Below are 54,980 nucleotides of genomic sequence, written 5' to 3'. Positions count from 1 at the left end.
ACGCTACTCCGCGACGCCGTCGGAGCTCACCGACGCCGAGCTGGCGGCCGCCCGCCGGCGGGTCGAGGCCAAGTTCGGCACCCCGGAGTGGCTGCACCGCGTGCCCTGAGTCCGGGTGCACGCGGCCCCGGCAGGCCGGCCCGGGGCGCCGCCCTACGCGGGAGCCGGTGCCGTGAGGGCCTGCGCCGTCAACGAGCGGTGCAGGTGGCTGCGCTGTTCGATGATGATGCGGCGCAGCGCCCGCGGCGCTTCCGGATGCTCGGCCAGCCAGTTGTCAGTGCGGACAATGACGGCGTTCGTGTCCGGCGTTGCGCCGTGCCCGTCCAGGTCCTGCCCGGCCGGGTAGAGGCCGCGGACAATGCGGCTGGCGATTTCTATGCTGCGGCTGGCCCAGACCTGCTCCAGGCTCTCGAAGTAGCGGTCGATGAAGTCCGCCAGCAGGGATGCCGGACCCGTGGTGAATCCGGCAATCGTGGCGCTCAGCAGCTGGTTGGACAGTGAGGTCCCGTGCACCGCATCATTCCAGGCGTTTTCCTTGACGGCCGGTTCGGGGCGGGCCGCGAGGGCAGTCGCGTGGCCGGACTTGCCCGCCGCCGTGTTGTCCCGCGCCAGTTCGCCATCCAGCTGCGCGGGCGTTGCCTGCCCGTTCGCGGCGAGGGCGTGCCAGAGGTTCCAGCGCAGTTCAGCGTCGACGGCGAGGCCCTCGACGACGGTGCTGCCGTCCAGGATGCCCCGGATCACGTCCAGGTAGCCGGGGTCGTGGCGGCTCACCGAGGCCAGGGTGCGTGCCCACGCCAGCTGCCGGTCCGAGCCCGGGGCGGCCCGGTGCAGCTCGGCGGCTGCCACGGACAGGAATCCGTGCCGGACGGGGCCGCGCTGGCCCCGCGGCACGTAGCGCTCGATCGCCGTGGCGGCGTTGCCGAGCACGTTGAGCAGCACGCCGATGCCGGTTTCGGCGGGTGCGAAGCGCTGCACGGCGTCGACGTAGAGCGAGGACGGCGTCACGGCGTCCCGCGCCGAATCCCACAGGGCGGTCCAGCAGAGCGCGCGGGCCATCGGGTCCGCAAGCTTCCCCAGCGAGCTCCGCACAGTGGCTTCGGAGTGCGGATCCAGCCGTACCTTGGCGTAGCTGAGGTCCTCGACGTTGACCAGCAGCAGGCCGGGCCGCGCGGTGCCGGTCAGTTCGGCCACCTCCGTGCGGGCGCCGCTGGCGTCGGTCTCGATGCTGCCGGTACGGACCAGTGCGCCGGAGTCGTCCATGTTGTACAGCCCGATGCGCAGCCGGTGCGGGCGCGGTTCCTGCCGGCCGGTGATCGGGTCACGGGCGTCCTGCAGCAGCGTCACGGCGGCGAGCACGCCGTCGTGCTCCTGGATCTCGCTGGAGAGGGTGGAGATGCCGGAGGTCTGCAGCCACTGCCGGGCCCATTCGGCGAGGTCGCGGCCCGATGCTGCGCTGAGGGCGGCCAGCAGTTCGGCCAGGGTGGTGTTGCCGTAGGCGTGGTCCCTGAAGTACTGCCGGGAGCCGGAGACGAACGCCTCGAAGCCCACATAGGCGACGAGCTGTTTCAGGACCGAGGCGCCCTTGGCGTAGGTGATGCCGTCGAAGTTCTGCTTCGCCGCCTCGAGGTCCGGAATGTCGGCCACGATCGGGTGCGTCGTGGGCAACTGGTCCTGCACGTAGGCCCAGGCCTTGCGGCTGCTGGCGAAGTTCACCCAGGCGGTGGACCAGTCCGTCGTGCGGTCCACACCCAGGGTGCCCATGTAGTCCGCGAAGGATTCCTTCAGCCACAGGTCATCCCACCACTGCATCGTGACGAGGTCGCCGAACCACATGTGCGCCATCTCGTGCAGGAGGGTGTTGGCGCGGCCCTGGTACTGCGAATCGGCGGCCCGCGAGGTAAACACGTAGCTTTCGGTGAAGGTCACCAGCCCGGGGTTCTCCATCGCGCCGAGGTTGTACTCCGGCACGAAGGCCTGGTCGTATTTACCCCACGGGTATGGGAAATCGAAGAGCTCGTTGAAGAACCCCAGGCCGTTCTTCGTGAGCGTGAAGAGCGCCCCGGTATCAAAGGAGTCCGCCATCGAGGCCCGGCAGTACAGGGCCAGCGGGACTTCCAGGCTGGTTCCGTCCTCGAGGGTCCCGCGCCAGGCATCCTCGGCCTTGAAGTACGGGCCGGCCAGCACCGTGGTGATGTAGGTGGAGATCGGTTTGGTGGCGGCGAAGTCCCAGCGGCTGGTCGCGGGGTCGGACGTCAGCTGGGTCCGCTGGGCCTCGACGCCGTTGGACGCTACCTGCCAGTCGGCAGGGGCCATCACGTGGAAGGTGAATTCGGCCTTGAGGTCGGGCTGTTCGAAGTTCGCAAAGACCCGGCGGGCGTCGGCGGGCTCGTACTGGGTGTAGAGGTAGCACTGGCCGTCGGCCGGGTCGAAGAACCGGTGCATGCCCTCGCCCGACGTGCTGAACAGGGCCGTGCCCGTCACGGTGACCTGGTTCTCGGCCCGGAGGTTGGCCAGCCGGATCCGGGCGCCGTCCACGATCTCGGAAACGGGCAGGCCCTTGCCGTTGAGGAAGACGCTGTGCACTTCGCTGCCGATGAAATCCAGGAACGTGGACGCACCCTCAGTGGCGGAGAAGTTGATGACGCTGCGGCTGGTGTAGCCGGAAACGCCCGGATCCGCTGCCTGCCGGACATCCAGGGACACGTCGTAGCTGTGGGTGGAGATCAGGGCTGAGCGCGCAGCGGCTTCGTCGCGGCGCAGGTTCTGGTTAGACACCCAGCAATCTAATCACGGGGGAGTGTGTCCTGGCCCACTCGCCGGCGCCCCTTAGCCCTGGGGGAGCATCAGCAGCGCGGCCCCGAGCCCCAGCACGGCGATCAGGAGCCAGGAGGCCAGCGCGGCGAGCAGCGCCCTGGCCCCGGTGTGCAGCAGTTGGGCCACGCGGACGGCCGAGCCGAGGCCGAACAGTGCCATGCCCAGCAGCACGTCCTGCAGGACGGCGGCGGCGTCCAGGGCCGCGGGGGAAAGCCAGCCCGTCGTGCGCAGGGCGGCAAGAGCCAGAAACCCGATCACGAACAGCGGCACGATCGGGGGACGCTTCGCGCCGCCGTCTGCGTCCGGGCCGGCTTCGGGGCTGTACCGGTGGTGGATTCCTGCCGCCGCCGTCATCGGCGCCAGGAGGACCACCCTGGTCAGTTTGACGACGACGGCGACCGCCAGCGCCGTCGTCCCGGCCGTCTGCGCGGTGGCGACGACCTGGCCGACGTCGTGCACCGAAGCGCCCGCCCAGGCCCCGAATTGCTCCGGGCCCAGTCCCAGCGGCCGGATCAGCAGCGGCAGTACGCCGATGGCCAGCGTGCCGCACAGAGTCACGAGGGCAACCGGCAACACGGTGTCCTGCTGACGGATCCTGCGCACAGCGGCCATGGCGCCGATGGCCGAGGCCCCGCAGATCGAAAAGCCCGTGGCAATCAGCAGCGACACCTGCGCCGGCAACCCGAACAGCCTGCCGATGCCGTAAGTCCCGGCGAACGCGGCCAGCACCACCCCCGTGATCAGCAGCAGCGCAGGCCAGCCCAGGCCCAACACATCCACCAGGCTGACCTTCAGGCCCAGGACCACGATTCCGCTGCGCATGAGGTGTTTGCCGGCGAAGTCCAGTCCCGGCCGGCCGGCGCCCGCCGTCCAGGCGGAGACGCCCGGCAGATTGGCGGCGAGGAGCCCGAACACCACGGCCAGCGTCATCGCCGGCAGCGAGGGGAAGAGCGTGTGGACGCCGAGCGCAAGCCCGACGGCCGCCGCCGCGCAGAGCAAGCCGGGAATCATGGACACGGCAGGGGCTGGTTGCAGGCGGAGACGGGGCACGCCACTACCTTGCCGTAATCGGCCGACGAACTGTTAGCCCGCGTGCCGCGGCGCCGGGAAATGATTTCGGCACGAAAAAGTGGTTGTCTAGAGACCATGTCTGACCTTTTCCAGGATTACTCCGCAGCCGCCGGACGCTCCGGCGCCTACGATGAGATGTTCGCCCCCGGCCAGCTGGCCAGAAAGTCCTACGGGCAGGTCGCCGGGGCACTGCGGGAACTCTCGCTGGCCGACGTCACCGCCCGCGCCGACTCCATGGCCCGCACCTTCCTGGACCGGGGCGTCACCTTCGACTTCGCGGGGGAGGAACGGCCCTTCCCGCTGGACATCGTGCCCCGGGTCATCCCCGCCGACGAGTGGACCGTCCTGGAGAAGGGCGTCGCCCAGCGCGTCCGGGCCCTGGAGGCCTTCCTCAACGACGTCTACGACAAGATGACGGTGGTGGCCGACGGCGTCATCCCGCGCCAGCTCATCACCACGAGCGCCCACTTCCACCGCCAGGTGCACGGCTTCGAGCCCGCCGGCGGCGTCCGCGTCCACATCTCCGGCATCGACGTCGTCCGCGATGCCGAGGGCACTTTCCGCGTCCTCGAGGACAACGTGCGGGTGCCCTCGGGCGTCAGCTATGTCCTGGAAAACCGCCGGGCGATGGCCAAGGGCCTGCCCGAGGCTTTCGGCCAGCAACTCATCCGGCCGGTCGAAGAGTACCCCCGCCGGCTGCTGTCCGCCCTGCGCAAGACGGCCCCCTCCGGCGTCGACGACCCCACGGTGGTGGTCCTGACCCCGGGCGTGTTCAACAGCGCCTACTTCGAGCACACCCTGCTGGCCGGCCTGATGGGTGTGGAACTCGTCGAGGGCCGGGACCTCATCTGCCGCGGCAACCGCGTCTACATGCGCACCACCGCCGGTGAGCAGCGCGTCGATGTCATCTACAAACGGATCGACGACGAATTCCTGGACCCGCTGCAGTTCCGGGCCGACTCCATGCTCGGCTGCCCCGGCCTGGTCAACGCCGCCCGCGCCGGGGGAGTCACGATCGCCAACGCCGTGGGCAACGGCGTCGCCGACGACAAGCTCGTCTACAGCTACGTCCCGGACCTGATCCGCTACTACCTCGGCGAAGAGCCTGTGATCGCCAACGTGGACACCTACCGGCTGGAAGAGACGGCGGCCCGGGAATACGTCCTGGACAACCTGGCCGAGCTCGTGGTCAAGCCCGTGGACGGCTCCGGCGGCAAGGGCCTGGTGATCGGCCCGGATGCTTCCAGGGACGAGCTCGAGGCCCTGCGCCAGCGGGTCATCGCGGATCCCCGCGGCTGGATCGCGCAGCCGGTCCTGCAGCTCTCCACCGTTCCCACGCTCAGCGGCGACAAATTCGGCCCGCGGCACGTGGACCTGCGGCCGTTCGCGGTCAACGACGGCGACGACGTCTGGGTCCTGCCGGGCGGCCTGACCCGGGTGGCGCTCAAGGAGGGTTCGCTGATTGTGAACTCCAGCCAGGGCGGCGGTTCCAAGGACACGTGGGTACTGGCCGATTCGCCGCAGGTTCCCGTGGAGACCGTTCCGCGGCCTTCCATCGCTGTCCGCGAGCGGGTCTCGGTCTGGCCCGTGGAAAGCAACTGGCGTGACCGCCAGACGGAGCAGCAGCAGCAATGACGCGTGGCACCTTCACGTTCCCCTTTGAAATTCCTGATGCGCAGGAGGTAACCGCGGATGCTTAGCCGTATAGCCGAGTCACTTTTTTGGATCGGCCGCTACGTCGAACGGGCCGACGGCACCGCCCGGATCCTCGACGTCCACCTGGAGCGGCTCAACCACTTGCCCATGGAGGAGCAGCGCAGCGTTGCGCAGGAACTGCTCGCCGTCATGGGCGCGCGCGCACAGAACGATGAGTTCGGCCTGCCTGAGCTGCTGAACGCGCTGGCGTACGACAAGCACAGCGCAACCTCCATTGCCGGATCCCTCGGCGCCGCCCGGGAAAACGCCCGCCGGGCCCGGGAAACAGTGTCCTCTGGGTTGTGGGAAAGCCTGAACACCACGTATTACGGGCTGAACCAGCACCGCAAGGATGTGGTGGGCACCTATCGGTTCTGCAACTGGGTGCTCGAACGTACCGCCATGGTGAGCGGCCTCGCCGATACGACGGTCAGCCACGACGAAAGCTGGCTGTTCCTGGTCCTGGGCCGCTCGCTGGAACGCGCCGATATGACGGCGCGCATGCTCTCCACCCGCGATGTCCTCTCCGCCGGCATGTCCTGGGTCAACATGCTCCGCTGCGCCGGGGCGTACGAGTCCTTCCTGCGCACCCGCCGGGCCGCGTTCGGTGACCAGCACGCGGCCGAGTTCCTGCTCCTGGACCGGCTGTTCCCGCGCTCGATTGTGTATGCCCTGAGCGACGCCGACGAGTGCCTGGCCAAGCTGGACCCCTCGGCCCAGCGGGTCGGTTTCATCAACGACGCCCGCCGGATCGTGGGCCAGGCCCGCACGTTCCTCGAGTTCCACCGCACGGACGATCTGATGTCGGAACTGCCCGAGCACATGGAGCGCGTGCAGAAGGCCGTGTCGCAGGCCTCGGACGCCATTTCCCGTAAATACTTCAATCAGGCGGACGAACTGGCCTGGGTGGGAGAAGTTTCATGACCCGGCTGAGCATCATCCACAAGACCGCGTACAAGTACAACAAGCGCGTCACGCTCTCCTACAACGAGGCGCGCATGACCCCGCTGACGGATCCCCAGCAAGTGGTCCTGGAGTCCTCGATGAAGGTCTCGCCGTCGCAGGCTGCAGTCAGCAGCTACCGCGACTACTGGGGCACCCGCGTGACCGGCTTCGACATGCAGATGCCGCACGAGTACCTGGAGGTTGTCTCCACCACCACCGTCGAGGTGCACCGGGTGGAGAAGCTCCCGGCAGAGGCGGACATCGTCGGCTGGGACGTGCTGACCGCACCGGAAAACCTGAACAAGTACAGCGACTGGATCCCGCAGTCCCAGCTCACCGGCCCCGGCACCGAAGTGCTGGGCATCATTCCCGGCGTCGTCGGGGGCCTCAACCCGCACGAGGCCGCCCTGGCGGTCTTCGCCTGGATGCGCGGCGAAATGACGTACATGCGGGGTTCCACCGGCGTCACCACGAACGCCGAGCAGGCCTGGAGCCAGCGCCAGGGCGTCTGCCAGGACCTCGCGCACCTCGCGATCGGGGCGCTGCGCAGTTGCGGCATCCCGGCGCGGTATGTGTCCGGCTACCTGCACCCGCGGTCGACGGCGGAACTCGGCGAGAGTGTTGCCGGCCAGTCACACGCGTGGCTGGAATGGTGGGACGGCGAATGGCGGAGTTGGGATCCCACCAACCACAAACCCGCCGGCGACTTTCACGTCACCGTCGCCCGGGGCCGCGACTACCGGGACGTTCCGCCGCTCAAAGGCATCCTCTCCGGCGGAGGCGGATCCACGCTGAGCGTGAGCGTGGAAATCACCCGGCTCGCCTAAGCCCCACCGGGGCCTTCGGGGCTATTCCAATCCGGACCGGGTCGCGTCGTCGAGCGGCGTCCACCACGTCAGCGGCGGCACCACCTTGAAGCGCCGGCCGGTGAGAGTGTCCGGGGTGATCCGGACGAAGTGTTCCTTCGCGCCGGCCTGCCACGGGAACAGCAGCAGTCCCACGGTGTCGAGGACCTCCTGCTGGTCCTTCACGGGCGCCGCCTGGCCCTTGATCACAACGCTCCACGCGATGCCAGTGTCAGCGTCGACGCCGTCGGCCTCCACGGCCACGGGCGTGTCACCTGTCGCCGCCTGGAGTTTGGTGCCCACCGCGGTCCGGAAGACCAGCGACCCGTGGTCCACTTTGTAGTTGATCGGGAAGATGTCCGGATGGTCATCCACCCACACCGCCAGCCTGCCTACGCTGACGCTGCGCAGGAGCCGCCAGCATTCGTGATGCTCAAGGTTCTCCACGGCTGGCGGCTGGTGGTCTTTCGGCGCCGGGGCGCCCGGGTTTGGCTCGGTAGTCATGGCGCCGATCCTAGCCGGTCCCGGCGGCCGCGGTGTAGGGCCCAAGGTCACGTTGAGTCCGATCCCTTGCCTCTAGGGCCTTTCGGCCCGATACGGGGTATTCTGGCATCACGCCGTCAGTGCGGACGTTCGTCAGTGAATTGGGGCAATGCACATGCATTCAATGGGTGAGAGTCCGGATCATGCCACCGCCGAACCGCAGCCGACTATCGACGGGGTGCTGAAAGGATTTATCTCCCGTTCCGAGGAATTGCTCCAGTCACAGGAGCGAATGGCCGGCCTGTTGGAGGCCGTCGTCGCCGTCGCCGAGGACCTGAGCCTCGACGCTGTCCTGGAACGGGTAGTCGAGTCAGCGTGCACACTTTTGCATGCCCGGTTCGGAGCCCTCGGCGTCATCGGGGACCACCGGGAGCTCAGCCACTTCATCACGGTGGGCATTGACGCCGGGCTTTCCCACAAGATCGGTCCGCTGCCGACGGGCCACGGCGTCCTGGGCCTGCTGATCAGCGATCCGCGCCCGCTCCGGCTCCACGACCTGCGCCGGCATCCCGAGTCCTACGGCTTCCCCGCCCACCACCCGCCCATGCAGTCCTTCCTCGGTGTGCCCGTGCGGGTCCGGGACGTGATCTTCGGCAACCTGTACCTGACGGAAAAGGAGGACGGCACCGATTTCACGGCGGAGGACGAGGGCCTCGCTGTCGCCCTTGCTGCCGCCGCCGGCGTCGCGATCGAAAACGCCCGGCTCTACGATGACGCCCGGCGCCGGGCGCGCTGGCTGGAAGCGAGCATGGATGTCTCCGGGCTGATGCTAAGCAACGACCGTGACTACACCGCGGGCGGCCTGGACCCCATCGCCGGCCGCGCCCTGCAGGAGTCCGGATCGCAGCTGGCATTGCTCGTGGCGCCGGCCGTCACCGGTCCGGGCTACCTCGTCGCTGGTGTGGCCGGCGCACTCGGTTCCCGGTTCACGGGCCACACCCTGGCGCTGGACTCCCCGCTCCTCCAGGGTGTCCTGGACGGCGGCGAACCGGTGGTCCTCGAGGACGCCTCCGCCCTGTTCGGTGAGATCGACGCCGCGATAGATGGCCCCCTTCTGGCCGTGGCGCTGAGCACTCCGGGCGCCCATCACGGGCTCCTGCTCCTGGCGCGTGACCGGGACTCCGGCCACTTTTCCCGCACCGACATTGAGATGGGCGCCGTTTTCGGCTCCCATGTGGCCCTCGCCCTGGAACTTGCCCGCGTCCACCGGCTCCGCGAAGAGCTGCTCGTGTTTACGGACCGTGACCGGATCGCCAGGGACCTGCATGATCTCGTCATCCAGCGGATCTTCGCCGCGGGGCTCAGTGTCCAGAGCCTGACCCGCTTCACCCGGGACGAGCTGGCGACGGAGCGGATCCGAAACATCACCGGCGAACTCGACGAAGCGATCCGCAGCCTGCGGGACACGATCTACTCGCTCAAGAGCAGCAGTGACGGTGCCGAACTGCTCAGCGGCCGGATCCGGCGGGTGACCAGGAGTACGGCCAAGTCCATGCCGTTCGCGCCCCGGCTGACCCTCACGGGGCCGGTCGACGCCATCACGCCGGACAAGGCGGACAACGTCGTGGCCGTGGTCTCCGAGGGGCTCAGCAACGCCATCCGACATTCCGGCGCCGACACGATCTCGGTGTCGGTCGGCGTCATCAAGGGCCGGGTGACAGTTGTCATCACGGATAACGGCTCCGGGTTTGCCGAGCCGGAGAAACGCAACGGCCTGGTCAATCTGGAAGACAGGGCCAGAATGCTCGACGGCGAATGCGCCATCACCAGTGCGCCGGACGCCGGCACGAGCCTTGAATGGTCCGTCCCGTTCTAGCGGCGGCTGCCCTCGCCCGCTGCATGGCCTGCGGCCTGCACCGGCGGTGCGGGGCTCGCGATGAACACGGCCGCTTGGGTGCGCCGTTCGAAGCCGAGCTTGGCCAGCAGCGAAGAGACATAGTTCTTGACAGTTTTCTCGGCAAGGAACATTTCGGCCGCGATTTGGCGGTTGGTGAGGCCGCCGCCCACCAGTTCCAGCACGCGGCGTTCCTGCGGCGTCAGGGAAGAGGTCCGCGGGTCCACCTCCACGGTCTCGGCCAGGCTGTCGACGATCCGTGCCGCGGCGCCTTCGCCGAAGAGTGATTCGCCGGTGGCCGCCCGGCGGAGCGCCCCGATCAGGTCGGTTCCGCCGATTTCCTTCAGGACGTAACCACTCGCCCCGGCCAGCACGGCGCCCCGCAGCGCCTGTTCGTCGTCGAAACTGGTGAGGATGATGCAGTTCAACGAGGGGTCCACGGAACGTACGTCGCGGCACACCTCAATCCCGGTTCCGTCCGGCAGCCGGGCGTCCAGGACACAAACATCAGGATGCAGCGCAGGGATCCGGCGCGTCGCCTCGACGGCGGAACCCGAGCTCCCGACCACCAGGAAGCCTTCTCCTTCGAGAAGCTCCTGCAGCCCGCGCCGCACCAGTTCATGATCATCCAGGATGAAGACCCGGATAAGAGCCGCCGCCCCGTCGGGTGCAGCGAGACCTGCATCTGCCCAGGCAATCATGATTCTCCCTCCGGCCGCTGCTGCGGCCCCGTCGTTGCCGTGCTCCGCGGTCAGGCTCCCCAGCTTGCCGTGCAGCTTGTGTGTCAGCCGGTTTTTGCCGCCGACAGAGCAATTCTTCTACGAAGCCTAGTCCTGGGCTAGGGTCCTAGTGCCCACCGGGCGCCCGCGGCTCCTGCTTCCCGGCGGCCCGGGCGTGTCTTTAGGCCCTAGGCGCCCGCAGTCCGCTGCCGCATCCTTGGAATGACGGGCCGGTGGCATCGAAGGGACCAACCATGACAGACGCCAGGAATGTCCGGACCATCGTGGTGGGGGTCGACGGTTCCGATGCCTCCGTCGAAGCACTCCGGCAGGCCCAAAGCCTCGCGGTACCGCTCTCCGCCACGGTGGTTGCACTGGCAAGCTGGGACGTGCCTCCTGTGTACGACGGCTATGTCCCGACGGGCATCGACGACTTCGACGTCCGGGCCCGTGAAATCCTTCAGGAAACAGTCGCCACGGCCTTCGGCGCGGAGCAACCGGCGAACGTGGAAACCCGCCTCGTGCAGGGCCGTCCCCGCCACACCTTGATCGAGGCCAGCCGGGATGCTGACATGATCGTGGTGGGCCGGCGCGGGCACGGGGGATTCGGCGGTTTGCTCCTGGGTTCGGTGAGTTCCGCCGTGGTGGCCCACGCCCATTGCCCCGTCCTGGTGGTCCATACCCCGGACGCCATGTGAGGAACCGGCGGCCGGATTTCGCGGCCAGTCAGGACTATTCGAAGGACGCCCGCCGGGGGTCCGAAAGCCGGGTGGACCACAGATCGGGCTTGTTGACCTTGAAGCGCCGTCCGGTCAGCGCCTTGGGAGCCACCCGCACGTAGTAGGCCTTCTCGCCGGCCTGCCACGGTTCCAGGAGCAGTGCGTCCACGGCGTCCTTCTCGTCCTGGCTCTCGATGAGTTCGGCTTCGCCGCGCGCCATCACGCTCCACGCCGTCTCGTCGTGGGCGTCGTAGCCGTCGATCTCGAACGCGACCGGCTTGGCCGTGACAGCACCCCACAGCTTGGTGCCGCCGGCGGTGCGGAAGACAATGGCGCGGCGCTCCAGCACGAAGTTCACGGGGAAGATCTCCGGATGGCTGTCCACGATCAGCGCGATGCGCCCCACGGTTTCGGTATCGAGCAGGACCCAGCACTGGTCCATGGTGAGCGAGTAGTCCGGCGCAGGCGTCGTCTCTGAGTTCATAGCCCCACGGTACACGTACCGTCGGGCGGCCCCATCAGGGCCATAAGGCCCGCAGCGCAGCTCCGGCGCCCGGCCGGCCTTCCGGCGGACAACTACCAGGGGCTGGGCTTGTAATCCTTGAGGAAGACGCCGTACTGGTCCTCGCCTGACTCGCCCATGACGATCGGATCGTAGACGCGGGCCGCGCCGTCGACGAGGTCAAGCGGGGCGTGGAAGCCCTCCTCCATGAGGCGGACCTTCGTGTAGTGCGGGCGTTCATCCGTGATCCAGCCGGTATCGACGGCGGTCATCAGGATACCGTCCACGTCCAGCATTTCCTGGGCGCTGGTCCGGGTCATCATGTTCAGCGCAGCCTTGGCCATGTTGGTGTGCGGGTGGCCGGGACCCTTGTAGGCGCGGGAGAACTGGCCTTCCATGGCGCTGACGTTGACGATGTACTTCCGGCGGGCCGTGGAGCGCTTCATGGCCCCGCGGAGCCGGCTGACCAGCAGGAACGGTGCCGTGACGTTGCAGAGCTGGACCTCGAGCATCTCAAGGGGGTCCACCTCGTCCACCACCTGGGTCCAGCTGTTGATCGTGGCGAGGTCCGGAACCAGGCCGCCGGCGTCGATGGCCGTCCCCGAGGCGATGCGCTCCAGCGACGCGGATCCGGTGGAGAGCGCCAGCGAGGTGACGGCGTCGCCGGCGAGGACCGGGTGTTCCAGAACGCTGCTGGCCAGGGCCAGCGGGTGTTTGTCGTGGGCGTGGCCGAACGTGACGAGTTCGGGGCCGCCGTTGGCCGGCTGCAGGGCGGCGGGCAGCGGCTCGTCTTCGGCGTCGACGAGGGGCTTGTACGCATTCCCGGAGCGGCGCACGGTCTGGGCCGCGTTGTTGATGATGATGTCCAGCGGGCCGGCCGCATCCAGGGTGTCCGTCAGGGCCATCACCTGGGACGGGTCGCGGAGGTCAATGCCGACAATCCGGAGCCGGTGCAGCCAGTCCCCGCTATCCTCCATCGCGGCGAAACGGCGGGCAGCGTCCTTGGGGAACCGGGTGGTGATGGTGGTGTGGGCGCCGTCGCGCAGCAGGCGCAGCGCAATGTACATGCCGATCTTGGCGCGGCCCCCGGTGAGGAGCGCGCGGCGGCCGCCCAGGTCAGTGCGGGCATCGCGCTTGCTGTGGCTGAAGTCTGCGCAGTCCGGGCAGAGCTGGTGGTAGAACGCATCCACCTGCGTGAAGTGCTGTTTGCAGATGTAGCACGGCCTGGACTTGATCAGGTGACCCGCGATCTCGCCGGTGGCGGAGGGAGCGAGCTTGTTGCCCCGGGTCTCGTCGTCGATCCGGTCCGGAGCGGCCGTGGCGGTCTGGGCGATCACGGCCCGGTCCGCCTCCGCAATGAGATCCCGCTTGCTGACGCGGCGGTGGCGCTTGACGGCCTTGAACATTTTGCCGGTGGCACGGCGCACCGAGACGTAGTCCGGGTGCTCCTCGTCGTAGGCGTGGATACTGTTCAGGACCTTGAGGCAGGCCTGTATTTCCTCGGGGGTGAGATCGGACGGCAGATCGGGGGAGCTCATTGCCCTAATTTTACGCCCTGCCGGGAGCCCTGCCCGACGCCGGTGCCGGGCTCCCGGTGCAGCGGATCCGGCTCAGGGCGCCTCGGGTGACCGCGGAGCCGCGACGCCGACGGCGGCAGCCTGGACTTCGGCGACCTTGTCCACGGACTCCCGCAGGGCCGGCCAGTTTTCCGTGGCGGCCTTGACGGCGTCCGGCACCAGGATCAGGTTGGCGGCCGACAGGGCACGCTCGTGCTCGCCCGGTTCGGGCACCATCTGTCCCTTCGACAGGACGGTGATTCCTGACTCGGTGACCTTGAAGCCGCGGGCCCGGTCGAGGTCGTGGTCAAGCCCGATCGCTGCGCCCGCCGGCACTTTGACGTTCTTATCGATGATGGCGCGCTTGACGACGGCGCCTTCCCCGATGGAGACCTTGTCCATCAGCACTGAGTCGAGCACCCGGCTGGACGTACTGACGTAGACGTCGTTGGCGAGCACGGAGCCCTCCACGATCCCGCCGGAGATCACGACGCCGCTGGCAACGATCGAATCCAGCGCCGTGCCCACGGTGTTATTGTCGCCGCGGACAAACTTCGCCGGGGGCGAGATGCTCTGGCGGGTGTAGATGGGCCACTCGGAGTTGTACAGGTTGAACACCGGGACGGGGGAGATCAGGTCCATGTGTGCGTCGTAGAAGGAGTCGATGGTGCCGACGTCGCGCCAGTAGGTGCGGTCGCGCTCGGTGGAGCCGGGGATGTCATTGAGGGTGAAGTCGTAGACGCCGGCCTCGCCCCGGTTGACGAAGTAGGGAATGATGTCCCCGCCCATGTCGTGTTTGGTATCCAGGCGCTCGGCGTCGATGTGCAGGGCCTCGACCAGTGCGTCGGCGTCGAACACGTAGTTGCCCATGGAGGCCAGGAACTGGGTGGGGTCGGCGGCGAGTCCGGGCGTGGAGGACGGCTTCTCGACGAAGGCCGCGATCTTCCGCGGATCGTCATGGTCCACCTCGATCACACCGAACTGGTCGGCCATGTGCAGCGGCTGGCGGACGGCGGCGACGGTGGCCTTGGCGCCGCTGGCGACGTGCTGATCGACCATCTGGGCGAAGTCCATACGGTAGACGTGGTCTGCGCCTACCACCACCACGATGTCCGGATTGGAGTCGCGGATGAGGTTCAGGGACTGGTAGATGGCATTGGCGCTGCCGAGGAACCAGCTCTTGCCCACGCGCTGCTGCGCCGGAACGGAGGCGACGTAATTGCCCAGCTGGGTGGACATCCGCCAGGTTTCGGAGATGTGCCGGTCCAGGCTGTGCGATTTGTACTGCGTCAGGACGACGATCTGCAGGTACCGGGAATTGACCAGGTTGGACAGCGCAAAGTCGATGAGCCGGTAGCTTCCGGCAAACGGTACACCGGGCTTGGCCCGGTCGGCGGTCAACGGCATGAGCCGGTTTCCCTCGCCTCCGGCGAGGACAATGGCCAGAACTTTCTTATTCGGCATGGTGGTCGCTCCCTGTACGCCTTCGTAACTCCCCAACAGTCCGGCACGCCCGAACGTCTTCACACTAGATGAGTTCCACCGTACCGACTACCTTGGGGTTTGTGCGTATAGACATTGTGACCAAAGAATTCCCGCCCGAAATCTATGGCGGCGCCGGGGTGCATGTGGCCGAGCTCAGCAGAGTGCTCGCCCACCGCGTGGATCTGCGGGTTCGTGCCTTCGGCGCGCCCCGCGATGCCGAGTACCACGGAGCGACCGTCGCGAGCTATGCGGTCCCCGAGGATCTGGCCGGAGCGAACGCTGCCATCCAGACCCTCGGCGTGGACTTGCGGATTGTCCCGGACATCGCCGGCGCCGACCTTGTGCACTCGCACACCTGGTACGCCAACATGGCCGGCCATATCGCGTCGCTGCTGCACGGGATTCCCCATGTGCTGAGCGCCCACAGCCTGGAGCCCCTGCGCCCCTGGAAGGCCGAGCAGCTCGGCGGCGGCTACGCGGTGTCCTCCTGGGTTGAAAAAACGGCCTACGAGTCCGCAGCGGCCATCATCGCCGTCTCCGAGGGCATGCGGCAGGACATCCTGCGCAGCTACCCGGACGTGGACCCGGCGAAGGTCAGGGTGGTGCACAACGGCATCGACGTCGGCCTGTGGAACCGGGACGAAGGCGAGGACGTCGTCCGTGCCCTCGGGATCGATCCGGCACTGCCGAGCGTGGTCTTCGTGGGCCGCAACACCCGCCAGAAGGGTGTCCCGTACCTCTTGCGCGCAGCTGCCAAGCTTCCGGCGCACGTGCAGCTGGTCCTCTGCCTCGGCGCCGCCGACACTCCCGAGCTGGCAGCCGAAACCGCCCGCCTGATCGAGGAACTGCAGAGCCAGCGCGGCGGGGTCGTCGTGGTGGAGCGGATGCTGCCGCGCAACGAACTCATCCAGGTCCTGAGCCACGCGACCGCGTTCGCGTGCCCCTCGATCTACGAACCCCTCGGCATCGTGAACCTCGAGGCGATGGCCTGCGGCGCCGCCGTCGTGGCCAGCGCCACCGGCGGGATCCCCGAGGTCGTCCAGCACGGCGAGACAGGCCTGCTGGTGCCCATCGAGCAGGTCACGGACGGGACCGGCACCCCGCTGGATCCGGAGAAGTTCGTCACCGAGTTCGCCGCCGCCCTGACCGAAGTGGTGACCGATCCCGAACGGGCCCGCGCCATGGGCCAGGCCGGCCGGCGCCGGGCAGAGGAACACTTCTCCTGGGAGTCCATCACGGAAACCACCCTCGAGGTGTACCGGTCGGTGCTCCCGGATTCGGTTTCCTAACCGGAACCCGCCCCGGCCCGGCAAGGACAGCTGAACGCACGACGGCGCCGCCCCCGGCTCAGGGGGCGGCGCCGTCGCAGTTCGCAGCGGTGGATCAGCCCCGCTGGGACTTGCCCTTCTGGGACTTGCCGTTCTGGGCCTTGCCGCTCTGGGCCTTGCCCTCCCGCGCAGCCCGGGCCAGCAGGATCTTCTCATCCAGGGGTGCCTGGCCGCTGGCGCGCTTCTGGCGGAAGAACTCCCGGGCCTCGTCCTGCCGGGTCTTCTCCGCTCCGCCGGCGATCGAGGCGCGGAGGTGCTCCGGACCGTAGCCGAAGGCGTCCACAAGATCCAGGGCATGCGGCCGGATCTTCACGAGGAGCCGGTTGATGTACTCGCCCACGGTGCGGGCGCGCTGCATCGAGAGCCGGCCGTTCATCAGGTACCAGGACAGGTTCTTCTCGATCAGGGACAGGCCGAACAGGTCGCGCAGCCAGGTCAGGACCGCCTTGGTGCCGGCGTCCTCGACCTTGCCCAGCGCCTCCGTGAAGGCCTCCCACTGGAGCAGTTCGGCGTGCGCCTGGGCCGCATCGATGAGCTCGTTCTGGTGGCTGTTGAACAGCGCCGCGGACTGCTGCTGCGGCAGCTTGTTCGCGCCCTTGAGCGCCGAGCCGACCTCGGCCACCATGGCCTGGACGCGCTCCGTCAGCAGGGCCCGCTGGCCCGCCTCGTCCTTGATCGCAGTTGCGGCCTTCTGGACCGAGCCGGAGTCCGCCATGAACTGGGCAACGCCGCGCAGGCCGGTCCGGTGGATTGCAGCGCCGGTAGCCTGCCCGACGACGTAGCGGGCCAGCACGCCGAAGTCCACGTTGCGGAACTCCTTGGCGTAGTCGGCCAGCAGGCGCTTCGCGACGAGCTGCAGCAGCACAGTGTTGTCACCTTCGAACGTGGCGTAGACGTCGAGGTCTGCGCGCAGCGAGGCGAACCGGTTCTCGATCAGGAAGCCGGCGCCGCCGCAGGCCTCGCGGCACTCCTGCAGGGTGTCGAGGGCGTGCCAGGTGCTCAGCGGCTTGAGCGCGGCGGCCAGGGTCTCGAGGTCCTGGCGGTCCTCGTCGGTGTCGTGCCGGCCGGAGAAGACGTCGTCGAACTTCTGCAGCAGCTGCTCGCTGGCGAAGCTCGCGGCGTAGGTGGTGGCGAGCCTGGTGAACAGCCGGCGCTGGTGGCGCTGGTAGTCGAGCAGGACCTCCTCGTCCGTGGACGAGGAGGCGTTGAACTGGCGGCGTTCCGAGGCGTACTGGATGGCGGTCTTGAGGGCCAGCTTGGACGCGGTGACGGCGGCGCCGTCGAGCGAGACCCGGCCCTGGACCAGCGTGCCCAGCATCGTGAAGAAGCGGCGTCCGGGGCTGGCGATGGGCGAACTGTAGGTGCCGTCGGCGTCGACGTTGCCGTACCGGTTGAGCAGGTTCGTCCGCGGGATCCGGACCTGCGTGAAGTGCAGCCGGCCGTTGTCTATGCCGTTCAGGCCGCCCTTGATGCCGTCGTCCTCGCCGCCGATCCCGGGCAGGAACTCCTTGGTGACGGGGTCGCGCAGGTCAAGGTAGAAGGCATGCACGCCGTGGTTGACGCCGTTGGTGATCAGCTGGGCGAAGACGACGGCGGCCAGGCCGTCGTTGGCCGCGTTGCCGATGTAGTCCTTCCAGGCCGCACGGAAGGGGGTGTGCAGCACGAACTCCTCGGCGGCGGCATCGTAGGTGGCCGTCGTGGCGATGCTGGCGACGTCCGAGCCGTGGCCGGTCTCCGTCATGGCGAAGCAGCCCGGAATGTCCAGGCTCATGATGCCCGGCAGCCACTTCGTGTGGTGTTCCTCGGTGCCGAGGTGCATCACCGCGGAGCCGAAGAGGCCCCACTGCACGCCGGCCTTGATCTGCAGGGAGGGGTCGGCGATGACCAGCTCCTGGAAGCCGGCGATATTGCCGCCGTGTTCGTCCTCGCCGCCGAGCGCGACCGGGAAGGCGCGGTGCACGGCACCGTTGTCCACGAGGATTTTCAGCTGGCCGAAAACGCGCTGGCGGTGCTCCGTGTGGGTGAGCCCTTCGGTCTTGTGCAGCTCCGGCCGGCCGGCCAGCTCCCGGGCCTGCCGGCGGATCCCGGCCCATTTGCCCAGCAGCTGCTCGCCGAGGGCGGCGACGTCGACGGCGGGGCTTCCTGCCGTGCGCGCTGCTGGCGCAGCCGGTGAGTTCCTGGCCGCAGGGGCCTGGGAGGTGGTGTGGCCCGCGGCGCGGTCGGCTAGTTCAGTCATGTCGATTCCTTCTTTGGCACTGACATTGTGGCGCTTGTGCTGGTTCTGGGTTGTGTGGGGTTGGGGTGGAAACGCTAGGTTAGGGGGCCGGCGGCTCTGGGAGTTCGGGCGCGATGCCGAAACAAAGCCAGTCGGTGATCTGGCGGGCCATGGCTTCCTGGCCCGGCTTGGCAGGGGAGTCCGGGCTGGCCAGCCACTGCTCGCCTGCGTTGCGGACCAGCCCGATCGCGGCATTGGGCCAGTAGCCGATCACGGCCTCCTTGCCGGGAACGGCGTGCAGCTGGTGCCGCATGGGCAGTGCGATCATCTCGCTGATCGCATCGAAGAAATGGCCCAGCGCGCCGGCCGCGGCGACGGGGCCGTTGTGGCTCACGGCATCGCCCGGCGCGTAGCGGGTGACGAAGGTATAGACGTTGGGGCTGGTCTCAGCCATCTGCAGGTAGGCGGACACCATGGCGAAGAGCCCGTCGCGCGGGGTCTGGGCACTCTGCGCGGCCTCCCGGATCCTTCGCTGCATCTGGTTCAGGACCACTTCGCCCACGGCCTGCTGGAGGCCGGCCTTGTCGCCGAAGTAACGGTAGAACACGGACTTGGATGTTCCGGCTGCGGCGGCGATGTCCTCCATCGAGGCTTCGCTGCCGAGGGCGTGGACGGCCTTGCGCGCGGACTTGATCAGCTCGCGGCGCCGCTCCTCGCGGTGCGACTGCCAGCGGGAGGCCCGGCCGTCGACAGGCACGGCTGCGCCGGCGCTGCCGGCGGTACTGACCGGCCCGGAGGGTTCTGCCTGGAGGATGTTCACGATACCCAGCGTATCAGGTACGCTGGGTATCAGTAACCCGCTTTGATCAAAGGAGACAGCACATGCCTGACCACGGAACGTCCGCGACCGGACCCAAGGACACCGCGCCGGCCGCAGGATCAGCCGCAGCGCTGCCACAGCTCCGAAAGGCCGTCGTCGTCGGCGGCAACCGCATTCCCTTTGCCCGGACGGGCGGCGCCTACACGAAGTCTTCCAACCAGGACATGCTCACCGCGGCCCTGGACGGGCTGATTGCCCGATTCGGCCTGCAGGACGAGCGCATCGGCGAAGTTGCCGCCGGCGCCGTGCTCAAGCACTCCCGGGATTTCAACTTGACCCGCGAGGCTGTGCTGGGTTCCGCACTTGCCGCCGAGACGCCGGCCTATGACCTGCAGCAGGCCTGCGCCACCGGCCTGGAAACGGTGCTCGGCCTCGCCAACAAAATCAAGCTCGGCCAGATCGACTCGGCCATTGCGGGCGGTGTCGACTCCGCCTCGGACGCCCCCATCGCCGTGAGCGAGGGCCTGCGCGAGGTCTTGCTGGACCTCAACCGTGCCAAGACGCTGCCCCAGCGCCTGCAGGTCCTCAGCCGCCTGCGTCCCAAGGACCTGGCCCCGGATGCACCGAACACCGGGGAACCCCGCACCGGGCTGTCCATGGGCGAGCACCAGGCCCTCACCACCGCCCAGTGGAAGATCACCCGTGAGGCACAGGACGAGCTCGCCTTCAAGAGCCACCACAACCTCGCCGCCGCCTACGACGCCGGCTTCTTCGATGACCTCCTCACGCCGTACCGCGGCCTCACCAGGGACTCGAACCTCCGGGCCGAGACGAGCCTCGAGAAGCTGGCCACCCTCAAGCCGGTCTTCGGTAAGAGTCTCGGCACCGCCGCGACCATGACGGCCGGCAACTCCACGCCGCTCACCGACGGGGCCTCCACCGTGCTCTTGGCTTCCGAGGAATGGGCCGACTCCCACGACCTGCCCAAGCTCGCCACCGTCGTCGACGGCGAAGCGGCGGCCGTGGACTTCGTGCACGGCAAGGACGGGCTCCTGATGGCGCCCGCCTTCGCCGTGCCCCGGCTGCTGGCCCGCAACGGCCTCAGCCTGGAAGACATCGACTTCTTCGAGATCCACGAGGCCTTCGCCGGCACCGTGCTGAGCACTTTGGCCGCCTGGGAAGACGACGAATTCGGCCGCACCCGGCTCGGCCTGGACGGCGCCTTCGGCAGCATCGACAAGTCCAAGCTGAACGTCAACGGCTCCTCACTGGCCGCCGGGCACCCCTTCGCCGCCACCGGCGGCCGGATTGTGGCTTCCCTGGCCAAGATGCTGCATGCCAAGGGACAGGTGGACGGACGCCCGGCCCGTGGGCTGATCTCCATCTGCGCCGCCGGCGGCCAGGGCGTCGTCGCCATTCTCGAAGCACTCTAGGGGGATCCAATGACCGACACATACATCCAATGGGTGAGCAAGGGACTCGGCAAGGACATCGCGAAGAGGCTGGGGCTGCCCCAACCTGTGGTGCTCAGGCGCCACAAGCCGGGCCAGCCTCTCGTCGAGGGACCCGTCCTGGTCCAGGGTGCCGGCAGCGGGGCCGATGAGCTGGCCTCCACCCTCCTGTCCTGGCACCTCGACGTGCGCCGGCATGCGGTGCCGAAGGAGAAGCTCGGCGCCATCATCCTGGTGCTGGACGAGCTCACCACCCCGGAAGACCTCGAGAAACCGGTCCTCGCGGCTGCCGCCTCGCTGCGGGACCTGGCACGGAATGCCCGCGTCATCACCGTGTCCCGGGCCGCGGCGGCGGCCGCCGGACCGGCCGTTGCCGCGGCACGCCAGGGCGTCGACGGGCTGCTGCGTTCCCTGGCCAAGGAACTCCGTGCGGGCGCCACCGGCAACGGCATCGTGCTCGCCGACGGTGCCACCACCACCAGTCCGTCCACCCTGGGCGCCCTCCGGTTCTTCCTCTCCGGCCGCTCGGCGTTCGTTGACGGCCAGTTCCTGACTGTCACCGCGGATGCCGGCCGGTTGCCGGCCGACGCCGAGAAGCCGCTGGCGGGCAAGGTCGCCGTCGTGACCGGAGCCGCCCGCGGAATCGGTGCCGCGATTGCGCGCACCCTGTACCGCGACGGTGCGACGCTGATCGTCGTCGACATCCCCGCGGCCGGGGACCACCTCGCCACGGTGGCGAACGAGGTGCACGGCACCGCGCTGCAGCTGGACATCAGCCGCGAGGACGCCGGGCAGCGGATCATCGACCACGCAATCGAACGCCACGGCCGGCTCGACATCGTGATCCACAACGCCGGCATCACCCGGGACAAGCTGCTCGCCAACATGGACCGGGGCCGCTGGAACTCCGTGATCGCGGTCAACATTGCGGCGCAGCTGCGCATCAACGAGGCGCTGCTGGCCTCCGAGCACTTCCGCAGCTCCCCGCGGATCGTGTCTGTCGCCTCCACGAGCGGCATCGCGGGCAACCGCGGGCAGACCAACTACGCGGCCTCCAAGGGCGGCGTGATGGGCATGGTCCGGGCAACGGCACCGCTTATTGCCGCCCACGGAGGCTCCATTAACGCCGTCGCCCCTGGCTTCATCGAGACTGAGATGACGGCGAGGATCCCGTTCGCCACCCGCGAGGTGGCCCGCCGGCTCAACTCCCTGCAGCAGGGCGGCCGGCCAGGCGACGTCGCGGAGGCCATCGCGTTCCTGGCCAGCGACGCCGCCGGCGGAATCTCCGGCGAAGTGCTCCGCGTCTGCGGGCAGAACCTGGTGGGAGCGTGAGCCCTTCGCAGCCCCTCGTCCTGGCCGAGATGCCGTCCCTGTCCAAGCTGTACGTCAATGCGGCCGCCACGGCAGCCCGGCGCCGCGTCCTGGGCACCCACGCCGGGACCACGCTTCCGGCGGGAAGCCACGAGGTCCGCGGCGTGAAGGCGGGGGTCGGGAACCTCACCGCCTACCAGCACCTCGTCGGCGAAACCGCCAGCGATGTCCTGCCGGCAGGGTTCGTCCATGCGCTGGCGTTCCCACTGGCCATGAGCGTGATGAACCGCGATGACTTCCCGCTGCCCCTGCTCGGGATGATCCATCTGCAGAACCATGTGGTGCAGTCAGCGCCCATCCGCTTCACCGAGGCACTGGATATCCGGGCCTGGGCCGAGAACCTGCGCGGCCACCGCGCCGGCACCCAGCTGGACCTCGTCGCCGAGGCCCGCGGGGCGGGAGAGGCCACGGTCCGCTGGCGCGGCGTGTCCAGTTACCTGGCCAAGGGGGTGTTCCTGCCCGGAATCGACAAGACCACGGCCGCGCCGCCGCCGGACTTTTTGGCCCCCGATCCAACAGCGATCTGGCAGCTGGGGGTTGATTCGGGACGGGCCTACGCTGCTGTGTCGGGTGACTTCAACCCCATCCACCTGAGCGTCCTGTCGGCCAAGGCCCTCGGGATGCGCCGATCGATCGCGCACGGGATGTATCTGGCCTCGCGGGCGCTGGCCGACGTGGGCGCCGCCAAGGGTGAGGCGTTCAGCTGGGACGTGGCGTTCGACGCGCCGGTCTTCCTGCCGGCGCGGGTGTCCCTGGACATCAGCACCGTCCAGGACCCCCACGGCAGCTGGCAGTGCTCCGACTATGTCGCCTGGAATCCGCGGTCAGGGCGCAAGCACTTCAGCGGATCGGTTGCGGCGCTCTAGCGGCGCGGCGTTTTCCAGTCCGACGACGGCGGCCGCCCCTTCCCGGGGCGGCCGCCGTCGTGCTTCCCTTCCTATTCCCCGTCCTTGGTTTTGGCGTTCTTTACGACGCGCAGCATCCGGTGCAGGCTCAACAGGATCGATTCCACCGCGCTCGGCGCATCCGTGGCGGCCTCCTCCGCACCGATGCGCGCGGTAAGCTCCCTGACGCCGGCGTCGGCCGCCTCGACCAGCTCAAGCTGCCGCTCTTTGCCCTCTTCTTCAATGGAGCGCAACACGTTGCCCACGGCGGTCATCGCCTCAGCGAGCGGGGCAGCGTATTCGTCCGGCACCACGAAGGGCGTGTCGTCGGCCCAAATGACGTCCGAGAGCACCTGCGTCACGTCCTGGACATGGAACGTGATCCGTTCCAGGTCCCGGAGGTTGCGGTAGTCCTGTTCCACGTCCCGCGGGTGCAGCCGCCGGCGGGGATTGGCCCGCCGGCTGGCGTCCGCTTTTTCCACGGCGAGCCGGACGGAACGGGCCGAGGCCGCGAGCGAATCTGAGCGGCGCGACCAGTCCTCGTGCTCCGGCGGCCAGTTTTCCTGCAGGGCCTTGGCCATGTCTGTGAGCTGCTGCGAGAGGGCCAGGCGCAACTCCGCGATGCTGAGGGCCGCGGCCTTGAAATGGAGCGGTGGAAAGACCAGGAGGTTGACGAGGATCCCCACCGTCACTCCTGCGCCCATCTGGACCAGGTAGCCGAAGGAGAAACTGTCCGGATTGTTGCCGCCCACCAGCAGCACCAGCAGCGCCGCCGTCGGAATCCAGTCGCTGCCGGAGCCGATCCGGGGCAGCCCGGCAAGGATGACGCCCAGTCCCATGACGATGGCGACTGTCACCGGGCTCGGGTCCCCGATGCTGACGAGCATAAAAGCCAGCCCGATCCCTATCGCGAGGCCCACCAGTGTCTGCACGCCCTGGCGCATCGAGCCGGACACGTTCTCGTACATGGCCACGAGCGCGCCGAGCGGCGCGTAGTAGGGGTAGTCGGCCGCGGACCCTGGCATGTACGGGGCGATGAAGAAGGCGATGCCGGCGGCCAGTGCCGCCTTCATCGCCAGTTGCAGCCGTGTCCAGAGCAGTGCCGACGCCACGCTTCCGGTGACGGTCCGCCAGAGCCGCGGCAGGGCGGCGGGGAGCGGGGGGCTGGCTCTCTTGACGTTGCTCATCCGGCTTACCCTAAACCGGGAATGTTGGTGCAACAACTGGACGAATATTCAGCCGGCGGCGGCCTGCCGGACGGCGGCGGAAAGGCGCTGGGCGCGCCCGCGGGTCCGGCCCTCCTCGCTGCGCCGGGGAACGTATCCGAAGCCGAGCCCGTAGGCGGGGTCCGCGAAGCCGAGCGCTGCACTGGCCCCCTCATGGCCGAACGCGCGATGGCTGCCGAAGTTGCGGCCCGGCTGCGGTTTCATGAAAACGACGGCGAAGGCGTTGTCCTGGCCCGAGGCCCGGTCCAGGCCCCAGACCTGTTCTTCTGCCATGGCGTCGACGGTTCGAGGTCCCAGGAACGGCGCTGAGCCGTCGATCCCCGTCGTTGCGGCGGCATAGAGACTGGCCAGACCGTCAGCAGAGCCCACTCCGCCGGCACTGCTCATCCCGCCGGCCCGGATGACACGGTGGTTGGGCAGCTCCATGATGGTGCTCACCGGTGCGTTGCTGTTCATGCCGTCAAGGCCCTGCGGGTCAAGCCACGAGCGGTCGGGGCCGTCAGCGTGGAGCACGTCCCGGTAACGCGGTTCCTGGTCCTCGGGCAGCCCGAGGAAGAAATCGATGCCGAACGGCTGGCGGATGCGCGAGTCGTACAGCTCCTGCAGGGTCGCACCGGCCACCCTGCGGCACAGTTCCTCCATCAGGATTCCCATGGTCAGCGCGTGGTAGCCGAACGCCGTTCCCGGACGCCAGAGCGGCACGGCCGCGGCCAGCCTTCCTGCCGCCTCCGGCGTCGTGAATTCAGCAAGGGCGAACCCGCCCGCGACCCCGGGCACGCCCGCCTGGTGTGAGAGTGCCTGCCGGACGCTGATCCGGTCCTTGCCATGGGCGCCGAATTCCGGCCAGGAAGGAGTCGAACAGCGTCCGGACATCCGAGAATTCGGGCGTGGCAGACCCGCTCGAGAGCGACGTCGCCGAGGGCCCCACCGCTCAGACCGCCCCGTGTCCCGGGAGGACTTCTTCACCTGCGCGGACCGGTCCGGGCGGGGTGCCGTCGCCGAAGGGCCGGCCGCCGAGGGCCTCCCGGCCGTGTTCTGCGAGCCAGGGGGCCAGCTCCGGGCCCTTGGGAACGATTCCGGTGGGGTTGATGTCCTCGTGGACGAGGTAGTAGTGCTCCTTGATCTGCACGAAGTCGGTCGTGTCGCCGAAGCCCGGCGTCTGGAACAGGTCCCTTGCGTAGGCCCAGAGCACCGGCATTTCGCTGAGTTTCTGCCGGTTGCACTTGAAGTGCCCGTGGTAGACGGCGTCGAACCGGGCCAGGGTGGTGAAGAGGCGGACGTCGGCCTCGGTGATGGTGTCACCCACAAGGTAGCGCTGGCCGGCAAGCCGCTCCTCCAGCCAGTCCAGTGCCGTCCAGAGCCTGCCGTACGCAGCGTCATAGGCGGCCTGGGAGCCGGCGAAACCGCAACGGTAGACGCCGTTGTTGACCTCGGTGAAGATCCGCTTGTTGACGAGGTCAATCTCTTCCCGTAGCTGCTCCGGGTAGAGGTCCGGGGCACCCGGGCGGTGGTGGGCTGTCCACTCGGTGGAGAAGTCCAGGGTGATCTGCGGGAAGTTGTTCGTCACCACCTGGCCGGTGGGAACGTCGACGATCACGGGAACTGTGATGCCGCGTGGATAGCCGGGGAACCGGCGGAAGTAGGCGTCCTGGATGCGTTCTATGCCCAGCACGGGATCCTTGCCGCCGGGATCGAGGTCAAAAGTCCAGGAGCGCGCATCATGGGTGGGGCCGGGCTGGCCGAGGGAAATGACGTCCTCGAGGCCGAGCAGCCGCCGCACGATCACGGTCCGGTTGGCCCAGGGGCAGGCGCGGGCCGCGATCAGCCGGTAGCGGCCCGGTTCCACCGGCCACCCGGGTTCGCCGTTGCTGCCGGGGGTGGCGTCCCGCGTGATCCGGTCCTCGATGTAGTTGGTGTCCCGCGTGAACTCCTCGCCGCCGGTGACGTAGGCGCCCCTCGTGGTGAAAGCCGGGTCATCGGTGTGGGTCGTATTCATGGTCCCAGCCTATGCCGGGAAAATGCCCGGCGCCGGCACTGTGGCGAACACCTGCGCCATCGGCTGCCAGGCGAACCACCAGGCGGCCCCCACCACAGCGCCGAAGAGGACGATCCAGACGGCGGCGGGGACGCGCGTGGCCCGGTACAGCAGGAACGCGTCCGACGTCGGCAGCCGGTCACGGCGCCGCAGGTGCACGTTGGCGAGTTTTCCCAGATCACGGACGGCGGCGACCAGGAGCGCCAGTCCGAGCACGATCATGACGTGGCCGTTGAATTCCGGCGGAACAAACAGCACGAGCAGCGCGGCGGCCAGCACCGCCGCGGCAGTGATCAGCAGGCCCATCCCGTTGCGGATGAACAGGAAGGAGGCCAGCAGCACGAAGGTTCCCACCGACATCGCCGCCGGCCCCCAGCCGTTGAATCCGCTCCAGACCATCGCGGCGCCGACCACCGCAGGCACCGGGTAGCCCCAGAACGTGGACCAGACCGCTGCCAGCGGACGCCGGCTGTACGTAGTGGTGGTGCCGGAGTGGTCCAGGCCCAGCCGGATCCCGCCGAGGCGCTGGCCCGTGGTGACGGCGGCGAAGGCGTGGCCGAGTTCGTGGGTCACGGTGGCCATCAGCCCGAAGTACCGCCAGGTCACGCGGGGCAGGGAGAGCGCGACGGCGAGGAGGACCACCAGGGCGAGTTCGGTGCCCGTGACGTGCGGGACCGGGGCCTGGGTGAAGCCGGAGACGATCCGGTCCCACCAGGTTACTGCGGGGTTGTTCATGATTGGCTTCCTGAGGTGCCTGAGGTGCCTGAGCTGTGCCGGATGCAGAACGGCGTCGAGGGCCTGGCCTCCAGCCGGCCCTCGGCGATCTCCCCGCCGCACACCTGGCAGATGCCGTAGCTCCCGTCCCCGATGCGGCCCAGCGCCGCCTCGATCTGCGCCAGGGACGCCCTGCTGTGCTCCAGCAGCGCCGAGGCCTGCTGCAGCTCGAATGCGATCGTGGCACCCTCTGGATCGTGTTCGTCGTCGACGTTGGAGTCCTGGCGGGCGGCGTTCACGGACGTGATGTCCCGGCGGACGGCGGGCAGGAGGGCAAGCTTCCGGCGGCGCTCCTCGTGAAGGAGAATCCGGAACCGTTCGACGTCGACCATAGGCTCCAAGGCTAGCGCCGCGGGCCGGCCGCGCCTAAGGCGAGCCGACGCGGGACCGGCGGCCTTGCGTCTAGAGTTGCCCCATGGCGGACGGAACGTACCACGACAGCACCCACCAGGCGGACACCCTCCTGCACGAGCTCGCGGCGGCCCACGGCGTCGGGACCTCCTACTGGGGCTGGGACGGCACGCAGCGCTCCGTCCCGGAAAGCACCCTGCGCGGCGTCCTGGCTGCGCTGGGAGTCCCGGTGGAGGGCCCCGGGGAGCTGCAGCGTTCCCTGGACGAGACCAAGGTGGCGCCGTGGCGCCGCACCCTGCCCCCGGTAGTCGTCGGCCGGGAGGGCCAGGAGCACCTCGTCAACGTCCATGTGCCGCACGGCAGCCACGCCACTGTCCGGGTCATCGCCGAGGACGGCCGCCGGCACGAGGCGGAACAGCGCGAGAACTGGGACCCTCCCCTCGAGCTTGACGGCGTCCTCACCGGACGGGCGACCTTCGCCGTCCCGGACGATCTGCCCCTGGGCTGGCACACCCTGGTGGCGGAGACGGCCGGCGGGGTTGCCGAGTGCCCGCTGGTGGTCACGCCCCGGCGGCTGCAAACAACCGGGGCGCTCGCGGGCCGGCGGCACTGGGGACTGACCGCGCAGCTCTACTCCGTGCGCTCCCTCCGGTCCTGGGGAATCGGCGATTTCGCGGACCTCATGGACCTCGCCGCAATTTCCGGGCAGGCGGGGGCCGGCTTTGTCCTGGTCAACCCGTTGCACGCGGCCGAGCCCGGGCCCCCGGTGGAGGATTCCCCGTACCTGCCTTCCACCCGGCGTTTCTTCAACCCGCTCTACCTTAGGGTGGAGGAGATTCCCGAACACGGCTATCTGGACCCGGCGGAGCAAGCCCGGATCGCGCAGCTCGCCGGGCAGTTCGAGGACGCCAACCGTTCCGCGGACCACCTGGACCGCAACGCCAGTTTCGCCGCGAAGCTGGCCGCCCTGGAGCTCGTGTTCCGGGTCCGTCGGGGTCCGGCCCGCACGCAGCAGTTCGCGGACTTCTGTTCGGACCAGGGCCCGGGACTGGACGACTTCGCGCTCTGGTGTGCCCTGGCCGAGCAGCTGGCACCCGATGCCCCCGAATGGGCCGGCGCCGCCGCGGATCCCGGAACGCCGTACTGCGCCGAACAACGGGTCCGGCTCGCCGGCCGGATCGAGTTCCACCGCTGGCTGCAGTGGCTCTGTGACCAGCAGCTTGAGGCCGTCCAGCGGTCCGCTACGCAGGCTGGCATGGAGATCGGCGTCATCCACGACCTGGCGGTGGGCGTCAAGCGCGGCGGCTCCGATGCGTGGACCCTCGACGCTGTACTGGCCGGTGGTGTCACGGTCGGCGCCCCGCCGGACATGTTCAATCAGCAGGGCCAGGACTGGACCCAGCCGCCGTGGCACCCGGGACGGCTCGCGGAGTCCGGCTACACCGCCTACCGGGACATGCTCAGGACCGTGCTCCGGCATGCCGGCGGGATCCGCGTTGACCACATCCTGGGGCTGTTCCGCCTGTGGTGGATCCCGGCAGGGGCCGGACCGGGGGAGGGTACGTACGTCTATTACGACCATGAGGCGCTCATCGGAATCCTTGCCCTGGAGGCGCAACGCGCCGGGGCAGTCGTCATCGGGGAAGACCTGGGCGTGTTTGAGCCCTGGGTGCGTGACTATCTGGCCGAGCGCGGGATCTTCGGCACCTCGATCCTATGGTTCGAGCACGACGCCGGCGGCCCCCTTGCGCCGGAACGGTACCGCCAGCAATGCCTCACCAGCGTCAACACGCACGACCTGCCCCCGACGGCGGGTTACCTGGCCGGCGTACACGTCACCCTCCGTGAATCGCTGGGGCTCCTGCGGCGTCCGGTGGAAGAAGAACGCGCCGAGGCCGTCGCAGAACAGGAGGCGGTGCTCTCCCTCGTCCGGGAACGCGGCCTGCTCCCCGCTGACGTCTCCGCGGGCGCCGATGTCCAGCGCACGGTCGAGGCGCTGTACGCGTATACGGCTCTGACGCCGTCGTCGCTGCTGGGCGTGGCGCTGGTGGACGCCGTCGGCGAGACCCGGACCCAGAACCAGCCCGGGACCAGCACCCAATACCCGAACTGGTGCATACCGCTCGCCGGGCCGGGCGGGACTGTCCTCCTCGACAGCCTCGCCGAGGATCCCCGTTTCCGTTCGCTCCTCGACACCGTCGGGACGGCGCTGCACCCGGGGGAGTAACGGCAGCCGGACTGTCCGGGGCCAAGTTCGCAGGCTATGGCTGTGGCGGGCGCCTCCGGCTAGCATGTAGCGATGAGGCGATCCGTGAAACGCTCTCTTGCCGGATGTTTTGCGCTGAGCCTGCTCCTGGCCGGGTGCACATCTCCGCAGCCTGCCCCCACGCCGCCCCCCTCAAGCACCAGACCGTCCCCGACTGCCTCGGCGCCCTCAAGCGCCGGTCCCTCGAGCACCGGTCCCTCGAGCGCCCGTCCGTCCAGCTCCAGTCCCGCTCCGTCACCCACCGGGTCAACTCCGAGCAGCGGCGGGCTGGACCACGTGGTCATCATCCTCCTCGAGAACAAGCCCGTCTCGGAGATCCTGCAGTCCGCTGACGCGCCCTACCTCAACAAGCTGGCGAACGACTACGCGCTCGCCGCCAACTACCACGCCATCACGCATCCAAGCCTGCCGAACTACATCGCCCTGACCAGCGGCACGACGGCCGGCATTACAGACAACTGCCGCCCCAAGGACAAAGGCTGCAGGGCGGACGTTCGTAGCATCGCCGACTCCGTAGCGGAGTCAGGACGGAGCTGGAAGATGTATGCCGAGGGGATGCCCGGACCCTGCCAGGCGAACGACTCGGGAAAGTACGCCGTGAAACATAACCCGTTCATGTACTACCCCTCAGTGACCAGGGACCGGGCCTCGTGCGCAGCCCATGTGGTGCCCTTCAGCCAGCTGGACCAGGATCTGGGATCGGCCGCCAGCCTCCCGAACTACGTCTTCATCACCCCCGACATGTGCAGCGACACACACGACTGCCCCGTGCAGACCGGCGACGACTGGCTGGCGCGGGAGGCCGGCAAGATTCTCGACTCGCCGGCCTTCAGGACCCAGAACTCCCTCCTCGTAGTCACCTGGGACGAAGGCAGCAACGACAACAACCAGGTAGTCGCAGTCTTCGCCGGCCCCGCGGCCAAGCAGGGGTACACCTCCACCAACCGGTACACCCACTATTCCCTGCTGCACACCATCGAAGCCGCGTGGGGACTGCAGCCCCTCACGGGCAACGACAGGGATGCTCCGCTCATGAGTGACCTGCTGAAATAGTGTTTCTGCGTTGCGTGCACGTGGTACTTGACCGGCGGACCAGTAGTGGCTACTCGTTCCATCCAGGTGCCGTGCGGTTACTCTGATCGCCAAAAGCACCAGCAACAATCGTTGCGCAGGCATGTCCGATGCATAGCCGATGTTTACGGGGAGAAGACAGATGAAAAGTATCGTGCGGGTGGCTGGTGCCGGGCTGGCTCTGACAATGGGAATCACTGGAAGCGTCGTCGGCACCGCCGGCGCCGCCACGACCTACAGCTTTGCCGTCATCGGGGACACGCCCTACGGCAGCGCCCAATTGAGCCTCTTTCCGAAACGGATCGCGCAAATCAATGCGGATGCCAACGTGCGGATGGTCGGGCATCTCGGCGACATCGGCGCGGGAATCTGCTCCGACACCTACTACCAGAAGATCAAGGCGAACTTCGACAAGTTCGTCGACCCGCTGGTGTACACCCCGGGTGACAACGAGTGGGCGGACTGCCACCGGGCCAGCATCGGTAAGGCCAATCCGCTGGAGCGGCTCTCCGCCATCAGGTCGGTCTTCTTCCCGACCGCTGGCCGGACCCTGGGCCAGAACCCGATCTCCGTCACGGCCCAGTCCGGCTATAAGGAGAATGTGACCTTCGCCGCCGGCGGGCTGACCATCTCGTCCCTTCACATCGTCGGTTCGGAGAATGACCTCCGGCCGTGGAGCGGACTCGGCTTCACGAAGGCCACCGCGGAACAGGTGGCCGAGGAGAAGGCCCGGGTGAACGCCGCCGTCGCGCAGGTCCAAAGCGCCTTCGCCACCGCGAAGGCGAACAACAGCAGGGCTGTGGTCCTGATGACCCAGGCGGACATGTTCGCCCCAGGAACCCAGAACACCGGGTACCGCAACGCCTTCCAGAGCATCGTGCGGGCGATCGCCAGTGAAAGCAAGGCCTTCCAGAAGCCGGTCTTCCTGTTCAACGGCGACACCCACACCTACGCCAAGGACAAGCCGTTGACGAACTCGAAGTGGCTGTCCTTCTACGGTATTTCCGGCGCCGCGTCCAACCTCACCAGGGTCACTGTTGAGGGCGAGGCCTCCGTGAATGAGTACGTCAGGGTCAATGTCGTCTCCACCTCGGAGGTCCTGCAGATCCAGCGGGTGCTGTACAAGTAAAACGCCAGGTTCGGCGAAAGGCCCTGGAATCCCCGGATTCCAGGGCCTTTCGCCGCTGCTGTTGCCTGCCAGGGCGCTTACTTCGCGACGGGAGTTTCGGGGAAGTAGCTGTTGCACGCGGCGAGACCGTTGTCGTGGCCGTTGGTGAACGAGTTGGCCCGCTCCTGCAGGGCCGCAGGAGCCGGCGCAACCGGCGGCACCCCGGGTTCCGGCGTGTCGACGGCGATCGCGGCCAGGACGGCGTTGAGGTCACCGACGTCGCCAGGGTACTTCAGCTGGCCGGCCTTGGCCGCAAACCCGGCCCAGGCGCCGGCGATGCAATCCGCCTGGTTTTCCAGCAGGGTGTTCTGTTCTTCCGTTTCCGGGACTGGGACCCCCATCATGTTCTGGACGTGGTGTCCCCACTCATGGGCGTACCCGATGGCGGGAGCCGCGCCGCCGACGGTCTTGTACAGATTCCAGAGCTCGTCCTGACCGGCGTACATTGCCCGGTCTGCCGTGCAGTAGGAGTAGTCCTGGCTGCTGAACTGGTCCGGAGTGCCGTCGTCCTTGAGGCAGGCTATGGTGCCGGTCAATCCTGCTGCCACGTAGTTGAAGGCGGCCGGGCGGTCCGCTGCCCCGTACTGCTGGTCGAACATCGGCGCGACCACTGCGATCACGTGGGTCAGGTAGCTTTGCATTTCCTCATAGCTGTGGCAGCCTTTCGCGGAGTCAGGCAGGCAGTAGAGGCGGTCCGCGTTGGCGGCAAGCTCCCCGGCAGCCGCCGGGACCACGGCTACCAGTTGCGTCGGTGGCGGCAGGGGAGTGGGGCTGGCCGCTGTGGTCGTGGGGGCCGGCGAGGACTCCGCAGTGGCAGTTCCGGTGGTGCTTGCCGTGGCTCCTGCGCCCGGGGGTGTGCTGCCGGTGCTGCAGGAGGTCAACAGCACGGCGGCTGCGAGGACGGCAATCGGTACGGCTTGACGACTGTTCATGAGGCACTCCTTGGTCAACGATGAGACCAGGCCATGCCGTATCCGACGCGACTCGATTGAGTCATCCCCCCAGGGCTCAAGGATAGGAGCGCCGGCCCGCGGTGTCCACGGCTTGTGGCGCCGCCTTGTGGCGACGGCTCGCTGCAGGCGTCCCCCGGGCAACTGCCGGGGCTAGTAGCCTTCCGGAAACGTGTACGAGCCCGGCAGCGGATCAGGCGCCGGGCCGTGGAACACCACGATCTCGTCGCGGGCCTTCAGGACGATTGAGTTGAGGCTGCCGTCCCGCTTCTGCCCGTTCACGGCTGCGGACCAGCCCGTAATATCCGATTGCGGGGAGCCAGGGCTGGTACTCGTGCCGTTCAAGACGCCCCACTCCGTGAGGAACTGGCCAAGGGTGAAGGTATCGCCGGCTTTGGGCGCTTCGACGTGGATGATGCCGGAAGGGTCATGGCTGTGCAGGGCGGAGATGCCCACCGGCTTGTCGGCGGCGTCGACGGCGATGCCGATGTTGGCCGGAACGGTGATCGCCGTGCCGTCCGCGAAGACATCCAGGTGCGCGTGGAAGTGCTCGACGTGGCCCTCGGCGTCGAGCACTTCGAGCCCGGCGGCCGCGATGCGCCCTGCGCTTCCCGTCGGGCTCAGTTCCCAGCCGGTGGCGGGGGCGGACGTCGAAGGTGCTGAGCCTGGGGTGGCGGATTGGGGGGCTGCCGGTGTGCACGCCGCGACGGCCAGGACGATTCCGGCCAGGGACGCGGCAAGGACCAGGGGTTTCTTCACGGGCTGTCTCTCTCCGGGACTATCGCCGCAGTGCGGCGTTTGCACCGATCCTACCGGTGGCGGGCTGGACGGCAGGTTCGACGCCCGGTGTCAGGCGGAGCATCCTCGCTGCGTGCAAACACAAAAAACCCCCGGAATCCTTGGATTCCGGGGGTTTCCCTTGTGCGCGGAGGGGGACTTGAACCCCCACCCCCTTTCGAGGACTAGCACCTCAAGCTAGCGCGTCTGCCATTCCGCCACCCGCGCAGGTGGTAATCCGGTGGACCTTTTCGCCTTTCAGCGTTTCGGTTCTCTCCGAAGCAGCGAGAAAGACTCTAGCATGACTTTTCCGCAAACAAATAATCGGGGCTTGTGGGTAGGCTGAAGCCAGCAATTGAGCCGCCGCCACGAGGAGTGAACCATGACTGAAATACGCCCCGAGGACGAAGTCGTCAGCATCTGCCAGGATCTGATCCGGATCGACACTTCCAACTACGGTGACGGCAGCGGACCGGGGGAGCGGGCGGCGGCCGAATACACGGCCGGGCTCATGACCGAGGTCGGCCTGGACGCCGAGATCTTCGAGGCAGCCCCGGGCCGGGCCAGCGTCGTGACAAGGCTCGCCGGGCAGGACCAGTCCGCCAGTGCCCTCGTGGTCCACGGGCACCTGGACGTCGTCCCGGCCCTCCGTGAACAATGGTCGATGGACCCCTTCGGCGCCGAACTCAAGGACGGCATGATCTGGGGCCGCGGTGCGGTGGACATGAAGGACATGGACGCCATGATCCTCGCCGTGCTGCGCAACTTCGCCCGCACGGGCCGCAAACCCAAGCGGGACCTGATCTTCGCGTTTTTCGCCGACGAGGAAGCCGGCGGCACCTATGGCGCCCGCTACGCGGTCGAAAAGCGGCCCGAACTCTTTGACGGCGCCACCGAGGCGATCTCCGAGGTTGGCGGCTTCTCCGCCACCATCGGCGGCCAGCGCACCTACCTGCTCCAGACCGCCGAGAAGGGCATCTCCTGGCTCCGCCTCGTCGCCCACGGCCGCGCAGGCCACGGCTCCCAGATCAACACGGACAACGCCGTCACGCGGCTTGCCAGTGCAGTGTCCCGGATCGGGGAATACCGGTGGCCCATCGAGCTCACGCCCACCACCCGGCAGTTCCTCGACGGCGTGACGGAACTCACGGGCGTCGAATTCGATCCGGACGATCCCGAGAAGATCCTGAAGAAACTCGGCACGGTGGCCCGCTTCGTCGGAGCGACCCTGCAGAACACCGCCAACCCCACCCTGCTCAAGGGCGGCTACAAGCACAACGTCATCCCCGAATCGGCCGAGGCCCTCATCGACTGCCGGACGCTTCCCGGCCAGGAGGAGCACGTCCTGGAGGTCGTCCGGGAACTCGCCGGCACGGGCGTGGACGTCAGCTACGTCCACAACGACGTCTCCCTGGAAGTTCCATTCGCCGGCAACCTCGTGGACTCCATGATCGACGCGCTCCACTCCGAGGACCCGGGCGCCAAGGTCCTGCCGTACACGCTCTCCGGCGGCACGGACAACAAGTCCCTGAGCCGGCTCGGCATCACCGGTTACGGCTTCGCCCCGCTCCAGCTTCCGGACGAACTGGACTTCACCGGCATGTTCCACGGCGTGGATGAACGCGTCCCGGCCGAATCCCTGAAATTCGGCGCGCGGGTGCTGGACACCCTGCTCACCAACTACTGAGGCCGCCATGACAACGCCACTGACACCCGGGGACGTCCTGCCCGATGCCCTGCTGGAACGGATCCGGGGCCGCGCCGCAGGCTACGACCGTGACAACGCCTTCTTCCACGAGGACCTCGCGGAACTGACGGCGGCCGGCTACCTGAAGATCTTCGTTCCGGCCTCCGACGGCGGCCTGGGGCTTGGGCTGGCGTCCGCGGCGCAGCTGCAGAGGCGGCTGGCGACGGCGGCCCCGGCCACCGCGCTGGCGATCAACATGCACCTCGTGTGGACCGGCGTCGCGCATGTCCTGGCCGCCCGGGGCGACTCCTCGCTCGACTTCGTCCTGAAGGAAGCCGCGCAGGGGGAAATCTTCGCATTCGGCAACTCCGAGGCGGGCAACGATTCGGTGCTTTTCGACTCCCGCACCGCTGCCGTCCCGCAGGCCGGCGGCGGTTACGCCTTCACTGGCCGGAAGATTTTCACGAGCCTGTCACCGGCGTGGACCCGGCTGGGGATTTTCGGCAAGGACGGCTCGGCCCGGGACGGGGAGGGCGAACTGGTTCATGGCTTCATCACCCGGGACACCCCCGGCTACGCGATCCTTGCGGACTGGGACACCCTGGGCATGCGGGCCAGCCAGTCCAACACGACGGTGCTGGACGGCGCCGTCGTGCCGGCGGGCCGCATCTTCCGCAAACTGCCGGTCGGACCCAACCCGGATCCGCTGATCTTCGCTATCTTCGCCTGCTTCGAGACCCTGCTCGCGGCCGTGTACACGGGCATCGGCGAACGGGCGCTCGGACTCGGGGTCGAGGCCGTCAAGCGACGGACCTCGTTCAAGAACGGGGGCCGCAGCTACGCCCAGGATCCGGACATCCGCTGGAAGGTGGCGGAAGCGGCGATGGCCATGGACGCGCTGTACCCCCAGTTGTCGGCAGTGGCAGGGGACGTTGACGCACTGGCCGAGCACGGCAGCCAGTGGTTCCCCAGGCTCGTGGGCCTCAAGGTCCGGGCGACGGAGACTGCCCGCACGGTGGTGGACCTGGCGATCCGGGTGTCCGGAGGATCCAGCTACTTCCGCGGGTCCGAGTTGGAGCGGCTGTACCGGGACGTGCTGGCAGGAATGTTCCATCCCTCGGACGACGAGTCGGCGCACAACACCGTCGCGAATGCCTGGCTCGGGCCGCTGGAGTAAACCACACCGGCTAAACGGTCCGCTGGACCTGGATGACTTTGCGGCGGAGCCAGAAGCGGCGGCCGCCGCCTAAGTACAGCACGCTGCGTTCCAGTTCCCACTTGCCGTATTCGGAATGTTCCACCAGCCGACGCCGGGCCTCGGGCAGGGAATCTTCAGCGCTGACCGTCAGTACGAGGTACTCGTACTGCCTCAGGTAGTCCCGCTCCCGCCGGACTGAGCTGCTCAGAAAATGTTCCTTCATTGCTCTCCGTTTTCGTCTTTTTCCCGCTAACGTGAAGTCATGAGCATCGATCCGCGTGTCGCGCTTCAGTCCCTCACCGCCGCCCTCGAAGAGCACCTCTCCACCGTTGTCGCACGCCGCGGGGACGGGGACCCGGCAGTTGAGGCAGCCTTCTTCGCCGTTGCCGATGCCTTTGAAGTCTACGACGACTCACTCTATGAAGCGTATGGGGAAGTGACACCGCTCGAAGTGATCGAGGACGACAGCGAAGACGACGAGGACGAGGACGTCGACGACGAGGAAGACCTCGAGATCCTCCAGGACTAATCGCGCCGTGGCCGGTGGTAGCCTGACAGACCTGCGCCGAAAGAGCGGCGAAAACATGCATCAGAGGACTATCACGTGGTTTCGTTCGGACTTTTTCCAATGCGCGGTGATCGCTGCCCGTGGTGACGCCAGTAGGCACCGCGGCCACCCGTGTCCGGGCCGTCGTAGGCCTTCTCTGGCGCGAGGCCGCAAAGTTCGGTCTCGTAGGGGGCCTGGGATGGCTCATCGATAACGGCATCTACACCTACCTGTGGCACGGTCCGATGTCAGAGAGCACCATCAAAGCGCGCGTGGTGTCCACAGTCGTAGCCACTCGGCATCGTCCTGGCCTGCCAGATCATCTCCCGCTACGTCCTCGGCTTCACCTCGTTCACCGCGGACTTCATCGCCGGAGGCCTCGTAGGCCTCGTCCTGAGCACTTCGTTCCGCTTCCTGGCCTATAGGTTCTTTGTCTTCAATGAGGAACTGGACCAGGAGCCCGACTTCGAACACGACATCGAAGCCCTTCATTCATCCCGCACGATGCGTCGTTCCCATTGGACCCCAGCGCGAGCAGAATCCTCCGGCCACGCGGCCAGCAGGGAGCTAACCCTGCTCAGGCGGGGGCGGAAACGTCCTCCAGCGCCTGGGCAATCTCCGGCGGCAGCGGCGCCAGCGTCGAATCCAGGACTTCCTTGAGCTGGACGGCCGTCCGTACGCCCACGATCGCAGTGGCCACGCCGTGCTGGGACAGCAGCCAGCTCAGCGAGACGTCCAGGGCAGAGCGCCCGAGCCCCTTCGCTGCCATCGCAACAGCCTCGACAGTGCTGGACGCCTTGCCCTCCAGGAAGGGTTCCACGTAGCTGGCCAGCCGCGACTGGGCCGCCCGTGAATCCGCCGGGATGTGCCCGCGGTACTTGCCGGTCAGCACTCCGCGGCCCAGGGGCCCCCAGGCCATCAGGCCCAGTCCCGCGTCTTCGACGGCGGGAATCAGTTCGGCCTCGGCCGAGCGGTTCACCAGGGAGTACTCGGACTGGCTGGCGACGAGCGGGAAACCTGCGGTCGCGGCGGCCTTGGCGGTCTGCCAGCCGTTGAAGTTGGAGACACCCGCGTAGCGGGCCCGTCCGGAGCGGACGGCGTATTCCAGCGCGGAAAGTGTTTCCTCCAGCGGCACGTTGGCGTCCCAGGCATGGGCCAACCAGAGGTCCACGTAGTCGGTACCGAGCCGGGCCAGGCTCGCGTCAAGGCCGGTGAGCATTCCGTTGCGGGAGGTGTCCACGCTCCGGCGGCCGTCCGACGTCGTCAGCCCGGCTTTCGTGGAAATCACCACTTCGGAGCGGGCGACGACGTCGCCGAGCATCCCGCCGAGCACGGCCTCGGCCTGGCCGTCCGCGTAGGACGCCGCGGTATCGATCAGGGTCCCGCCGCCGTCCACGAACGTGCGCAGCAGCACGGAGGCATCCTGCTCATCGATTTCCCGGGCCCAGGACATCGTGCCAAGGGAAAGGGCGGACACACGCAACCCACTGTTGCCGACATATCGCTGCTGCATGTCAGCAAGCTTACGGGGGTTCGGCAGGCTTCATGACGTAGGGTCTATGAACGTGAACTGGTTAGAAGCGGCCCTGCTGGGCCTTGTGCAGGGACTGACAGAATTCCTCCCGATATCCTCAAGCGCGCATCTGCGGATCGTCGGCGCGCTGCTGCCGGCGGCGGCCGACCCCGGGGCCGCCTTCACGGCCATCACGCAGCTCGGCACCGAATCCGCGGTCATCCTCTACTTCTGGCGCGACATCGTGCGGATCGTCAGGGCGTGGGCGGGTTCGCTCACGGGCAGGGTCCCGCGGCAGAACCCGGACGCGAGGATGGGCTGGCTCGTGATCCTGGGCAGCCTGCCGATCATCGTGCTCGGGCTGCTCTTCCAGGACCAGATCGAGTCCGTGCTGCGCAGCCTGTGGATCGTGGCCACCACCCTCATCGTCTTCGGTGTGGTCCTGGCGGTCGCTGACGCCGTCGGGCGCCAGGACCGCGAACTCAGCCAGCTCACCTACAAACACGGCCTCTACTACGGTCTGGCCCAGGCCATGGCCCTCATTCCCGGGGTGTCCCGCTCCGGCGGCACCATCACCGCCGGACTGCTGATGGGCTACACCCGTGAAGCCGCCGCCCGCTACTCCTTCCTGCTGGCGATCCCCGCGGTCTTCGGCAGCGGGCTGTACCAGCTGTACAAGGTGCTCTCCAAGGAAGGCATCACGGGCCCCTACGGCCTGCCGGAAACCGCCCTCGCCACCGCCATCGCCTTCGTGGTGGGCTACATCATCATCGGCTGGTTCCTGAAGTACGTCTCCACCCGCGGCTACAGCCTGTTCGTCTGGTACCGGATCATCCTTGGCCTGGCCCTCTACCTTCTGCTCGGTTTCAATGTCATCAGCGCCTAGCACTAGGCTTGGGTTGTGAAATCCTGGACCTCCCGCCCCGTTCCCCAGCTCCCCGGCAGCATGCCTGCCCTCCGGCTCTTCGACACCGTCAAGGGCGAGGTCGTGGCGCTCGAGGCAACGGGCCAGCAGTCCATGTACGTCTGCGGAATCACCCCCTATGACGCCACGCACATGGGTCACGCGGCCAGCTACGTCGCCTTTGACCTGCTCAACCGCGCCTGGCGCGACGGCAAGCAGCAGGTCGCCTACGTGCAGAACGTGACCGACGTCGACGATCCCCTGCTGGAGCGGGCGACCGCGACCGGCGTGGACTGGCGCGAGCTCGCCGCGAGCCAGATCACGCTCTTCCAGACGGACATGGAAGCGCTCAACGTGCTGGCCCCGGACCGGTACGTCGGCGCCGTCGAAGCCATCCCGAGGATTGTGCCGGCCATTGAGCAGCTTGTTCACCGGGGCCTGGCCTACCGCGTGGACGGCGCCGCCGGGGAGCCCGACGGCGATGTGTACTACGACGTCGAAGCCGCCGGCAAGCACTCGGCCGAGGCGGCCGGCGCGTGGACCCTGGGCTCCGTCTCCGGACTGTCCGACGCCGAGATGCTGGAGCTATTCGCAGAACGCGGCGGGGACCCGGGCCGTGCAGGCAAACGCCAGGCGCTGGATCCGCTGCTCTGGCGGGTTGCCCGCGAGGGGGAGCCGAGCTGGCCCGGCGGCGAGCTGGGGGAGGGACGCCCCGGCTGGCACATCGAATGTACCGTCATCGCCCACACGTACCTGCCCGCGCCGTTTACCGTGCAGGGCGGCGGCTCGGACCTGATCTTCCCCCATCACGAGATGGGCGCCGGCCACGCGTATTCGCTGGCCGGTGTGCCGCTGGCCCGCCATTTCGCCCACGCGGGCATGGTGGGGCTGGACGGCGAGAAGATGAGCAAGTCCAAGGGAAACCTTGTCCTGGTTTCAAGGCTGCGGGCCGCCGGCGAGGATCCGGCTGCTATCCGGCTGGCCATCCTGGCCCACCACTACCGCACCGACTGGTCCTGGACCGACGCGGGGTTCGCCGCGGCCAAGGACCGGCTGCGTGCCTGGCGTGAGGCCCTGGCCGTAGCCCCGGAAGGCTCGGCCGCTCCGCTCGTGGCCTTGATGCGCGCGGAGCTCTCGAGCGACCTCAACGCCCCGGGCGCGCTGGCCGCCGTCGACGCCTGGGCCACCGCCGCGCTGGCGCGCCACGACGCCCACGCCGCGGCGGCGGACGACGCCCACGCCGCGGCGGCGGACGCGGCCCTCGTGAGCGACGCCGTCGACGCGATCCTGGGCGTCCGGCTCTAGGGTTTCTCCTTGCCGCGGCGTTTGAGGTAGCGCTCGAACTCGCGGGCGATCGACTCGCCGCTGGCCTCGGGGAGGTCCGCGGTGTCCTTCGCTTCCTCCAACTGGCGCACGTACGCCGCAATTTCCGGGTCCTCGGTGGCGAGCTCGTCGACGCCGCGCTCCCAGGCGTCCGATTCCTCAACGAGGTCCTGGCTGTCCAGCGGAAGCTGCAGCAGCTCCTCGATCCGGTGCAGCAGCGCCAACTGGGCCTTCGGGGAGGGGGCCTGTGCCACATAGTGCGGAACGGCGGCCCAGAGCGAGACCGTGGGCAGCCCGGCCAGCAGGGCGACTTCCGCGAGGACACCCACAATTCCGACCGGCCCCTCGTACTGCGAGGCCTCCAGGTCCATCCGCTCGCGCAGGGCGGAATCGTCCGTGGAGGCACTCACCGGGATAGGCCTGCTGTGCGGCACATCCGCCAGCAGGGCACCGACCAGGATCACGTAGTCCACGTGCAGCGCGGCCGCGTGGACCAGCAGTTCGGCGGTGTAGGCGCGCCACTTGTAGGACGGCTCCGTGCCCTGGACAAAGATGACGTCCACCTTTGAGTCCGGCACGCTGGCCTTGAAGATGCGGGTGGACGGCCACTTGATTTTCCGTTCACCGGAGGAAGTGCGCCGGATCGTGGGCCGGGTGAACTGGAAGTCGTAGTACTCGTCGGCGTCGATCGCAGCGACCTTCTTGCCGCCCCAGAGCTTGTTCAGGTAGCGCAGGGCATCGCTCGCTGCCTCCCCGGCGTCGTTCCAGCCCTCGAAGGCGGCGAGCATCACGGTGATGCGCTGGCCCTCGGGCACGGGCTGCAGCAGCCGTTCCGGCTCGGGCACGGCGCCCGTTTCCGTGGGGTCTACCTCGAAGCTGTTCATCTCTTCACCCTACGTCCAACAACCGGCCCCCCGCAGGCAATGAAGCGCCGGAAACGTTCGATGCGTGACCGATATTCGCCGTAGGCGTAGTATCCGGCGTCCCCTCAGGGCCGCACCGTAGACTGGAGGGCATGCGATCCTCTGTATCCCAGCCACTTCTCAAAGCCGCGCTATGGGACATGGATGGAACCATCGTCGACACCGAGCCGTACTGGATCGAAGCCGAGCATGCCCTGGTTTCCGCCCACGGCGGGCAGTGGACCCATGGGAAGGCCATGCAGCTCGTGGGGCAGTCGCTGGTGTACTCCGCCGGCGTGCTGCAGGAGGCCGGCGTGAACCTGGGGCGCCGGGAAATCATCGACATCCTGACAAACCACGTCATCAGCCTGGTCCGCATTTCGGTGCCGTGGCGGCCAGGTGCCCGCGAGCTGCTGGACGAACTCCACATCGCCGGCATCCGCTGCGCCCTCGTGACCATGTCCGAGGCCCCGCTGGCGCGGGAAATCGTTGCCAGCCTGCCCGAGCCCTATTTCGATTTCCTGGTCACCGGCGACACCGTCACCCACGGCAAGCCGCACCCCGAGGCCTATCTCAAGGCCGTGGAACTGCTCCAGCAGCAGGATCCTGAGCTGGGCATCCACCACTGCGTGGCGCTGGAGGACTCCATCCCGGGGGTGGCCTCCGCGGTGGCCTCCGGAGTCGTGACCGTGGCCATCCCGCACATCATGGAGCTGCCGCACGATCCGCGCCACGCCACCTGGCACACCCTCGAGGGACGCACCGTGGCCGACCTCGAAGAGCTCGTAGCACTGCGGCACGAGTTCCCGGATGCCACGTTCGGCCTGGATACCAGCCTGGATACCAGCCTGGCAGGCGCTGTAGGGGGCGTGGCCCATGACTGACACCGACACGCAGGGCCGCCGCGGGGAAGGCCCGCAGGAACAGGCACGCAAAGAGGGAATCCCGCTGGGGCGCATCGCCGGCGTCCGGGTGGTCCTGGCCTACTCGTGGTTCATCATCGCGGCGTTCACCGTCATCGTGTACGGGCCCGTGCTGGCGTCAAACAACCCTGAACTGGGCCTGACAGCCTATGTCGTGGCCTTCGCCTACGCGGTCCTGCTGCTGATCTCGGTGCTGGTGCACGAGCTCGCGCACGCCCTGACCGCCAAGATCTACCGCTGGCCCACGCAGAAGATCGTGCTTAACCTGTGGGGCGGCCACACCCAGTTCGAGAGTTTCACCGCGTCCCCTGGCCGTTCCGTGCTCGTGGCCCTCGCCGGTCCGGCCGCGAACTTCGTCCTGGCCGGCGGCGGCTGGCTCCTGCTGACCGGCGGCGGGCTGACTGGCGTCGCGGGCATCCTTACGAACATCTTCGTGTGGGCCAACCTGCTGATCGGCATCTTCAACGTGCTGCCCGGGCTGCCGCTCGACGGCGGCCGGCTGGTGGAATCCGCCGTCTGGAAGGCCACCGGCAGCCAGGAGAAGGGCACCATCGCCGCCGGCTGGAGCGGGCGGATCATCGTCGTCGCCCTGGTGGGCTGGTTCGTGGCCCTGCCGCTGCTCAGCGGCAGACGCCCCGAATTCTCACTCATGCTCATCACCCTCCTGGTCTGCAGTTTCCTCTGGATGGGGGCGACGGCGTCGATCCGGCAGGCGCGGCTGCGCGGCCGCCTGTACCTCGTGGACGCCGCCGGCCTCGCAGAACCTGCAGTCGGCCTGCCGGAATCCGCCACGGTGGCCGACGTGCTGCGCCTGCCGCGGGACGGCAGCACGGGCGCCATCCCCGCCGTCGTGCTCTACCGCCCGGACGGGCGCCCCGCCGCGCTGGTGGATGCCGGCGCCGTCGCTGCGGTCCCGGATTCCGCGGCGGGCACCACCCCTGTCACGGCCGTCGCCTACCCCCTCGGCGAGGGCGCCTACGTGCCCGAAGGGTCCAGAGGCCAGGAGTTGCTCCAGTACCTCGCCCAGCTGGAAGGACAGGACTATGCCGTCGTGGACCGCGACGGAACTGTCACGGGGCTGCTGCGCCAGTCCACCGTCCTGAACGCCATCACCGGCAAAAATCCCGCCGGCCGGAATCCCGCCGGCAGGCGGATGAACGGCCAAAGCCGGTAGAGTTACCTGCCGGTCGTGTAGTACCGGCCCGGGGCGCAACGCCCCGGGCACAAGCAGCCGGACCGCCGGCAGATCCGCGGCCCCACAGCTTACAGGAGCGAGGAATATTCTCATGAGCAGCGACACCGCCGCCAACCCCAGCCCGGCCGACGTCACGCCCGGCAGCAGCACGGCTGCCGTCCCGGAAACCGTCCCCGGCACCGCCGTCCCGGTCGGCGCTGCACGCCGCCGCGGCGCCTTCCGCGAAGGTGAGCGCGTTCAGCTCACCGACGAACGCGGCCGGATGAACACCATCAGCCTGGAGGCGGGCGGGGCCTTCCACACCCACCGCGGCTTCCTGAACCACGACGAGATCATCGGCAGGCCCGACGGCTCGGTCGTGGTCAACAACGTCGGCCAGCAGTACCAGACCCTGCGCCCGCTGCTCTCCGACTTCGTGCTTTCCATGCCCCGCGGCGCGGCCGTGGTCTACCCCAAGGATGCGGGCCAGATCGTCACGATGGCGGACATCTTCCCCGGCGCGCGCGTCGTGGAAGCTGGCGTCGGTTCCGGTGCCCTGTCCATCTCGCTGCTGCGCGCGGTGGGGGACAACGGCTACCTGCACTCCTTCGAACGCCGGGAAGAGTTCGCGGACATCGCACGCGGCAACGTCGAGACCATTTTCGGCGGCCCGCACCCGGCCTGGCAGATCTCCCTCGGGGACTTCCAGGAGGAAGTGGTCCGCACCGAGGAGCCCGGCTCCGTGGACCGCGTGGTCCTGGACATGCTCGCACCCTGGGAATGCCTCGACGCCGTCGCCACCGTCCTCGCACCGGGCGGTGTGTGGATCAATTATGTCGCGACTGTGACGCAGCTGTCCCGGACGGCCGAAGCCATCCGCGCCGACGGCCGCTTCACTGAACCCGATGCCTGGGAATCCATGGTCCGCGGCTGGCACCTTGAGGGACTGGCCGTGCGCCCGGACCACCGCATGGTGGCTCACACGGGCTTCCTGCTGGTCACCCGCCGGCTGGCCGACGGCGTCACGGGCATCTCCGTCAAGCGGCGTCCGTCCAAGACCGGCTTCAACGAAGAGGACGTCAACGCCTGGACCCCCGGCGCCGTGGGGGAGCGTGCGGTCTCGGACAAGAAGCTGCGCCGGGCCGCGCGGGACGCCATCGCGGGGACCAACGTCAAGGACGAACCCGAGGTTACGAACTAGTCCGTATTTCGGAAGTCTCCAGCGGGACCCGGCTTCTTGGGGCTACTGTCTTAAGAGAAGCGCAGGAAGGGGCTGATGCACGATGGAGACTCCGAACACTGACCCGGGCCGTACCCCGGCGAATGAGGCAGCAGCAGAGGCGGCACTGGCCGCCGGAGAGTCCGCGGCCACCGATGGTGACCGCTACGCAGCCAACGAACTGACCGTGGTCGAGCGGCAGGTCAATATCCTCCGGGACAAACTCCGGCATATTGACCGCCAGCTCGCCGCGGCGACCCAGAATAACTCCAAGCTGGTGAGCATGCTGGAAACCGCCAAGGCGGAAATCCTCCGACTGAAGAACGCCCTCGACCAGGAGGGCCAGCCGCCGTACAGCTTCGGCACCGTGCTGCAGCTGAACCCGAAGCGCCTGCCCTCGGCGGGAAACAGCGGCCAGGCCGCCACTGAGGAGTCCGTGGACATCTTCAACGCCGGCCGCAAGATGCGCGTGGGGATCAGCCCGTTGGTGAACATGAACCAGCTGGCGGTCGGCCAGGAGGTGCTGCTGAACGAGGCCCTGCTGGTCGTCGCCGGCCTCGGCTACGAACGGGCCGGTGACCTGGTGACCCTCAAGGAGCTGCTGGGACCGGACCGGGCCCTGGTGGTGGGCCGCGCGGACGAGGAACGCGTCATCCGGCTCTCCGGGGCCCTGCTGGGGGAAAAGCTGCGCGTCGGCGACGCGCTCTCGATCGATTCCCGCACCGGCTACGCGCTGGAGAAGGTCCCGCGCTCCGAGGTGGAGAACCTGGTCCTCGAGGAAGTCCCGGACATCACCTACCAGGACATCGGCGGCCTCGGCCCGCAGATCGAACAGATCCGCGACGCCGTGGAACTGCCGTTCCTGCACCCGGACCTGTACCGCGAGCATGGGCTCAAGGCCCCCAAGGGCATACTGCTCTACGGTCCGCCAGGCTGCGGCAAGACGCTGATCGCCAAGGCAGTGGCGAATTCCCTGGCGGCCCGGGCCGCCGAGCGCACCGGCAAGACGGACATGAAGAGCTACTTCCTGAACATCAAGGGCCCGGAACTGCTGGATAAGTACGTCGGTGAAACCGAACGCCACATCCGGCTGATCTTCGCCCGCGCCCGGGAGAAGGCCTCCGAGGGCAGCCCGGTGGTGGTGTTCTTTGACGAGATGGACTCGCTGTTCCGCACCCGCGGCACCGGCATCTCCTCCGACGTCGAAACCACCATCGTCCCGCAGCTCCTCAGCGAAATCGACGGCGTGGAACGCCTGGACAACGTGATCGTGATCGGCGCCTCCAACCGCGAGGACATGATCGACCCGGCGATCCTGCGGCCCGGCCGGCTGGACGTGAAGGTCAAGATCCAGCGCCCCGACGCCGAGGCCGCAGCGGATATCTTCCAGAAGTACATCACCGCCGATCTGCCGTTCCACGAATCGGACCTGGCCGAGCACGACGGCGATGTGCAGGCCACCGTGGACGCGATGGTCCAGCGCACCGTCGAGGCCATGTACTCCACGGACAAATCCAACGAATACCTCGAGGTGACCTACGCCAACGGGGACACCGAGATGCTCTACTTCAAGGACTTCAATTCCGGCGCCGTCGTGCAGAACGTGGTGGACCGCGCCAAGAAGTACGCCATCAAGGACCTCCTCACCGTCGGCCAGAAGGGCATCCGGATCGACCACCTGCTCCGCGCCGTCATCGACGAGTTTCGCGAGCATGAGGACATGCCCAACACCACCAACCCGGACGACTGGGCACGTATCTCGGGCAAGAAGGGCGAGCGCATCACCTACATCCGCACCATCGTCCAGGGCAAAGCCGGCCAGGAACCCGGCAAGTCCATCGAGACGATGCCCAGCACAGGCCAGTACCTGTGACAGGGCCGGCTGCGGGGCCCGCGTCCAGCCGGGCTCCGGAGGTCTCCGGCGGCCTGCCCGCAGGTGGCGCCATGCGCGTGATGGGTTCGGAAACCGAATACGGCATCCACGCGCCCACCGCACCGGGCGCCAACGCCACCATGATGTCTGCCCGCGTCATCCAGGCCTACGCGCAGCTCACCCGGCAGCGCGCCGCCGGTGGGGCGGAAACCCGCTGGGACTACACCGACGAGGAGCCCCTGCATGACGCCCGGGGCTGGACCCTGGAGCGTGGCACGGCCGACCCCGAGCAGCTGACGGACCAGCCGCCAGTCCTCGACGCGGAGGCGGTGGCCCTGGCCTACGGCCGGGAAGAGCTGGAGCACGACGGCGAGGACGAGTCCGGCACGCTGCTCATGAACATGGTGCTGGGCAACGGCGCACGGCTCTACGTCGACCACGCCCACCCGGAGTACTCCAGCCCGGAAATCACGAATCCGCGCGACGCGGTCGCCTGGGACGCCGCCGGCGACCTGGTGGCCCTCGCCGCCGTCCGGAGGCTCGCCGCGGACCCGGACCTGCCGCCCATCAACCTCTACAAGAACAACACCGACAACAAGTCCGTCTCCTACGGCTCCCATGAGAACTACCTCATGCCCCGCTCCGTCCCGTTCGGCGACATCGTCCGCGGGCTGACGCCGTTCTTCGTCACCCGCCAGATCATCTGCGGCTCCGGACGCGTCGGCCTGGCCCAGGACGCGTCCCGCCCCGGCTACCAGATCAGCCAGCGCGCAGATTTCTTCGAGACGGAAGTGGGCCTCGAAACCACCATCCGCCGTCCCATCATCAACACCCGCGACGAGCCGCACGCCACCGCCGACAAGTACCGCCGGCTCCACGTCATTATCGGCGACGCGAACCTGAGCCAGGCGTCCAACTACCTCAAGTTCGGCACCACGGCCATGGTGCTGAGCCTGATCGAGGCGGGGCTCGCGCCCAGGCTGGAAGTCCACGAACCGGTCGCGGCACTGCAGGCCGTCAGCCATGACACCTCCCTGACCGCCACCCTGCGGCTGTTGGACGGACGCCGGATCAAGGCCCTGGACCTGCAGTGGATCTACTTCGAGGCCGCGGCCAAGCACGCCCAGGACACCGGTGTGGCCGACGCCGTGGACGGCGACGGCCACACCCACGCCGTGCTGGAACGCTGGTCCGCGACGTTGACCCAGCTGGGCAGCGACCGGGCCGCGGCCGCCTCCTCGGTGGAGTGGCTGGCCAAGCTCTCGCTCCTGGACGGCTACCGCGAGCGCGACGGGCTGGAGTGGGGCCATGCCCGCCTGGGCCTGGTGGACCTGCAGTGGGCGGATATCCGGCCCGAGAAGGGCCTCTACTACCGGTTGCTGGCCCGCGACCGCATGCAACGGATCGTCGACGACGCCGCGATCCAGCGGGCCGTGACCGAACCGCCGTCGGACACCCGGGCCTATTTCCGCGGCCGCTGCGTCAGCCGCTTCGGGACCGACGTGGTAGGCGCCAGCTGGGACTCCGTGATCTTCGATGTGCCTGGCCGCGGCAAGCTTCAGCGGGTCCCCACCCGTGAGCCGCTGCGCGGCACGGAGGCGCTGACGGGGGCCTTGTTTGCCCGGCACCGGGAGGCCGGAACGTTCCTGTCCGAACTCCTGGGACTCAGTCCCGGTTCCTAGGGACAAAGCATCCCGCCGGCGCCCCCGGCGTGGCAATATGGCTTACAGGATGTCCCTCACACGAGGGGGGACGGACAGAAGGAGAGAACCATGGCAGGCCAGGAGCAGCAGCAACCGCAGTCGCGCGGCACCGAGGTTGAAGAGGACGTTCCCGCCGCCCCGCCGGCACCTGCCGAGGGTCAGGCATCGGCCGCCACCCAGGGCGTCGACGACCTGCTCGATGAGATCGACGGCGTCCTCGAATCCAACGCCGAGGAGTTCGTCCGCGCGTTTGTCCAAAAGGGCGGCCAGTAGGGCCGCGGCCGCGCCGCCGGAGGTAGTCCACGCGTGGGACCGCCCGTGGCTGAGATCCGGAAGCCGTTGATCCACTACGTTGAGGGAGTGCACCAGTGCAGGAAACCACAGCCAACCAGGTAGCGGCGAACGCGACGTCCTCATTCACCGAGCACCTCCAGCGCGAACGGCCCGGCTTAATGCCTCTCGGGTTAATGCCTCTCGGGTTAATGCCGCTCGGGTTCATGCCTCCCGGCCACATGCCGTACGGGCAGGTCCCGGCAGCCGCCCAGACCGCAGCCGGAGCACTCCAGGTGCCGCACGGGACCACGATCGTGGCCCTGACCTACGCCGGCGGGGTCCTGATGGCGGGGGACCGCCGCGCCACCATGGGCAATGTGATCGCCAGCCGGCACATCGAAAAGGTCTTCCCGGCGGACCAGTACTCCGTGCTCGGCATCGCCGGGACGGCCGGCATCGCCCTCGACATCACCCGCCTGTTCCAGGTTGAGCTTGAGCACTACGAAAAAATCGAGGGAACCCTGCTGAGCCTGGACGGCAAGGCCAACCGGCTTGGCGCCATGATCCGCGGCAACCTCCCGATGGCCATGCAGGGACTCGCGGTGGTGCCGCTGTTTGCCGGCTTCGACCGGCCAGCCGGGCTCGGCCGGCTCTTCTCCTACGACGTCACCGGCGGCCGCTACGAGGAGCAGGAACACCACACGGTGGGCTCCGGCTCCATGTTTGCCCGGGGCGCCCTGAAGAAGCTCTGGCGGCCCAACCTGTCCGAGCAGGACGCCGTCGCGGTCGCCGTCGAGGCACTGTACGACGCCGCCGACGACGACTCCGCCACGGGCGGCCCCGACCCCGTCCGGCAGCTCTGGCCGGTGGTGTACATCGTCAACCGGTCCGGTGCCGTGCGCGTCCCGGAACGCGAACTCGCGGCCGTGGCCGGCACCATCATCGAATCCAGGGCCGTTGCCCAGCGGGAGGCCTGAAATGACCCAGCAGTTCTACGTATCGCCCGAACAGCTAATGAAGGACCGTGCGGATTTCGCACGGAAAGGCATCGCGCGGGGACGGTCGGTGGTGGTCATCAGCTGCCGGGACGGGATAGCCCTCGTGGCGGAAAACCCCTCGCCGTCACTGCACAAGATCGGCGAGATCTACGACAAGATCGCCTTCGCCGCCGTCGGCAAGTACAACGAGTTCGAAAGCCTGCGCCAGGCGGGCGTGCGCTACGCGGACGTGCGCGGCTACTCGTACGACCGCGAGGACGTCACGGCCCGGGGACTGGCCAGCGTCTACGCCCAAAGCCTGGGCGCCGTGTTCACTGCGGAACAGAAACCGTTCGAAGTGGAGCTGGCCGTGGCCGAGGTCGGGCCGGCGCCGGACGCGGACCACCTGTACCGGCTGACCTTCGACGGGTCCATCGCCGACGAGAACGGCTTCATCGTGATGGGCGGCCAGGCGGACAAGGTGTCCGGGGCTGTCGCGGCCGGCTGGCATAGCGAACTCGACTTCGCCGGCGCCATCAAGCTCGCCCTGGCCGGCCTCGTCGCGGACAAGGAAACCACCACCCTGCCGGCGTCGGCCGTGGAGGTGGCGGTGCTGGACCGCGGCTCGGAGAGCGCCCGCGGGATACGCCGTGCCTTCCGGCGGCTTGAGGACTCCGACATCGTGGCACTGCTGGCTGAGGAGAACTGAGATGGACAAGCGCATTTTCGGCATCGAAACCGAGTTCGGGATTTCCTATTCGAGCCCGGAGTCCCGGCCTCTGGCCCCGGAGGAGGTGGCCCGCTACCTCTTCCGCAAGGTGGTCAGCTGGGGCCGGTCCTCCAACGTCTTCCTGACCAACGGCTCCCGCCTGTACCTCGACGTCGGGTCACACCCCGAGTACGCCACGGCCGAATGTGACGACCTCATCCAGCTGATTTCACACGACAAAGCCGGGGAGCTGATCCTGGATGACCTTGTAGACGAGGCACAGGAGCGGCTTGCGGCCGAGGGATTCAACGGCACGGTGTATCTGTTCAAGAACAACACCGATTCCGCCGGAAACTCCTACGGCAGCCACGAGAACTACCTGATCCCGCGCCGGGGGGAGTTCTCCCGGCTGGCAGAAATCCTGATCCCGTTCCTCGTGACGCGCCAGCTCATCGCCGGGGCCGGCAAGATCCTGAAGACTCCCCACGGCGCCACGTTCGCCTTCTCCCAGCGCGCAGACCACATCTGGGAGGGCGTCTCCTCCGCGACGACCCGGTCCCGGCCCATCATCAACACCCGGGACGAGCCGCACGCCGACGCCGAGTTCTACCGACGGCTGCACGTGATCGTAGGCGACTCCAACATGTCCGAGACCACGGCACTGCTGAAGGTCGGCACGGTGGACCTGATCCTGCGGATGATCGAAGCCGGCGTCATCATGCGCGACATGCGGATGGAGAACCCCATCCGGAGCATCCGGGAAATCTCCCACGACCTGACCGGCCGCGCCCTGGTCCGGCTTGCCAACGGCCGGCAGCTCACAGCCCTGGAGATCCAGCGCGAGTACCTCAACAAGGTCACCGCGTTCGTGGCCGAGAACGGTGCCCACAACGCGCACGTGCCGCTGATCCTTGACCTGTGGGAACGCACCCTGGACGCGATCGAAAGCGGCGACACCAGCACCATCGACACCGAAGTGGACTGGGCCATCAAGAAGAAGCTGATGGACAACTACCGCGAACGGCACGGGCTGGGCCTGGACGCGCCCCGGATCGCACAGCTTGACCTGACGTACCACGATATTTCCCGCACCCGCGGGTTGTACTACCTGCTCCAGAACCGCGGAGCCGTGCGCCGGCTGGTGGATGACACCGCGGTCAAGGATGCGGTGGACGCCCCGCCGCAGACCACCCGCGCCAAACTCCGGGGGGACTTCGTCCGGCGGGCGCAGGAACTGGGCCGCGACTACACCGTGGACTGGGTCCACCTGAAGCTCAACGACCGCGCCCACCAGACGCTGCTGTGCAAGGATCCGTTCCGCAGCGTGGACGAGCGGGTGGATGCCTTGCTGGACTCTATGGGCTGATACCCAGCTTTCCGCGTTATTCTGGTAGCGGCCGCCATGCGGCCACTGCTTCCTTTGCCGCGGGACACCGTGCGGCATTGCGTCCATCCTGCCTCGACGAAAGTTTCCAAGTGCGCCGACTACTAGCAATTCTTCTTCCCGGGCTGCTGCTGCTGACCGCCTGCGGAGGCGGCGAACCCGCCGCCCCGGAGCCCACCAGCCAGTCCGCCGGAGAGACCGCCAAGCTGGACTCCCTGAAACTGACGGAGAACGGCGACAAGAAGGCACCCGGTGTTGAGTTCACCAAGCCGCTCGAGGTCAAGGAACCCACCATCAAGGTGGTCACCGAAGGCGGCGGGGACCGGGTCAAGGCCAACCAGATCGCGTCGATCTCCGTCGTGGCCTTCAACGGTGCGGACGGCACCCAGATCCAGGACACCTTCCCGAACGATGCGGAACAGCTTGAGCTGAACGACGAGCTCAAGACGTCCAGTGCCGTCATCTACAACGCCTTCGTGGGCGCCAAGATCGGCTCCCACATTGCCCTGGCCGTCCCGGGCAAGGCCGCGGCCGAAGGCGCCGAAGCGCAGCCGGCCCAGCTGCTCGTGGTGAAGGTGCTCTCCGCCAAGGATGCCCCGCCGGTCCTGGACAAGCCCGAGGGCGACGCCGTCACCCCGCCGGCAGGCCTGCCCACCGTGAAGGAAAACGATAAGGGGATCCCCGAGATCTCCGTCGAAGGCGTACCCGCCCCGACCGCGCTGATCTCCCAGGACCTCATCAAGGGCAACGGTCCCGAGGTCAAGGCAACCGACACCCTCACCGTGAACTACGTAGGCGTGGCACTTGCCGGCGGCAAGGTCTTCGACTCCAGCTTCGACCGCGGCGAGAAGGCCACCTTCCCGCTCACCGGCGTCATCAAGGGCTGGACCCAGGGACTGACCGGCAAGACGGTCGGGTCCCGCGTCCTCCTGGTCATCCCCAAGGACCTTGCCTACGGTGATGCAGGCCAGGGCGACGCCAAGGGCGACCTCGCCTTCGTCGTCGACATCCTCGGCGCCAAGTAACCCCCCACCACGCAAGAACCTGACTTCCAACACCCACGCACTAAGGAGCAACCATGTCATTTGGACAGCGAGACCTTGACCGCCAGAAGCCGGAAATTGACTTCCCCCAGGGCGAGGTTCCCACCGAACTGGTCATCACCGACCTGATTGAGGGCGACGGCGCCGAGGCCACGGCCGGCGACACCGTCTCCACCCACTACGTCGGCGTGGCCTGGTCCACCGGCGAAGAGTTCGACGCCTCCTGGGGCCGCGGAGCCCCGCTGGACTTCAGGGTCGGCGTCGGCCAGGTCATCCAGGGCTGGGACCAGGGCCTCCTGGGCATGAAGGTCGGCGGCCGCCGCCGGCTGGAGATCCCCTCCGAGCTCGCCTACGGATCCCGCGGCGCCGGCGGAGCGATCGGCCCGAACGAGGCCCTGATCTTCGTCGTCGACCTCGTCGCCGTCCGCTAAGAGGCGGTGCACCGGCCGCTTGACACGGAGCGCGGTAACAATCGGAGAGCACTTTCCGGCTGTTACCGCGCTTTTGTCGTTTTCCTGCAGGACTTTAGTACCCTTGCGGGGTGTCCGCCTCACGTACAGAACGCCTCCTGAATCTGCTCATCGCCCTGCTCAACACCAAGTACGGCCTGCGCCGCGCCGAGCTGCGCGACAAGGTCTACCATGACACCACCAGCACCGAGGTCGCCTTCGGGCGGATGTTCGAACGCGACAAGGGCGAGCTGCGCCACTTCGGCTTCGACGTCGAAACGGTGACGGACACGGGCTGGGGCTCGGATGACCCCGCCACCACCCGCTACCGGATCGGCAAGGAATCCAACCGGCTGCCCGAGGTCAGCCTAACCCCCGAGGAATGCACCGTCCTGATCCTGGCCGCCCAGCTCTGGGAGCACGCGGCCCTGGGCTCCGCCGCCGTCAACGCGATGCGCAAACTGCAGGCGGCCGGCGGCCTCGTCGATGCCGAGCTCCCGGCCGGCGTCCAGCCCCGCATCCGCCCGGCCGGCCAAGCCTTTGAGGACCTCGTCGGCGCCATGCACGCCCAGCACCCGGTCAGCTTCAGCTACCTCGCCGGCAGCACCGGCAAGGAGGAGGAGCGGCTGGTGGAACCCTGGGGCCTCGGCAGCCGCTTCGGGCAGTGGTACCTCGTGGGCCACGACCGGACCCGCGGCGAGCAGCGCTTCTTCCGGCTCTCCCGCATCACCTCGGCCGTGACCGTGCTCCAGAAGCAAAGCTTCAGCCCGCCCGCGGCATTCAACGTCCGCGCCGAGCTGGCGGGCCTGGCGGAGCTGCCCGTCCAGGCCGCCGTCGTCGACGTCGCGCACGGCCGCCTGCTGGGACTGCGGAAACGCGCCCTTGCCGGCACCTACCCGGAACCCGGGGCCGCCGCGCCCCGCGCGGGCCGGGAGCGGCTCAGCGTCCCGTACCGGGACGCAGAGACTCTGGGCGAGGAACTCGCCTCCTACGGCCCACACGTCGCCGTCGTGTCCCCGCCTGAGCTGGCAACGGCCGTCCGGCGCCGGCTTGCCGCCGCAGCAAAGTTTGCCGCCACGCCCGCCCCGCCGGTGGCCTTCCCGGCCGGCGGCGCCGGCAACGCCAAGCTCCGGCGCAAACGTACCTCGGAGGATCAGCTCAAGCGGATGCTCCAGCTGGTCCCGTTCCTGGTCCACCACCAGGGCCTCCACATCCGTGACGTTGCCGCGAAGTTCGGCATCACCCGCACGGAGCTCGAGGAAGATCTGCGGATCCTGATCTGCTCGGGGCTGCCCGAAGGCTACCCGGATGACCTCCTGGACATCCAGTGGGACGACGATCACGTTTACATCATCCAGGACCTTGAGCTGAACCGGCCCGTCCGTTTCGCCGTGGATGAGGCGTGCGCCCTGCTGACCGGGCTGGAGACCCTCAACGGGCTGCCGGAACTGGCCGAGGGCAATGCGCTGGAGTCGGTGACGCTCAAACTCATGGCCGCGGCCGGGGAACAGGGGCTCCAGGCCGCGCAGCTGTCCGGCCCCGCGGTGGCCCCGAGCAACACCGTGACCCTGGAAACGGCCCGCGCCGCGATTTCAGCGGGAGCCCAGCTGCGGCTCAGGTACTTCTCCCCGCAGCGGGACACCGTCTCCGAACGCAACGTCGACCCGCTCCGGCTCTACTCGCTGGACAACACCTGGTACCTCGAGGCGTACTGCCACTCAGCGCAGGGGCTGCGCAACTTCCGCCTGGACCGGATCGAGGAGC

At 68.1% G+C, this 54,980-nt stretch carries 49 protein-coding genes and 1 tRNA gene; 29 read left to right on the top strand and 21 right to left on the bottom strand.

Translation table 11 applies throughout. The features are described 5' to 3' along the window. Positions 1–153: 153 nt before the first annotated feature. Positions 154–2,775: an aminopeptidase N gene (gene pepN, locus BJG92_RS12160; RefSeq protein WP_232084264.1), complete on the bottom strand. Its 2,622-nt coding sequence runs from the start codon at positions 2,773–2,775 to the stop codon at positions 154–156. A 51-nt stretch (positions 2,776–2,826) separates the two neighbouring features. Further along, positions 2,827–3,825 (bottom strand): YeiH family protein, encoded by a 999-nt coding sequence (locus BJG92_RS12155; RefSeq protein ID WP_232084335.1) that lies wholly within the window; start codon positions 3,823–3,825, stop codon positions 2,827–2,829. Positions 3,826–3,960: 135 nt separating this feature from the next. On the opposite strand from BJG92_RS12155, the gene BJG92_RS12150 reads away from it, so the two are divergent. From BJG92_RS12150 to BJG92_RS12140, 3 genes are read left to right on the top strand one after another with little or no spacing between them, the layout of a single operon-like run. Continuing rightward, positions 3,961–5,520, top strand: a complete 1,560-nt coding sequence (locus tag BJG92_RS12150; protein WP_232084263.1) for a circularly permuted type 2 ATP-grasp protein — start codon at positions 3,961–3,963, stop codon at positions 5,518–5,520. A gap of 57 nt (positions 5,521–5,577) precedes the next feature. Further along, positions 5,578–6,504, top strand: a complete 927-nt coding sequence (locus tag BJG92_RS12145) for an alpha-E domain-containing protein (protein WP_232084262.1) — start codon at positions 5,578–5,580, stop codon at positions 6,502–6,504. Further along, a complete protein-coding gene (locus BJG92_RS12140) occupies positions 6,501–7,352 on the top strand; it encodes a transglutaminase family protein (protein ID WP_232084261.1) in 852 nt (283 codons plus the stop codon). The genes BJG92_RS12145 and BJG92_RS12140 overlap by 4 nt, the downstream gene beginning before the upstream one ends. A gap of 21 nt (positions 7,353–7,373) precedes the next feature. On the opposite strand, the gene BJG92_RS12135 is transcribed toward BJG92_RS12140, so the two are convergent. Next, positions 7,374–7,874, bottom strand: coding sequence for a pyridoxamine 5'-phosphate oxidase family protein (locus BJG92_RS12135; RefSeq protein WP_232084260.1), 501 nt, complete (start codon positions 7,872–7,874; stop codon positions 7,374–7,376). 163 nt (positions 7,875–8,037) lie between these two features. On the opposite strand from BJG92_RS12135, the gene BJG92_RS12130 reads away from it, so the two are divergent. Continuing rightward, positions 8,038–9,729 carry a GAF domain-containing protein gene (locus BJG92_RS12130; protein ID WP_232084259.1) on the top strand — a complete coding sequence of 564 codons (1,692 nt, stop codon included), beginning with the start codon at positions 8,038–8,040 and terminating at the stop codon, positions 9,727–9,729. Here BJG92_RS12130 and BJG92_RS12125 read toward each other — a convergent pair. Beyond that, the gene (locus BJG92_RS12125) at positions 9,726–10,448 is read right to left on the bottom strand and encodes a response regulator transcription factor (RefSeq protein WP_232084258.1); all 723 of its coding nucleotides are present in this window, start codon (positions 10,446–10,448) and stop codon (positions 9,726–9,728) included. The two genes, BJG92_RS12130 and BJG92_RS12125, sit on opposite strands and share 4 nt — an antisense overlap. Positions 10,449–10,720: 272 nt before the next feature. Between BJG92_RS12125 and BJG92_RS12120 the strand changes: the two genes are divergently transcribed. Then, positions 10,721–11,164: a universal stress protein gene (locus BJG92_RS12120; protein ID WP_232084257.1), complete on the top strand. Its 444-nt coding sequence runs from the start codon at positions 10,721–10,723 to the stop codon at positions 11,162–11,164. Between the two features lie 34 nt (positions 11,165–11,198). Here the strand turns inward: BJG92_RS12120 and BJG92_RS12115 are convergent, their stop codons facing one another. From BJG92_RS12115 to glgC, 3 genes are all read right to left on the bottom strand, one after another. Further along, positions 11,199–11,669: a pyridoxamine 5'-phosphate oxidase family protein gene (locus BJG92_RS12115; protein WP_232084256.1), complete on the bottom strand. Its 471-nt coding sequence runs from the start codon at positions 11,667–11,669 to the stop codon at positions 11,199–11,201. A gap of 92 nt (positions 11,670–11,761) precedes the next feature. Beyond that, positions 11,762–13,225 (bottom strand): SDR family NAD(P)-dependent oxidoreductase, encoded by a 1,464-nt coding sequence (locus BJG92_RS12110; RefSeq protein ID WP_232084255.1) that lies wholly within the window; start codon positions 13,223–13,225, stop codon positions 11,762–11,764. Between the two features lie 72 nt (positions 13,226–13,297). Beyond that, positions 13,298–14,707, bottom strand: coding sequence for a glucose-1-phosphate adenylyltransferase (gene glgC / locus BJG92_RS12105; protein WP_232084254.1), 1,410 nt, complete (start codon positions 14,705–14,707; stop codon positions 13,298–13,300). A gap of 101 nt (positions 14,708–14,808) precedes the next feature. On the opposite strand from glgC, the gene glgA reads away from it, so the two are divergent. Further along, the gene (gene glgA / locus BJG92_RS12100; RefSeq protein WP_232084253.1) at positions 14,809–16,017 is read left to right on the top strand and encodes a glycogen synthase; all 1,209 of its coding nucleotides are present in this window, start codon (positions 14,809–14,811) and stop codon (positions 16,015–16,017) included. A 94-nt stretch (positions 16,018–16,111) separates the two neighbouring features. On the opposite strand, the gene BJG92_RS12095 is transcribed toward glgA, so the two are convergent. Then, a complete protein-coding gene (locus BJG92_RS12095) occupies positions 16,112–18,292 on the bottom strand; it encodes an acyl-CoA dehydrogenase (protein WP_232084252.1) in 2,181 nt (726 codons plus the stop codon). Between the two features lie 79 nt (positions 18,293–18,371). Further along, positions 18,372–19,091 carry a TetR family transcriptional regulator gene (locus BJG92_RS12090; protein ID WP_374199789.1) on the bottom strand — a complete coding sequence of 240 codons (720 nt, stop codon included), beginning with the start codon at positions 19,089–19,091 and terminating at the stop codon, positions 18,372–18,374. A 62-nt stretch (positions 19,092–19,153) separates the two neighbouring features. Between BJG92_RS12090 and BJG92_RS12085 the strand changes: the two genes are divergently transcribed. From BJG92_RS12085 to BJG92_RS12075, 3 genes are read left to right on the top strand one after another with little or no spacing between them, the layout of a single operon-like run. Continuing rightward, the gene (locus BJG92_RS12085; protein WP_232084251.1) at positions 19,154–20,524 is read left to right on the top strand and encodes an acetyl-CoA C-acetyltransferase; all 1,371 of its coding nucleotides are present in this window, start codon (positions 19,154–19,156) and stop codon (positions 20,522–20,524) included. Positions 20,525–20,533: 9 nt separating this feature from the next. Further along, a complete protein-coding gene (locus tag BJG92_RS12080) occupies positions 20,534–21,874 on the top strand; it encodes a 3-oxoacyl-ACP reductase (protein WP_232084250.1) in 1,341 nt (446 codons plus the stop codon). Positions 21,875–21,903: 29 nt separating this feature from the next. After that, positions 21,904–22,779 (top strand): MaoC/PaaZ C-terminal domain-containing protein, encoded by an 876-nt coding sequence (locus BJG92_RS12075; protein ID WP_269461962.1) that lies wholly within the window; start codon positions 21,904–21,906, stop codon positions 22,777–22,779. A 71-nt stretch (positions 22,780–22,850) separates the two neighbouring features. Here BJG92_RS12075 and BJG92_RS12070 read toward each other — a convergent pair whose 3' ends face one another. The 5 genes from BJG92_RS12070 to BJG92_RS12050 form a co-directional block, all read right to left on the bottom strand. Continuing rightward, on the bottom strand, positions 22,851–23,870 hold the full coding sequence (locus BJG92_RS12070) for an aromatic acid exporter family protein (RefSeq protein WP_374199792.1): 1,020 nt from the start codon (positions 23,868–23,870) through the stop codon (positions 22,851–22,853). Between the two features lie 162 nt (positions 23,871–24,032). Further along, positions 24,033–24,896 (bottom strand): serine hydrolase domain-containing protein, encoded by an 864-nt coding sequence (locus BJG92_RS12065; RefSeq protein WP_232084247.1) that lies wholly within the window; start codon positions 24,894–24,896, stop codon positions 24,033–24,035. A gap of 58 nt (positions 24,897–24,954) precedes the next feature. Then, the gene (locus BJG92_RS12060; RefSeq protein ID WP_232084246.1) at positions 24,955–26,019 is read right to left on the bottom strand and encodes a glutathione S-transferase family protein; all 1,065 of its coding nucleotides are present in this window, start codon (positions 26,017–26,019) and stop codon (positions 24,955–24,957) included. A 9-nt stretch (positions 26,020–26,028) separates the two neighbouring features. Further along, entirely contained in the window at positions 26,029–26,793 is a 765-nt protein-coding gene (locus BJG92_RS12055; RefSeq protein WP_232084245.1) for a M50 family metallopeptidase, read from the bottom strand. After that, on the bottom strand, positions 26,790–27,164 hold the full coding sequence (locus BJG92_RS12050) for a TraR/DksA C4-type zinc finger protein (protein ID WP_232084244.1): 375 nt from the start codon (positions 27,162–27,164) through the stop codon (positions 26,790–26,792). Before BJG92_RS12050 ends, BJG92_RS12055 begins: the two co-directional genes overlap by 4 nt. A gap of 83 nt (positions 27,165–27,247) precedes the next feature. Here BJG92_RS12050 and malQ point away from each other — a divergent pair, with 83 nt between their 5' ends. The 3 genes from malQ to BJG92_RS12035 all read left to right on the top strand — a co-directional run bounded on the left by malQ (position 27,248) and on the right by BJG92_RS12035 (position 31,649). After that, a complete protein-coding gene (gene malQ, locus BJG92_RS12045) occupies positions 27,248–29,410 on the top strand; it encodes a 4-alpha-glucanotransferase (protein ID WP_232084243.1) in 2,163 nt (720 codons plus the stop codon). A gap of 315 nt (positions 29,411–29,725) precedes the next feature. Beyond that, on the top strand, positions 29,726–30,502 hold the full coding sequence (locus tag BJG92_RS12040; protein WP_232084242.1) for an alkaline phosphatase family protein: 777 nt from the start codon (positions 29,726–29,728) through the stop codon (positions 30,500–30,502). 205 nt (positions 30,503–30,707) lie between these two features. Then, positions 30,708–31,649 (top strand): hypothetical protein, encoded by a 942-nt coding sequence (locus BJG92_RS12035; protein ID WP_232084241.1) that lies wholly within the window; start codon positions 30,708–30,710, stop codon positions 31,647–31,649. 77 nt (positions 31,650–31,726) lie between these two features. Here BJG92_RS12035 and BJG92_RS12030 read toward each other — a convergent pair whose 3' ends face one another. From BJG92_RS12030 to BJG92_RS12020, 3 genes are all read right to left on the bottom strand, one after another. Further along, on the bottom strand, positions 31,727–32,620 hold the full coding sequence (locus tag BJG92_RS12030) for a neutral zinc metallopeptidase (protein WP_232084240.1): 894 nt from the start codon (positions 32,618–32,620) through the stop codon (positions 31,727–31,729). Positions 32,621–32,791: 171 nt separating this feature from the next. Then, entirely contained in the window at positions 32,792–33,397 is a 606-nt protein-coding gene (locus tag BJG92_RS12025; protein ID WP_232084239.1) for a hypothetical protein, read from the bottom strand. Positions 33,398–33,560: 163 nt separating this feature from the next. Next, positions 33,561–33,643 (bottom strand) — tRNA-Leu (locus tag BJG92_RS12020). A gap of 154 nt (positions 33,644–33,797) precedes the next feature. On the opposite strand from BJG92_RS12020, the gene BJG92_RS12015 reads away from it, so the two are divergent. After that, on the top strand, positions 33,798–35,102 hold the full coding sequence (locus BJG92_RS12015; RefSeq protein ID WP_232084238.1) for a M20/M25/M40 family metallo-hydrolase: 1,305 nt from the start codon (positions 33,798–33,800) through the stop codon (positions 35,100–35,102). Positions 35,103–35,121: 19 nt separating this feature from the next. Next, the gene (locus BJG92_RS12010; RefSeq protein ID WP_232084333.1) at positions 35,122–36,279 is read left to right on the top strand and encodes an acyl-CoA dehydrogenase family protein; all 1,158 of its coding nucleotides are present in this window, start codon (positions 35,122–35,124) and stop codon (positions 36,277–36,279) included. Positions 36,280–36,289: 10 nt separating this feature from the next. On the opposite strand, the gene BJG92_RS12005 is transcribed toward BJG92_RS12010, so the two are convergent. Further along, positions 36,290–36,523 carry a DUF5703 family protein gene (locus BJG92_RS12005; RefSeq protein ID WP_232084237.1) on the bottom strand — a complete coding sequence of 78 codons (234 nt, stop codon included), beginning with the start codon at positions 36,521–36,523 and terminating at the stop codon, positions 36,290–36,292. A gap of 39 nt (positions 36,524–36,562) precedes the next feature. Here BJG92_RS12005 and BJG92_RS12000 point away from each other — a divergent pair, with 39 nt between their 5' ends. Beyond that, positions 36,563–36,829 (top strand): hypothetical protein, encoded by a 267-nt coding sequence (locus BJG92_RS12000; protein ID WP_232084236.1) that lies wholly within the window; start codon positions 36,563–36,565, stop codon positions 36,827–36,829. Between the two features lie 279 nt (positions 36,830–37,108). On the opposite strand, the gene BJG92_RS11995 is transcribed toward BJG92_RS12000, so the two are convergent. After that, positions 37,109–37,339 carry a hypothetical protein gene (locus BJG92_RS11995; RefSeq protein ID WP_232084235.1) on the bottom strand — a complete coding sequence of 77 codons (231 nt, stop codon included), beginning with the start codon at positions 37,337–37,339 and terminating at the stop codon, positions 37,109–37,111. An 85-nt stretch (positions 37,340–37,424) separates the two neighbouring features. Further along, on the bottom strand, positions 37,425–38,360 hold the full coding sequence (locus BJG92_RS11990; protein ID WP_232084234.1) for an aldo/keto reductase: 936 nt from the start codon (positions 38,358–38,360) through the stop codon (positions 37,425–37,427). 52 nt (positions 38,361–38,412) lie between these two features. Here BJG92_RS11990 and BJG92_RS11985 point away from each other — a divergent pair, with 52 nt between their 5' ends. Further along, positions 38,413–39,246 (top strand): undecaprenyl-diphosphate phosphatase, encoded by an 834-nt coding sequence (locus tag BJG92_RS11985; protein ID WP_232084233.1) that lies wholly within the window; start codon positions 38,413–38,415, stop codon positions 39,244–39,246. 15 nt (positions 39,247–39,261) lie between these two features. Further along, a complete protein-coding gene (gene mshC, locus BJG92_RS11980) occupies positions 39,262–40,569 on the top strand; it encodes a cysteine--1-D-myo-inosityl 2-amino-2-deoxy-alpha-D-glucopyranoside ligase (RefSeq protein WP_232084232.1) in 1,308 nt (435 codons plus the stop codon). Here the strand turns inward: mshC and BJG92_RS11975 are convergent. Then, on the bottom strand, positions 40,566–41,471 hold the full coding sequence (locus BJG92_RS11975) for a PAC2 family protein (RefSeq protein ID WP_232084231.1): 906 nt from the start codon (positions 41,469–41,471) through the stop codon (positions 40,566–40,568). The genes mshC and BJG92_RS11975 overlap by 4 nt on opposite strands. Positions 41,472–41,602: 131 nt before the next feature. Here BJG92_RS11975 and BJG92_RS11970 point away from each other — a divergent pair, with 131 nt between their 5' ends. The 12 genes from BJG92_RS11970 to BJG92_RS11915 all read left to right on the top strand — a co-directional run. Further along, on the top strand, positions 41,603–42,373 hold the full coding sequence (locus BJG92_RS11970; protein ID WP_232084230.1) for an HAD family phosphatase: 771 nt from the start codon (positions 41,603–41,605) through the stop codon (positions 42,371–42,373). Beyond that, on the top strand, positions 42,366–43,586 hold the full coding sequence (locus tag BJG92_RS11965) for a site-2 protease family protein (protein ID WP_232084229.1): 1,221 nt from the start codon (positions 42,366–42,368) through the stop codon (positions 43,584–43,586). Before BJG92_RS11970 ends, BJG92_RS11965 begins: the two co-directional genes overlap by 8 nt. 112 nt (positions 43,587–43,698) lie before the next feature. Beyond that, a complete protein-coding gene (locus BJG92_RS11960) occupies positions 43,699–44,787 on the top strand; it encodes a tRNA (adenine-N1)-methyltransferase (RefSeq protein WP_232084228.1) in 1,089 nt (362 codons plus the stop codon). A gap of 82 nt (positions 44,788–44,869) precedes the next feature. After that, the gene (arc, locus tag BJG92_RS11955; RefSeq protein WP_232084227.1) at positions 44,870–46,678 is read left to right on the top strand and encodes a proteasome ATPase; all 1,809 of its coding nucleotides are present in this window, start codon (positions 44,870–44,872) and stop codon (positions 46,676–46,678) included. A 71-nt stretch (positions 46,679–46,749) separates the two neighbouring features. After that, positions 46,750–48,360 carry a depupylase/deamidase Dop gene (gene dop / locus BJG92_RS11950; RefSeq protein WP_232084332.1) on the top strand — a complete coding sequence of 537 codons (1,611 nt, stop codon included), beginning with the start codon at positions 46,750–46,752 and terminating at the stop codon, positions 48,358–48,360. 90 nt (positions 48,361–48,450) lie between these two features. Next, a complete protein-coding gene (locus BJG92_RS11945; RefSeq protein WP_232084226.1) occupies positions 48,451–48,654 on the top strand; it encodes a ubiquitin-like protein Pup in 204 nt (67 codons plus the stop codon). Positions 48,655–48,749: 95 nt separating this feature from the next. Next, the gene (gene prcB / locus BJG92_RS11940; protein WP_232084225.1) at positions 48,750–49,631 is read left to right on the top strand and encodes a proteasome subunit beta; all 882 of its coding nucleotides are present in this window, start codon (positions 48,750–48,752) and stop codon (positions 49,629–49,631) included. Between the two features lies 1 nt (position 49,632). Further along, a complete protein-coding gene (gene prcA, locus BJG92_RS11935) occupies positions 49,633–50,340 on the top strand; it encodes a proteasome subunit alpha (RefSeq protein ID WP_232084224.1) in 708 nt (235 codons plus the stop codon). A gap of 1 nt (position 50,341) precedes the next feature. Continuing rightward, the gene (pafA, locus tag BJG92_RS11930; protein ID WP_232084223.1) at positions 50,342–51,706 is read left to right on the top strand and encodes a Pup--protein ligase; all 1,365 of its coding nucleotides are present in this window, start codon (positions 50,342–50,344) and stop codon (positions 51,704–51,706) included. Positions 51,707–51,816: 110 nt separating this feature from the next. Then, a complete protein-coding gene (locus tag BJG92_RS11925; RefSeq protein ID WP_232084222.1) occupies positions 51,817–52,749 on the top strand; it encodes an FKBP-type peptidyl-prolyl cis-trans isomerase in 933 nt (310 codons plus the stop codon). A gap of 53 nt (positions 52,750–52,802) precedes the next feature. Continuing rightward, entirely contained in the window at positions 52,803–53,198 is a 396-nt protein-coding gene (locus tag BJG92_RS11920; protein WP_232084221.1) for an FKBP-type peptidyl-prolyl cis-trans isomerase, read from the top strand. Positions 53,199–53,308: 110 nt separating this feature from the next. Continuing rightward, positions 53,309–54,980: WYL domain-containing protein (locus tag BJG92_RS11915; RefSeq protein ID WP_232084220.1), on the top strand; the 1,672-nt coding region annotated here is incomplete at its 3' end.

Source organism: Arthrobacter sp. SO5, assembly GCF_020532805.1.
In the GTDB taxonomy this organism is placed as follows: Bacteria; Actinomycetota; Actinomycetes; order Actinomycetales; family Micrococcaceae; genus Arthrobacter.
This window is presented reverse-complemented; position numbering and strand designations above follow the sequence as displayed.

Excerpts from the sequence above, each read along its gene's own strand:
- BJG92_RS11970 (WP_232084230.1), top strand. The coding sequence starts at position 41,603 with ATGCGATCCTCTGTATCCCAGCCACTTCTCAAAGCCGCGCTATGGGAC.
- BJG92_RS12110 (WP_232084255.1), bottom strand. The coding sequence starts at position 13,225 with ATGAGCTCCCCCGATCTGCCGTCCGATCTCACCCCCGAGGAAATACAG.
- BJG92_RS12140 (WP_232084261.1), top strand. The coding sequence starts at position 6,501 with ATGACCCGGCTGAGCATCATCCACAAGACCGCGTACAAGTACAACAAG.
- BJG92_RS11960 (WP_232084228.1), top strand. The coding sequence starts at position 43,699 with ATGAGCAGCGACACCGCCGCCAACCCCAGCCCGGCCGACGTCACGCCC.
- BJG92_RS12075 (WP_269461962.1), top strand. The coding sequence starts at position 21,904 with ATGCCGTCCCTGTCCAAGCTGTACGTCAATGCGGCCGCCACGGCAGCC.
- BJG92_RS11965 (WP_232084229.1), top strand. The coding sequence starts at position 42,366 with ATGACTGACACCGACACGCAGGGCCGCCGCGGGGAAGGCCCGCAGGAA.
- prcA (WP_232084224.1), top strand. The coding sequence starts at position 49,633 with ATGACCCAGCAGTTCTACGTATCGCCCGAACAGCTAATGAAGGACCGT.
- BJG92_RS12095 (WP_232084252.1), bottom strand. The coding sequence starts at position 18,292 with ATGACTGAACTAGCCGACCGCGCCGCGGGCCACACCACCTCCCAGGCC.
- BJG92_RS12055 (WP_232084245.1), bottom strand. The coding sequence starts at position 26,793 with ATGAACAACCCCGCAGTAACCTGGTGGGACCGGATCGTCTCCGGCTTC.
- BJG92_RS12060 (WP_232084246.1), bottom strand. The coding sequence starts at position 26,019 with ATGAATACGACCCACACCGATGACCCGGCTTTCACCACGAGGGGCGCC.
- BJG92_RS12125 (WP_232084258.1), bottom strand. The coding sequence starts at position 10,448 with ATGATTGCCTGGGCAGATGCAGGTCTCGCTGCACCCGACGGGGCGGCG.
- BJG92_RS11990 (WP_232084234.1), bottom strand. The coding sequence starts at position 38,360 with ATGCAGCAGCGATATGTCGGCAACAGTGGGTTGCGTGTGTCCGCCCTT.
- BJG92_RS11975 (WP_232084231.1), bottom strand. The coding sequence starts at position 41,471 with ATGAACAGCTTCGAGGTAGACCCCACGGAAACGGGCGCCGTGCCCGAG.
- BJG92_RS12065 (WP_232084247.1), bottom strand. The coding sequence starts at position 24,896 with ATGTCCGGACGCTGTTCGACTCCTTCCTGGCCGGAATTCGGCGCCCAT.
- arc (WP_232084227.1), top strand. The coding sequence starts at position 44,870 with ATGGAGACTCCGAACACTGACCCGGGCCGTACCCCGGCGAATGAGGCA.
- BJG92_RS11920 (WP_232084221.1), top strand. The coding sequence starts at position 52,803 with ATGTCATTTGGACAGCGAGACCTTGACCGCCAGAAGCCGGAAATTGAC.
- pafA (WP_232084223.1), top strand. The coding sequence starts at position 50,342 with ATGGACAAGCGCATTTTCGGCATCGAAACCGAGTTCGGGATTTCCTAT.
- BJG92_RS11945 (WP_232084226.1), top strand. The coding sequence starts at position 48,451 with ATGGCAGGCCAGGAGCAGCAGCAACCGCAGTCGCGCGGCACCGAGGTT.
- BJG92_RS12080 (WP_232084250.1), top strand. The coding sequence starts at position 20,534 with ATGACCGACACATACATCCAATGGGTGAGCAAGGGACTCGGCAAGGAC.
- BJG92_RS12070 (WP_374199792.1), bottom strand. The coding sequence starts at position 23,870 with ATGAAGGCGGCACTGGCCGCCGGCATCGCCTTCTTCATCGCCCCGTAC.
- BJG92_RS12150 (WP_232084263.1), top strand. The coding sequence starts at position 3,961 with ATGTCTGACCTTTTCCAGGATTACTCCGCAGCCGCCGGACGCTCCGGC.
- BJG92_RS12085 (WP_232084251.1), top strand. The coding sequence starts at position 19,154 with ATGCCTGACCACGGAACGTCCGCGACCGGACCCAAGGACACCGCGCCG.
- BJG92_RS12000 (WP_232084236.1), top strand. The coding sequence starts at position 36,563 with ATGAGCATCGATCCGCGTGTCGCGCTTCAGTCCCTCACCGCCGCCCTC.
- malQ (WP_232084243.1), top strand. The coding sequence starts at position 27,248 with ATGGCGGACGGAACGTACCACGACAGCACCCACCAGGCGGACACCCTC.
- BJG92_RS12130 (WP_232084259.1), top strand. The coding sequence starts at position 8,038 with ATGGGTGAGAGTCCGGATCATGCCACCGCCGAACCGCAGCCGACTATC.
- BJG92_RS12155 (WP_232084335.1), bottom strand. The coding sequence starts at position 3,825 with ATGATTCCCGGCTTGCTCTGCGCGGCGGCGGCCGTCGGGCTTGCGCTC.
- BJG92_RS12135 (WP_232084260.1), bottom strand. The coding sequence starts at position 7,874 with ATGACTACCGAGCCAAACCCGGGCGCCCCGGCGCCGAAAGACCACCAG.
- BJG92_RS12015 (WP_232084238.1), top strand. The coding sequence starts at position 33,798 with ATGACTGAAATACGCCCCGAGGACGAAGTCGTCAGCATCTGCCAGGAT.
- BJG92_RS12050 (WP_232084244.1), bottom strand. The coding sequence starts at position 27,164 with ATGGTCGACGTCGAACGGTTCCGGATTCTCCTTCACGAGGAGCGCCGC.
- BJG92_RS11995 (WP_232084235.1), bottom strand. The coding sequence starts at position 37,339 with ATGAAGGGCTTCGATGTCGTGTTCGAAGTCGGGCTCCTGGTCCAGTTC.
- BJG92_RS12030 (WP_232084240.1), bottom strand. The coding sequence starts at position 32,620 with ATGAACAGTCGTCAAGCCGTACCGATTGCCGTCCTCGCAGCCGCCGTG.
- BJG92_RS12115 (WP_232084256.1), bottom strand. The coding sequence starts at position 11,669 with ATGAACTCAGAGACGACGCCTGCGCCGGACTACTCGCTCACCATGGAC.
- BJG92_RS12120 (WP_232084257.1), top strand. The coding sequence starts at position 10,721 with ATGACAGACGCCAGGAATGTCCGGACCATCGTGGTGGGGGTCGACGGT.
- BJG92_RS12145 (WP_232084262.1), top strand. The coding sequence starts at position 5,578 with ATGCTTAGCCGTATAGCCGAGTCACTTTTTTGGATCGGCCGCTACGTC.
- glgC (WP_232084254.1), bottom strand. The coding sequence starts at position 14,707 with ATGCCGAATAAGAAAGTTCTGGCCATTGTCCTCGCCGGAGGCGAGGGA.
- BJG92_RS12035 (WP_232084241.1), top strand. The coding sequence starts at position 30,708 with ATGGGAATCACTGGAAGCGTCGTCGGCACCGCCGGCGCCGCCACGACC.
- BJG92_RS12005 (WP_232084237.1), bottom strand. The coding sequence starts at position 36,523 with ATGAAGGAACATTTTCTGAGCAGCTCAGTCCGGCGGGAGCGGGACTAC.
- dop (WP_232084332.1), top strand. The coding sequence starts at position 46,750 with ATGCGCGTGATGGGTTCGGAAACCGAATACGGCATCCACGCGCCCACC.